Consider the following 56466-nt stretch of genomic DNA (forward strand, 5'->3'; position numbering starts at 1 on the left):
CAGATGGGCAAGAGACTTTGGGTCGAACGCGACAAGGACGGTACCTGGAACGCCTATGGCGACAATGGGGCCCACATCACCTTCGGCAAGGGCGAGGATCAGTTCAACCCGGGTGATCTGATGAAGATCGCCCTGGCCGCCTGCGGAGCCCTCTCCAGCCAGTTCGCCGTGGAGAGCGCCCTGGGCAAGGGCAAGGGGGCGAAAATCGTGGTGGACGGCACCTATGACTCCGACGACGACGCCTACCTGAGCTTCGACGAGCAGGTGGACGTCGATGCCACCTCGGCCAGGCTGGCCCAGGAGGATGCGGACAAGCTGGAGGAGCGGATCCGCCGCCATATTGCCAAGTCCTGCACTGTGGCGCATACCTATCAGCGGGAGACCCCGGTCAGGATCTCCGTCAAGGTTCGCCACTGATCTGATAGCCATAAAAGAGCGGGGATCCCCAGGTTCATTGAACTCCGGGGGTCCCTGCTCTTCGTCGATGTTGCCGTTGAATCGACCGCCTTACTCCTTATGCTCGGGATCGATGGTCGACTCCAGATCAGCCAGTTGCTCGGGTTTGGCCAAATCCACAGAAATCTTCTCCACTCCGGTGATATCGGCCACATCCGTGCTTTCTGCCGCGTCGGCTGCGGCTTTGAGACCGGATTCCTCGGCCTCCACATATTTGCGCGGCACCACGTAAACGGGGCTGACCGCATGCTGCAGGAGGCCCTGGCTGGTAGATCCCAGCAGGAGCCCAGTGAAGCCGCCGCGGCCCCGCGAGCCGACTACGACCACGTCATGAGTCTTGCTGGCCTGGGTCAAGGCCTCTACGGCAGACCCTGGCACCACGGTCTTGTTGATGCGCAGATCGGGATAGGTCTTCATGAGCGGAGTGATTCGGGTATTGAGATCATCCAGATAGGAGTCCATGACGCTGCGCTCCTCGGCCGAGCCCGTGCCGGTCAGTCCGGAGATATTGGGCACTGCCGACATCACATCCAGCTCGGCATTCCAGCTGTCAGCGAAAGCGGCGGCAATCTGCAATGCCTTAAGACCCCACTTAGACTCGTCGGAACCCACAGCAACCCGCTTGATGTCGTTGCTCAAATGCATCAGGTTGCCATCGTCATCGGTGTAGGGGACGACCACGATAGGGCAGTAGGCATAGGCGGGCAGGCTGGAGCTTGTGGTGCCCAGCAGCCGCTCAGCCAGGCCGCCCTTGCCCCGGTTTCCGATGACAATCAGCCGGTAGTTGCGGCTCAGCTCCACGAAGACCGAGGAGGGATCCCCCGTCACAATCAGCGTGGCTGCACCGACACCTTGTTCATCGGCGATGGCCTTGGCCTTTGAGAGAATCTCCTGGGCGTCGTTGTGAGCCGCTACGTCGTCTCCCATGGTGGTGTAGGTCGCGTCGAAAGAGACAGCCGCATAAGAGGGAAGGGAATATGCGCAGACGATTTGTAGGGTCAACCCTGCATGCTTAGCGTAGTTGGCGGCCCACCACGCCGCCTTGTAGCTGGCGTCCGAGCCATCGACGCCTACCAGAACAGCCTTGTCGTTGCTCATCCGACGACCTCCTTTAAACTTGGCGATGACAAACCGACACCGCTCTTTCTGCCAGAATATCGCATGCAGACCTTATCGATAAGTTGGCAAGGGCCAACACGCGAGGAACTTGGACTCTGAATATGCAAAACGCCCCACAAGGGGGCGTTGAGGTTACATGCACAAATGTGTCTCAGACCAGACGACGATACTCGAAAGCCCGATAAAGCTTCTCAACTGTTACGGTCCGACCGACATCCGGGGCATGAATCATGCGGCCACCGCCAACATAAATCCCCACATGGCTGCCCTCAGGGGTCACAATCAGGTCGCCAGGAGCAGGATCCGTGACCGGCACACCCACTGAACGTTGCGCATCGGCTGTGCGGGGCAGACCGATGCCGAAGTGAGCGAACACATACTGGGTGAATCCAGAGCAGTCAAAACCCGTGGCCGGATCGGTCCCACCAAACACATAAGGAACCCCCTGGAACTGAAGAGCATAGTTGACCACATCTGCGCCCCTGCCAGTGGCCGGCACTTCAGTGATTGTGCTGACTGTACTGCTACGAGCAGCCGAACGACTGACCTGCTGCGAGGACTGGTGCCGACTGGCTGCAGCCTGGGCCTGTTCCTGAGCCTGCTGGGCCTTGGCTTCCGCATCCTTCTCGGCCGGAGACTTGGTGGCAGGAACGTTCAAAGACTCGATGCCACCCCAGCTGCTGTCCTTTTCGACGGTAGTAGCCGTCGACTCGGTCAACAGGTCGGCACGCACCTTGCTGCCGGGGGTGAATGAACGCGACGAAGTGACTGCGGCTTCACTGCCGTCACTGGCCTGGGCCACGGCGGGTATACCGATGGAAAGCATGCCACAGATTGTGGCAGCTGCCATCATGCTCACATACTTGCGTGTCTTTTTCATTGGTCACAATTCTATCACGTATCGGGCACAGGGATCAAGCACAAGAGGACACGATCCGTGCAGTCAAGGATCAATAGTGGATGTAGTTCAGAGCGTGCACATTGGACAAGGTGCGAGAATATGTCTTTCCGTTCATGTTGGCACTGCACTCGGAGGTGACGATGGAACCGTCAGGATTGATCTTCTCCACGATGGCCACATGGCCATAGGTGGAATCCGAACCCTCCTGGCCGGCCTGGAAGACCACGATGTCGCCGACATTGCGCGGCGTATTGTCCACCCAATAGCCCAGGGTGCGTGCAGAGCCGGTCCAGTCCTTGGCATTGCCCATGTGCGAGCCCACCGGTAGTCCCAACTGGTGACGACGGACGTAGACCCACCAGGTGCATTGGCTGAACTCATAGGCGTTGCCCACATCTCCAGTGACATGGTTGGGATTGAACCCTGCCGGCAGTACTGATCGGTTGGCATCCATCAGCACAGCCACGACTGGATTGTTGGCCAGGGATTTGGACATCTGTCCGGCATCGAGTTCGGATTCGCCCAGCTCCCAGCTGCCCTCGTTGCGTTGCGAGGCCGTGGGCAGCGGCTGGCGGTAATCAGAACGGGAGACCCTTGCACCACCAGTTGCGCTGGAGGAGCCGGTAGAGGATGAGGGGGTGACCAAATTGATTGCGACACTGTCGGCCAAAGGCAAGGACCAGTCGCCCCGAGCCTGGCTGACCGCCATAGAGGAAGCGGCAGCACCGACCAGGACGGTCAGGGCCGAACCGGTCATGATATGAGAGCGACGGGCTGAGGCCTTGGCCGCCAGACGGATAGAACGACGGGTCCGAGGGGCTACCTCGTTGAGCTTGGCTGCCAGGGCATCATCAAGACCCTCAATGCCAGCTGCCTGGGTTATGCCCGACGGTCGACCGGTCGACCGACTGCCGACACCTGTGCCCCGCCTGGCCGAAGCCCCGTGCGCAGCATGCTTCATCTAGAATCACTCCCGTTTATGTTCCGACGCGACTTTCGTGCCGTACCACGAACCATCACAAGGGAACACCATAACGCAAGCGAGAATCCAGGCCAAATGACCTGAATTGTCCATACTGGTGTACTCAAGCATGGCTTCGGTGGTCGCTCATCTTCGACAACCACGGAATACTCTAGGATTATACGGACATAATGCGGACATGAGCAAACCCGCATGCGTGCCGTCCGCCACGGCGTGTCCCACAGTTTTGAACCCTGCATGGTCCACCCTGAGCGAACCGGACTCATACCAGATCAGACCGGAGTCGAGGCCAGGAGGAAGGATCCGCCGGCATCGTTGGAATCTTGAGGCATGGTGATGTCTACACGGCCGTCCTCGGAGGGAATGAAGAGGGCCCGCCCCTGGTCCAGTACACAGGACTGGTCAGCGGCCGTGCAACGGATCCGGCCATCAGTACAGACGATGATGCGTGGTCCACGGCGGGGAATCATCAGGTGGCGGGGCCCCAGACGCTCTATCAGATCCCCGTAGCGCTGCTGAAGCCTATTGAGCAGGGGCCAAGTGGCTCCACCCTCCTCCACATGCCCGTAGACCAGCATGTATTCGTTGATCTTGGGCCGGTAGGTCACCATATTGTGCATGATCAGGGTGGCGATCATGGAGCTCGATGGATCAATGGGGGCCGAAGGCTGGCAGTCCAGGCTACGCAGGAGGTTGGGAATGTCCCGATGTTTGGGGGTCATGCCGGCCCTGAGCACATTGTCGGAGTTGGTCATAATCTCTGCCGCAGTGCCGTGGATGTATGCGTGAGGGGTCCCGGCGGGGATATAGACCGAATCGCCCTCCTCCAGATCCACAGGGTTGAGCATAAGCAAGCAGAGCACAGCGGGGTCATCCGGAAAGGCTCGTGCGGCACACAGGGCATGGTCCAGCACGGCTCCCGCCCGCCTGGACCGCAGCCTCCCGGCAGCAGCCTCCAAGGCTTCCTCCAGGCCTCGGGCTGCTTCTGGCTCGGCAGTCACGGCAGCGTGGAAGGCCCGGAAGATACGTCGGCGGGAGTCCGGCCAAATCAGGGAGGAGACCGGCATCATGGCATCAGCCGCGGCAAAGCGGGCCGGAGGAACCCCCAGGTGGAAGGTGCGGGCGGTCAGCGCCTCGGTCATCAGCTCGGCCAGAGGGTGGTCTACGGCGCGCAGGAGAGTCAGCTGGGCGGAGATGGTCGCAAAGCCTACACAGGCCTGAAAAGGCTCCAGGGCCACTACCATTTCGTTCTTGGCCAGACTGTCGTGAAAGGAGCGGCTGGGATCGTCGTCAGGCACCCCCAGGGCATTTTCACGGTTGAAACCGGCCCGGGCTTCGAAATCCAAAGGATGCACCTGCAGAGACAGAGGAATGCGGGCCGAGATGATCTTGAACAAGTAGGGCAGGGTGGGGCCGAAGAGACGGGAGTCGCGCTCCCCCAGCATGGCCATGGGATCGCGGCGGATGGCCACGGTCAGAGGCAGCAGCGAACCGTCGGGCAAGGTCAAGGGCGAGGGGGATTCGGTGTGTCCGCTGAACCACATCTCCGCCAATGTATCCCCCGGGCATCCGTCTGACTCATCCAGATGGAACATGCGCTGCAGTCGGTCATATGAGCCCCAGGCGTAGTGCTTCTCCACAGCTTGGATCGGATACACGCACTCCCCTTTCCACGGGAAATCCCTCCATGGGCCGGTGCATACGAACCCACCAATCCCCGTCATGATAAGACAAGGGCCGAGGCCTGGGCAAGGCGAGGGGGTCGCCGCATGTCATTGCGAACGGTACAGTAAAGGTATGAAGCTGGCTCCCATTTTCGACCCGGATGCCCGCAGGCCTTCGCCTCGGCCCGTGCAGGTTGACCTGCGACGCATCTTCCTGCTCGGTACTGGCGCCTGGATTCTGGCCTTGGCCGTGGTGGGCATTCTGGCCCTGACCGGAATGACGGTCACCAAGCCTCTGATTGTCTGCCTATCCGGGGTTGGCGTTGGCATTCTGCTGTTGATTTGGGAGCATTTCAATCGCTGGGATTATCGCCGCCTTGCCCAGCAACCGGACCCTGAGCCAGAGGAAGCATCAGCGTAAATGTGCTCCCCTCTCCCGGCGCGCTCCAGACCGTGACCGAGCCATGGTGGGTCAGAGCCACATGCTTGACGATGGCCAGCCCTAGGCCGATACCTACGGCAGTCTCTTCACTCTGATTGTCGGCACGGTAGAAGCGCTCGAAGATCCTGTCTTGGTCCGCCTTGGATATGCCTCGGCCGTGGTCTACCACCCTGATGATTCCGTAGTGCCCATCCTTGGAGGCCTGTGCCACCAGGGAGACGGTAGAGCCTGAAGGCGAATAGGAGATAGCGTTCTCCACCAGCTTGGCCAGAGCCACTCTGATCTGCTGCCCGTCGCCATGAATCGTCAGCGGCTGGTCGCATCGCCATCGCAGGGTCACATGGGCCTGATCCGCTCCATTCTGCTCATCCTGCACCACTGCACGTATTTGCTCAGCTACGTCAAGCACATTCTCCCTGCTGGGCTTGATTCGCTCCTGAGCCCGAATCAGCAAAAGAAGATCCTTGAGCACATGCGCCAGATAGGCGCTGTATCGCTGGACAGAAGAGGCGTCCTTGGAAACGCTGCGCAGGTGGCTACGAAGAAGTTCTGGGTCATCCCCCTCCAGATGGGAGGTGGTTTTGAGCTGTGTCGCCAGCTCCTCCAGGGCCTGGACCGGCTTGAGCATCTGCTCGGATACATTGGTCATGAAAGCGTCCCTGGTCCGGACAAACCTGACCGAATCGCTCACGTCATCGATAAGCACCACCACCAAGGACCGGTCGATCCGCCCCACAGTGACCTTGAGCCAGTTCCTTCTGGAAACCGCCTGGGCCTGAACATGGGTCGCGTCCCCGGGATCCTCGGCCTCGTCGATATCCCAATTATCGGATTCCACGCTCTCAGCTGCGACATCCAGAGCGAATTCGGTAGGTGTTCGCGTAATCAGATTAAAGCTGCGTCGACCGCCCGAACGCCGTACCTGCGCGACAGCTTCGGTGATCTTCGGATTGGAGATCTCGTCGTTGCTGACGATTCCCAGCCTGTAGGCATCCGGGCTGGAGCGCACAACCTCGTCATCGCCATCGACCACAACGGTGGCGGCGGGGATAAGTGCCAGCAAGGCCTGGGTCGAGCCCTCCAAAGCCTCACCGTCGGCCTCTTCGCCATCCTTGCTCCGGTTGCCCATAAGGCTGCGCAGGCGGTCCATGAACCCTCTCATAAGGACTTCCCTCCAGTCCGGCGCCGACCCCGGACACTGCGACATCAACCAAGTCTCGTCGGCCGTTCCGGCTTTATTCTCGCATACCCGACAGTGATTGCCGCTCCAATGGCCCGACATTCTTCGGGGCTGGCTTTTTCTTGCCACCCTGGTCACATAGACTGTAGTCATATCGTTGACCGAGGCCGAAAGGGAAGAACAATGCGCGTGATTTTCAACGAGGAGCTGGGGCTGGTCGCCGACGATCTCGATCGGATGGCTGCCAAGGTTCGCGATGCCATCAAAAAAGCGGGACGGTCCCTGATGGACTGCGACGTGGAAACGGCCCAGGAAGTCATCGACGGGGATGCCGATATAGACAACCTCCAGGCCAGCATCATCGATCAATGCATCAGGCTCCTGGCCAAGCAGAGCCCTGTGGCCACTGATCTACGGGTGGTGGTCTCCACCCTGAGCCTGTCGGCAACCTTTGAGCGTATGGGAGACCTGGCCAGGCACATTGCTGAGACTGCAAGGCGCTCCTACCCTGAACCGACCCTGCCCGCCGAGGTCATTCCCCTGTTCAAACAGATGCAGGACTTTCTGGATGTCATGGCCGACCGTCTGGTTGAGATGCTCTCCGACAGGGACACGACCATAGCCGAGCAGATCATCGTCAGCGATGATCAGATGGATAAGCTCCACCAACAGACTTTCAGCTATGCCCTCTCAGACGACTGGAAGGGGTCCAGGCAGCAGCTGATCGACTTGATTCTGGTGGCACGGTTCATGGAGCGGCTGGGAGACCACGGCGTATCGGCGGCCCGCCGCGTGGTCTACATCGTCTCGGGCTTCGACCCCTCAAAAGACCCCAAAGATCTCGACCTCGATCTGGACTGAACATATATAGCAAAAGGGCTACTCATCACCTGACAGCTGGTCGGGTGGAGGCCCTTTTTACTTCCATAACTTCCAGGGAACACCAAAGGTGGTGCCCTCTACAAAAGCAAGGACACCACCTCAACAACTTTGGATGCTCTGTATCCAAAGTCCGGCTCACATCATCGGATGAATTTGGATGTCACTTTTGGCCCTGGGCCGCCACAGCAGCAGCACCGGCGGCGGCTGCCTCAGGATCCAGGTACTCGCCGCGAGGCTTGATGGGCTTGAAGTTCTCATCCAGCTCATAGACCAGGGGGATGGCCGTGGGGATGTTGACCTTGGCGATCTCGTCCTCGGTCAGGTTATCGAGCATCTTGACGATGGCTCTCAGCGAGTTGCCGTGGGCGGCGATCAGGACGGTCTTGCCGGTCTTGAGCTCAGGAACAATATCGCTCTCCCAGTAGGGGGTGACGCGCTTGACCACGTTGGCCAGTGCCTCGGCGCGGGGCACAGGAGCTCCGGCATACCGGGGATCGTGGGACTGCGAGTATTCGTCGTCAGGGTCGATTTCAGGCGGCGGGGTGGCATAGGAACGACGCCAAAGCATGAACTTCTCGTCGCCGTACTTCTCGCGGATCTCGGTCTTGTTCTTGCCCTGCAGAGCCCCGTAGTGACGCTCGTTCAGCCTCCAATCGCGCTTGACGGGGATCCAAAGGCGGTCGGCCTCGTCCAGGGCGATGTTGGCGGTGTTGATGGCGCGGCGCAGCAGGGAGGTGAAGACGATGTCCGGCAGAACACCCTTATCCTTGAGCAGCTTGCCGCCCTTGCGGGCCTCCTGCTCGCCCTGCTCGGTCAGCGGGACGTCCACCCAGCCGGTGAACTGATTGGTGTTGTTCCATGCGCTCTGGCCGTGCCTGAGCAATACTAGTTTGTAGGTCATACTGCAAATTCTAAGACTTAAGAGGGACTGTTCGGCGGACCTACAGCTACCCCAGTAAAGCGGTCGCTTAAAGCAGGCAGACACCCAGCCAGCAGAACCCTGTCAGCAGATCCGTATAGCCCGACAGCGCGAATGCCCTACTGAAGCGGTTCCGGCAGCTGGCCACTGTGGTGGCGATGGCCAAGGCCAGGACGGGCAACAGACAGAGCAGGCGAGGCCAAGCGGCGGCTAGGGAACCGCCGGACAGGGACCATGATTCGACGATTCCCAGAATCACAGCCAAGGCATAACAGGACCCCATCAGAATCAGCGTGCCTTTGGCTCCGATGAAGGAAGACAGCGTGTACTTGCCAGCCAGAGGATCCGCATCGATGTCACGATAGTTGTTGATCTCCAGAACAGGAATGCAGATAAGACCACCAACCAGCGCGCCGATGAACCCGTGGCGGTCGATGCTGCCAGTCTCCAGGTACTGGGTGGCCAGCACGCCCACCAGGCCGAAGAAAATCATGATGCTCAGCTCGCCCATGGCCCTATAGCCGTAAGGGTGTTTGCCACCCGTGTAGTACCAGGCACCCAGCAGACAGAAGATGCCGACCAGAATCATCCACCAGTGGCCAGTCACCCAGCAGAGAATCAGACCAGACAGGCAGGCCATAAGGATGTTGAGATAGGCAGACAGCAGGACCTTGCGAGGCTCCACGCCACCGGCCACGCCTCTTCTGGGCAGATCAGGCACCGAACCGTCAGCCCCGGCGCCTGAAAGACTGCTACGACCTTCGTCAGTACCCCTGATTCCGTCAAAGTAGTCATTGGCGAGATTGCAGGTGCTGTGGATGAACACAGCCGTCAGACAGCATAAGAGAGCAGTTAGCCAGAAGCGCACATCCGGCCCAAGCCCTTGGTTGAACAGTTGCCGGAGGGCCACCGCCGTGCCGATCAGAACCGGCGTGGGCGAGCAGAGCAAGGCCGAGGGTCGCAGCGCGTCCTTGTATTCCCGAAGTGTGATGAACATGATTGCCTGATTATCCACCAAATCGCTCGAAAGTCGGACCGCTCCCTTATGAGGGTATCAAGATTTTCATAGCTGCAGGAGTAGGCCCGCCGACCAACACAGGGCGGAGACCAGGGTGCCTTTACCCGCCATGCCAAAAGCCTTGGGCACCTGGCCACGAGCAAAGGCTCGACAAATCAGCAGAAAGACAACGGCCACTGGCAGGAGGATCAGCACAAGAGGGAAACCGGGCAGGCCACGTCGCATGACAGCAGGAACGAACTGAATCAGGCCCAGAACAAAGCTCAGGATGTAGACCAGATAAATGGAGATCGCCGCTGCGCGCGCCCCCACAAGAACTGCATATGTGTGCTTGCCGGCAAGGCGGTCGTCGTCCAGGTCACGGTAATTGTTGAGCATGAGCAGGCCCACGGCATTGAGCCCGCATACGCAGGCACCCAGGATGCCGGCGGCATCGACCCTATTAATGAGGAAGTACTCGGTACCCAGGGTGGCCACCAAACCGAAGAAGATGAAGACGCTGACTTCTCCCAGCCCGTGGTAACCATATGGGTGCGGGCCGCCCACGTAACACCAGCCAGCGATCAGGCAGCAGACCCCGACCAGGATCATCCACCAGTGGCCGGTCAGTGCCATGACGGCCAGACCCATCAAGCAGGTGAAGGCCGCCGAGATCATGGTGGCGTAAAGCACCTTCCTGGGCGGCACTCCGGCAGCCACAAGACGTCTGGGTCTGCCGGAGGTGGCCTCCTCGCCGCCACGGCCGGAATCAGTGCCGCGAACACCATCGGCATAGTCATTGGCGAAGTTGGCTGCGATCTGCATAGACAGGGCAAGCAGGACCAGCAAGACCACGATCAAGGCCAGTCGTCCCGGTGTGGCCGCCTTCAGGGCAGGGTCGACAGGCGTGGGCGAGCAGGAACTGGTGCACTGTTCCAAGAGCCGTGACCGCTCCAAGAGTGCAGCCGAAGCGCCCACGCAGACAGGCGCCACCGAGGCAGGCAGCGTCCGGGGACGCATGCCATCCATCCACAGCCTGATATTCATGACCGTCCCTCCCCTCTTATCATCTCAGACCAGCGGCTTGACCAGGGGGAAGGTGATGGTCTCGCGGATGGATGCACCGGTAAGGGCAATCAGTAGACGATCGATGCCCATGCCCATGCCGCCAGCGGGAGGCATGCCTACGCCCAGGGCCTCCAGGAAGTCCTCGTCAATATCCATGGCCTCGACATCGCCGCGGCTGGCCATCTTGGCCTGCTCGACGAACCGCTGCCGCTGGACCACCGGATCGTTGAGTTCGGAGTAGCCCGTGGCCAATTCGAACCCGCGAACATAGAGATCCCACTTCTCGACCACGCCCGGCTTGGTGCGGTGGGCCTTGACCAAGGGCGAGGTCTCGACCGGGAAATCGCGCACGAAGGTCGGCTCATACAGCTTGTCCTGCCAGAAGTGCTCCCAGAGGTGTTCGACCAGCTTACCGTGGTTTTCGGCAGGCTCCTCCTCCAGGCCCAGTTTGTCAGCGATGGTCCGCAGATGGTCCACGCTGGTCTGCGGGGTGATCTCCTCGCCCAAGGACTCGGAAAGGGACTCATACATGCTGATCTGGCGCCAATCACCGCCGAAGTCATACTGGCTGCCATCCTGCAGGGTCACCTTCAACGAACCAGCCGTGGCCATGACCGCCTTCTGGATCAGTTCCTTGGTCAGCTCCCCGATGGTGTCATAGGTGCCGTAGGCCTGATAGGCCTCCAGCATGGTGAACTCCGGGGCATGGGTGGCATCCACGCCCTCATTGCGGAAGTCACGATTGATCTCGAAGACCCGCTCAATGCCGCCCACCAGGCAACGCTTGAGGAAGAGCTCAGGGGCGATGCGCAGGTAAAGGTCGATGTCGAAGGCGTTCATATGCGTGGTGAATGGCCGGGCCGCAGCGCCGCCATGCACGGTCTGAAGCATGGGGGTCTCGACCTCCATGAAGTCGTGGTCCTCGAAGGTACGCCTCAGCGAGGAGACGGCCTTGGAACGGCGGCGGACCATGGCCCGCACATCCTCATCGGCGATCATGGCCAGGTAGGGCTTGCGGGTGCGCTGCTCCTCACTCAGTTCCTTATGCAGGGCTGGCAGTGGCTGCAGGGCCTTGGCCGCGATGTTCCACTCAGTGGCGAAGACGGAGAGCTCGCCGGTCTTGGAAGCGACCACGCGGCCGCGCAGGTAGAGGTGGTCGCCCAAGTCGACCAGCTGCTTGAATCGCTTCAGAGAATCAGCACCTATCTCACGCTTGGAGATCATGCCCTGGATGCGGGTGCCGTCGCCCGCCGCCAGCTGGACGAAACAGAGGCCGCCGCCGTTGCGCAGGAAAAGGACTCGGCCGGCGATGCCAACTACATCCTCGGTCTCCTGGCCCGGCTCAAGGCGGTCCTGATACTTGCGCCGCACATCCTCGATGCGGTCGGTCACATCCAGATGGACCGGGTAGGGTTCGATGCCCTCCTTAAGCATGAGCGCCCTCTTGGCCACACGCATGCGCACCTGTTCGGGATGGCCTTCAGCGCCGTCCGTCAGGTTGCCGGGATCGATGGCGTCATCCAACTGGGCGCCCTGATCAATCTTCTCTGTGATGGCCATATCCTGCTCGAGCAGTGCCTGAGCGCGCTCGACCGTCGTCAGACGAGGGGTTTCTTCCGATGAGTCATTCATAAATCGCTATTTTACGCATGAGCCGGTACTTGGCCCTTGCACCGCCGAGCGGCAAGCAGTTGGGACTCCGCGCCGCGCAGACGATGGCGTTTGGCCGACGGTACGTGTACTATATAGAACGTTGTCACGGGGTATAGCGCAGCTTGGTAGCGCGCTTCGTTCGGGACGAAGAGGCCGGGGGTTCAAATCCCCCTACCCCGACAAATTATCCTGGTCCGAATGGGCCGGGATTTCAACGTTTAGAGCACATCACGCAGCCGGCGAAACCGATTTTGAGCGCACTTTGCAGCAGCAACTCGTTCATCGACTCCCCCTCCCCGAATCCAGGTCATCGTCGAACAGATCCACATACGCATCCAAGGTCATCGCGGTCGACGTGTGCCCCAGCTACCGCTGGATGGCCTTCACGTTCGCCCCGCTCTTGACCATCAGGCTGGCCGCCGTGTGTCGTAGGTCATGGATGGTCATCCGTTCAACCCGGCCGCATCGCACGCGCGGGCGAACCACTTGCCGCCGTCCTTCGGCGACACCGACTTCACGTATCCATGGAAGCTCCCCCTGAACTCAATCTCGTGGTGTCTCCATTTCCATCGCCTCATTGGGATCATGCAGAGCGGCTATATCGAAATCTTCCGGATGAGCCGCAACCTGATCCAGCTTCTCAGCTTTACCCTTTTGTTCTTCGGTTTGCCGGCTTAGCTGCAATGCTTGCTCTAGCCTTGAGGCTGGATTGAGATTGAAGACTCGGCACAGCGCTATAAACTCACGCAAAGAAGGCGACCCATGCCTGCAATTGAAAAGGTCGCTGACTCTTGGCGCACTTACGTCAATGGCACGAGCGAGCGCGCAGTCGGATATTTGAAACGGTGACTCATCTCGCTTTTCGGAAATAAGTCTCATACCCGTAATATCAGTCAGTGTCCAAACGCGCGCGTACTTTGTCATGGCAATCAGATCAGACATGTAACAGCTTTTTATAAATCGCAACGCGAGTTTAACATAGTAAAAGAATGCTCTTATAGACTTGCTGCTCGGGCCATAGACGTGCTTCGCAAAACGGCACTGACAAACAAGCAATCCAAAACCGAACTGACATCAGCGCTGCACATAGCCAGGCCCACATTGAACGCCCGGTTTAAGCCGGCGACATGATGCTCAGCAAGTTCATACAGCAGTCAAAAGAAGTCGGTGTCGATCCATGCGAAGCACTCAATGACTGCGACGGGGAGTCTCCGGCATCATCATTGCTCGCAGGGAAGGAGAAGCGATGAAAAGGCTGGTCTTGCCCAAATCTTTTTGACGTGCTCGCGGATCTTGACGACGTGATAAGGGCAGATCGTCATTGCTGGGCGACCAGAGCCTCTGAAACAGGAGCAACCCGTGCCCTTTCTGCGTCATGCTGGTCGGCAGGGGCTTCCACCCTCGGCGGCTCCTTCCACAACGGGCGCTGCACGCTGTCCAAGCCGTGGCCCGACGAGGTCATCCAGCCGTACCGGCAGGTCTGGGAACACATCCTGGGCAACCACAGGCCAGGGACCTTCGTGCCCGGCAAGACCGCGTTCCCCTCCTCGTGGAGCGAGAAGCGCGTCAGGCATGAGGTCCTGGAGACCGTGGCGGCACCCGACCTTGTCAGGAGCATGAAGGACGGGAACCGGGAGGAAAGGTATAGGCTGGTCGGTGAGGAGATCATCCGCGTGTGGCTGCGGAAGAAACGGAACACCCGCGGACGATACATGATCAACACTGCGTTCCCGACGGTGGGCGAGGAAAAGGAGATGGCATGACGACTGATCAGGAAGCAGCACAGGCTTTCCGCCGGCTGAGGCCCTACCTAGCGCCGGTCATGGACGAGTGGGAGCTCATCGCGCTTGACGGCGGTTTCGAGGCCGGGGAGCCGTATTTCGCCTTGTCCTACGCCGTGGCGTCCATCCCCTCGTACCAGGTGGACGTCCCCCGTGACGTGCTCGTGCAGGCGTTCTCCTGCCTCAACGAGGACGACCGTCAGGAGTACGCGGACATCCTGAAGGGCGCGAGGGCGTAACCCGGGCACACTTGTAATTGCTTTCCAGGCCATCCCTTACCGGGGTGGCCTTTTCCATGCCCCGACGGGCCATCGAGTTTTCCGCGGACCCCGCATGCTGCGTCGCTAATCGTGCGTCCGATTACCAAGGAGCAACCATGCCCATGCATTTCATCCATCGTTTAGACAGGCTCCACATGCGTCTGGCCGACTCCCCGCAGGGGGAAGCCGGTTCCGGCGGAGGCCAGCCCAGTCCGGAAGCCGGCATCGACCCGGATAACACGGGGATCCTCGCACAATCTGAGACTCAAGGCACAGCGACAGCCACCTCCAGCATCTACGCAGTACGATACGGCTCCTCGGAAGGCGACCAGGCGGTCACCGGCTTGACCAACGGGGGCGTCAACGTGCAGGATCGGGGCCAGCTGCAGGACAAGCCCGCCTACCGCATCCGCATCGAGTTCTTCGTCGGGCTGGCCGTTTTCGGTTGCAAGGCCGCCGCACGCCTGAATGGGGTCATCAATGGTAGCAGGAAGACCGCCGGCGCAGCTGCCAAGAAGCGAGCTGAAGCGGAGCCGACCCTGGCCGTCACACCAAACGAGCCCGTGCAGGAGGTCACCGCCCAGGAGCCCGACAAAGAGAAGGAGCCGCCCGCGGCCCCCGAATATTCCGCGGCGGTTGCGCCCGCCGGCCGTTACGAAGCTTTTGAAGACGGATGTATGTAAGAATATTAACCTCGCTATTCTCTTTCTCTTCTTAAAAAGCAAAAGCGATTCTCGTTTTTCTCGCGTTTTATAAGTTCAAGGATCACAGCCCCGACGATTCTGAAATTTCCTGCTGCATTAATATTGGGGTTCCTCGGCACATAATAACCAATCACCAACATTCAGGTGTAGCATATAAACAAATATTCTGTTCAAAGGAGCATAATGCGGATCTTAGCCTTTGACCTCAAGGGACTTCGTTTATACGACAAGGGCGCACTACGCATGATCCTGTTCGCCGAGGATAGGATTACCGATGGCAGCTTCACCCATCGCCTTCAGGGCACCACCTCACCGCTTGGCATCGTTACAGCCATTGGCATCTCCGGCATCAATGCCTCCGGCAAAACCACTGATCTACGCCTACTTTCTCTAATCATCAACATTGCCAGGGGCGCCTCATTGGGTACTCAACGCTCCACCATCGATTCGCTGATGGACATTCTTGAGCCTACGATTACAGCACGCATTATCTTCGAAGAAGACGGCGATGCTTGGCTACTCAATGCCACACTTCGACGCGCAGGTCAGAACGAGGCCACCGCCGACTCTCCCTTGGTTTTTGAAAAGGAACGGCTGTGCCAGTATGCGGGCAGAAGCCTGAGCAAGATTCGTTTGAGAAGAACCATTGATGGCGATGAAGAATCCTGGGTGACTGTAGCGACTCGGGGAATGAACAAGTCCGGCGACGAAAAGGAGCTGGCTGAGGACGTCAAGAGATTCTTACCCCCCGATCGCTCTCTGATGAGCGGGATTTTGCGGGCCAAGGAGACCATGGTCACCATCTGTCTGCAAAATCCGCTGCAAATGTCCATTCCCGTCACTCCTCCATCCCAAGTGGTGCGCCTATTCGATCCGACCATCGAACACTTAGAAGTAAGCGATCACCAATTCCATATCAAGTTCCGCAACGAAAAGCTTGAACGTAATTGTGATCCCTCACAAGCTATGGCCATGATATCGGCGGGAACATTTCGCGGAACATCCCTGGCGCAGCATGCTATCGAAACACTTGCACAAGGAGGCTACCTACTATTCGACGAAATCGAAAACAGCATAAACAAGCAGTTGGTATTCGCCATCATCGATTTGTTCTCCTCTCCCGCCACTAACCCGCATGGGGCAGTACTCGTTTTTTCTACGCACTACCCTGAATTGCTGGATCATTTCACCAGAAAGGACAACATCTGGTTCGCTGTCAGACATGAGAACGCGGGATTCCAACTGGTCAGATACAACAAACTTGTCACACGCGGTGAACTGAAGAAGAGCGTTCAGTTCATGTCAGGTGCCTTGCAAGGAACGGCACCCTCAGCCGCTTCCATTAGCGACCTGCGGAGCTACGTCAAGGATACGGTTCATGGGTAGTCAAGCAATATATAACCAACCTACCTTGGTTATCTGCGAGGGATCTGCCGAAAGCGTCATCTTTGAACTCCTGCTGGCAGAAGGAAAACTGATCATTCCTAAAGATTCGCTTATTGAGGATCCGCAGACTGGTCGGCTTTATACCCGCTGCCGGAAGGATAGGGATATCGAGGAACGGTTCCTTTCCGTTACTTATGGTTCTTCGTGCGTGAATATCGTCCGTATTATTGACTCGCCAAATGAGCGCTTTCACTTGTCGCCTCTGTACCAGTCTAAAGCCCGTGTATTTACACTGACTACCCGTCCGGAGATCGAGATCCTGGCCATCATCAAAGAGGGGGCTTATAGGGCCTGGACGCATGTCAATAACATGAAACCCAGCGAATTCTGCAAGGAGAAACTGGGGTTGCGCAAGATCAAGCAGTATGCTTTCCTACGCCGATATTGGAACGATGCGGATGAGCTCTGCCGTGTCATTGAGCAGTGCCGAAGAAACCATCACTTCCAAAACCATGAGCGATGTTTGGCCGAGATACTCGTTGATTATTCAGACAGCTGCACCGAGCAGGTGTGACCTAGGCGACATAGCCGACTAAAGTCCATCAAAGACCATCAGCCTAGACTGATAGATAGAAGCGACCAGGCGCTAGAGCTCCACGAGGAACCGGCACCTACAGATACCCTGACAGCAAGGGAGCCAAATGAGCCAGGACCAGACACCGATTTTAGGCAGCAGGCAGAAAGAACCCCAACAGTCCTACATGCAACCGGACGGCACCTTCGACACCCAAGCCTTCCTCGACGGTCTGGATGCCATCTTCAGCGCCGGCAAGGCTCGCGACGAAGCTGAACCCTACCTGCAACAGGCGCTGGTGGATGCGGAGAATGCAGGCGATGATGCCGGACTGCTGACTGTACTGAACGAGACCATAGGATTTTACCGGTCCCAGGGCCGCCACCAAGAGAACATGTGGATGATCCAGCGGGCCATCGAGCTTGCCTCCCGAATGCGCATCGAGGGGTCCGATGCCTGGACGACCACCCTGATCAATGCAGCCACAGGTCTGCGGGCAGCCAAGAAGTACGACCAGGCTGAAGACCTCTACCGGCAGGCGCTTGCCTCCGCAGCCAAAACCCTTGGGCCCAAGGACCGGCGGCTGGCGGCCCTGCACAATAACCTGTCCATGCTCTACAGCGAAACCGACCGGCCCGACCAGGCCGAACAGGAGCTGCGCCAGGCCATGAACATCCTGGAGAATTCCAGTACTGATCCATCCCGGGATCTGGATCTGGCCTCCACCCACACCAATCTGGCCCTCCTGCTCATGCAGCGCAACGACAATCCGCAGGCTCTGCAAGAGGCCTGGGACCAGGCCCGCACAGCCCTGGACATCTATCGAACCGGCCACCTGGAAAACAGCGCACATTATGCCTCGGCCCTGGCTGGCTTCGCCCAGGTCTGCTACATGACCGGTCGCTTCAGGCAGTCGGCAGACACCTACCGCAAGGCCCTGGCCATCATTGAGGACCGGTACGGCAAGGGTAGCGACTACTACCAGATCACCAAGGCCAATCTGGACCAGGCCCAGACCGCTGCCGAGGAAAACGAGGACAAAGACCTACCCGACCAGACTGGCGAAGTAGCATCCAGCCAGCCGAAGACCGGCACAAACCAGACCCCGACCAGGAATCAGAACGATGACAACGATCAACATGACTCCCGCCCGGATATTCAAGGGCTGGACCTGGCCAAGGCTTACTGGGAGCAGGTGGGCCGTCCCATGCTGGAGGAACGTTATCCCCAGTATCGCAACCGGATCGCCGTGGGCCTGATGGGCCATGGCTCGGACTGCTACGGCTTTGACGATGCCATCTCCCGGGATCACGATTTCGGCCCCGGCTTCTGCCTGTGGTTGACCAGCGAGGATTACCAGGCCATCGGCGACCAGCTGCAGAAGGACTATGAGGCCTTGCCTACTGAGTTCATGGGATTCGGTTCGCGGACCGACAGCGTCAGAGCAAAGGGGGACAACCGCCGCGTGGGCGTCTTCGAGATCGGCGCCTTCTTCGAATCCCTGACCGGCTACCGGCAGGCGCCCCCGGAAGATCACCCCCACGAGTGGCTGCTTTTGGATGAGGCTACGCTGGCGGCAGCCACTAATGGCAAGATTTTCGCGGATCCTCTGGGACGGATGCTAGCCACCCGGCAGGGGTTCAAGGCCATGCCCGACAATGTGCGCTTCTGCCTGATCTCCCGCCGGCTGGGCATGATTGCTCAGGCGGGCCAGTACAACCTGCCGCGGAGTCTGCAGCGGGGTGATGGGGCTGCAGCCATGCTGTCAATCGACGAATTCGTCAAAGCCTGCGCCTCCCTGATCTTTCTGATCAACAATCCGCTGACAGTCGGTTATCTGCCCTACTACAAGTGGACCTTCGCGGCCCTTCGCCGACTGAGCGGACGAATGGCCACCAGGCTGTCCGACCTGACCGAGCACCTGGAGGACATCCTACGCCTGGCTTCGGCTGCCTGCTACGGGGGGCAAGGCTTTGGCGAAGGCGGCAAGGGAGCTCGGCCGGCCGCCGAACGCATTACCAAGCTTGTAGAGTCCATCTGCGCAAGAATCGTAGAAGAGTTGCAAGCGGAGGGCTTGACCAACAGCCCGGAAACCTTCCTGGAATGGCAGCGCCCCTATGTCGAGGCCCACATTTCCAGCGACGATCCGGTTCTGCACAGCATCTGAAAGGAGCCAAGGATGGCAAACGACAAGCAATGTCAGGATGATGAGTCCTTGCGTGAGGGGATCGTCCGCCACGAATGGGAACAGTTCCAGCAGGTCAACAACGAGGGTGGCCCGGCCAACTGTCAGGGCAACTGGCCCATGTTCCATCAGATGCGCCTGAGCCAGTTTCTGACCTGGCCTCATCCCCTGCTGGCCAGTTATGCAGACGATCTGGATCAGGCTGACGCACAGGGACGCAACCTGCTGACCGAAAAGTATGGGCGGATGATGGAATCCACCGCCCCGGACCAGTACCACAGCAGCATTGCCCCCTACCTGCCCAGGCTGGGCCTGGATCGCCAGGAGCAGCAGGAGCACATCATCGACCGGCAGGTGGCCTGGGCCAAGGACTTCCGCGAGCGCTACCCCCGTCTAGGTCAGGAGATGCGAGTCCTGCGCACCAGTGAAGACACTCCGGAGGCCACCTCCTTCGAAACCTATCTGCGTGGCGAACTGGGCACCTATTCGGCCAGGACGCTGGATCTCTACCAATCCATGGTGGGCCAGATCGAGGCCCGGGGCGGCAACCTGACCGAGGAAACCATCCTGGCCACAGTGCAGATGAACGGCTTTGAAACCCTGGACGAAGCCGAACAGGCCCAGAACTGACCACCTGAACCACAATCATGAGGTCTATCTCTGCAACCAGTCGTGCTGTCGGGTAGAGTTGACGGGTGCAAAAGCTGAAACGGGCGGGTTTCACCGCCGCCTCCTTTGTGGTCATCCTGTTGGTCATGCTCCTTTTGGGCCAAGCCATGACGCCGGACTGGCGGGTAGAACCCTACCGCGACCATCTGCAGGTCTCGACCCGCTCCACTGCCGTCGCTTCGAGTTTGGGCCCCACGACCCCTGAGGGCACCCACCCAGTCAGGGAGCAGAAAATCAGCATCACTTTGGCTGGCGGAGTTCGCATCCAGGCCATCGTCAGAGAGCCAAGCGACCACAAAGGCACAGGACCAGCCTGCCTGTTCATCCATGGCGCCGGAACAGGCAAATCCTCCGAAGTATTTGGCGACCTGGCTTCAGCCATGGCCTCAGCCGGCATCACCACACTGGTGCCCGACAAGCGTTTGGACACCTACACCACCTTCCATCGCGACTACCAGGCCATGGCCGCCGACTACGGGCGTTCCCTTGACCGTCTGCGATCCTGGCCGGGCGTGGATCCAACCAAGGTGGGCCTGTACGCCGAGTCCGAGGGCACTTGGATATCGTCCATCATGACCGCCAAGGATCCCAGCATCGCCTTCTCCATCCTGACTTCGCCTCCCGTCTACCCGGGACGACGGCAGATGGCCATGGCGGCCACCAGCTATTTGGACTTGATTGGCGCGCCTAAGGGGATTCGCAACGTTATACCGCGTCTCATGGGCATGGACTTGTCCCTGCTGGGCCTGGAGTACGCCGACTTCCCCTCTCTGCCCTATCTGGATCAGCTGCGGATGCCGGTCATGATCAACTTCGGCACCATGGATGTCTCCATGCCGGTAGAGCAGGGTGCGCGCGAGATCATCCGCAGAACACATGCGATCGGCAACGACAACGTGACCCTGCGCTACTACCCCACCAACCATCAGATCCGCACCGGCAGCCGGCTGGCCAAGGCCGGGTTGCCCCTTGAACCCAGATATACCCATAATCTGGAAGACTGGATCAACGCTGTGGCTATGGGCACCAAAGCCGATCAATGGTCAACGCCTATGATTGCCGGCAGCCAGCCCCATCAGCTCAATCAAGTGCCCAAGCACACGAATACAGGGTTGATACCTTCGCTGACCGCCCTGTTGACTCTGATGGCCAGTGGTCCCATTCTGCTGGCTGTCGCCCTTCTATCTGCCTTGATTGGAGCCTTGAGCTCACATCTGCGGGCTCGAGGCAAAGACCACCGACAGTCAGGTTTCAGCAAAGGCCTGACCGGACGGCTCTGGTCGCTAGGCCTGCTAGCCGTAGGACTTATGGCTGCCCTGCTGGCCTATGCCTTTACTGTGGTCCGCCAGGCGCTAGACCTTATGCATCTGTCATCGATGATGGCATCATGCTGGCCCCTGTTGTCCGTCCTGTGTCTGGTACTCATCCTGCTCTTGGCGAGTACCCTGACCTCTGTCTTCAGCCGATCTGACGGCAAGCCAGCTGTTGCCGGGGCTGGCCACTGGTTGACCCTGGCCCTGACCCTGCTGGGGTCTCTGACCATCCTTGGCAGCCTGATCTTCTGGAATATCCTGGTCTTTTGAGACAGAGCGGGTGCGCCTTGCTGATGCCAGCCAGGCTAATACAGACGCGCCAATCAGCACCACGCCCAGGGCGGCAAAAATCAATGGAATAATCCGCTGCCAGGGTATGACTATGGTCAGATCCGTACCGTAACGCAGAAAGACCAATCCTAAAGCCAACATGGTCAGAGCCAAAAGTCCAACCAGGGCGCCAAAAATGATGGTCGGCAGGCTGGGGCCGCTAGGACGGACCGGCTCCGGCGGCTGCATCCGAACCTGATATATCGGGGGTGCCTGCGATTCAACCGGCATGACCTTGGTGGTGCGCTCCTGACGATCCAGCGGCTGGGGCTGGCCTTCTTCTGGTTGCTGCATATCAGTCATCTTCCTGGTCCTCCCCAAACTGCCATGGATTGTAGCTATAATCCCAATATTCATTTATCGAGCCGCTGTAGAGCTGCGCCCGCTTCGGCTGGGTAGCACTCCCCTGGGCTTGCACGGTGACCCGTGCACCGTCCATGAGATTGGCTTCGACGATCAATTCGGGATCGTCGGGCATATGCCACTGATCCTCCTTGGACGCTCGCAGGGCTTCCTCCCAATTGCGTCGTTCAGCTGATGACGACGTATTGCCCCACCACATCCGGTTTCCCTGTTCCGTCTCGGTTATCCAGTCAGCCGCGCCTGATCCCAAGACCCTGTAGAGGTCGGTGTGTTCCCTATAGGACAAACTGCACCCCTTAGGAATGAGCAAGCGAACGTCAGCATAGGCCACAGCCAGGCGCACGGTGCCCGTCGGGCAACCTGAGACTGTGCTCACCGCATCATCCATAATCTGAACACGATGGGTGCCGTGTTCCCGCTCATAACCAGTCAGGTCAATGACGGCACTTCCCTGATCCTGCGGGTCTCCGACCAGCGCAATGCCGCGGCGGTAACGTCTCATGTCCGCACTGCTCGCCCCCAACGAGCGCCCATAGTTGTTGCCGTTAACTTGAACTGTGGCGTAGTCGGCCAAGATCCTGCGGTTCTGGGTTTGCTCAATGCCTGGTATGGCCGAACCGGTAGCCAGAATCAGAACAACCAGGCTGGCCATCAAGGCAATGGGAGTCAATCCTCCTGACCTGCGGCCCATCAAGCCCAGGATCAGTATGACCACGCCAAGTGTCAGCGTGACGCCTCCAGCCCAGATTAGAGCGTAGGCCAAGGTCGCATTCAACCCGCGATAGGGGTTCATGGCCATCCACCAGACACCTGCTCCGGAGACCAGGATCAGTCCCGACAGAAGACTGACCAGCATAGGTCCGGCGGGACGACGCCTCAGCCGGGGCGGAACCGACGGACCCTGACGGGCTATTCCCGGACCTGTCGAGAATGACCCGGCTGTGCCATAGCCCGGCCAGGCACTGAATCCATACGACTGATTCTTGTTCCCAGCAGGTTCTGCAGGGCCTTCTGCCCCTGTCCAACCTCCGGGAGCTGCACCAGCGCTGGGATTGCCCCCATCTTGCGTATTATTCGAATCGCTGCCGGCGTTTGCCGAATCCTCTGTCTCATAGATGGGTCCAGGAGATGTTACCTCCCCTTGTTGCCCCGAAGTTCCATACGAATCGGAATGCTCTGGCTGATCCTTACGTTCTTCCGAACTCGCATCACTTGCTGTCTGTGCATTGCCTCGCGTCCCTGTGTAATCCTGGTATCCCTCATACCCTGAAAAGCTCGGATACTCAGGCTGATTCGAATACCACTGCGAACCTGTACCACTCGGCCGTTCCGAATACTGCGGTCCCATCACCCAAGGATCGCCCGAAACCGGCCTGCCGGCATCCGGTCCAGCCCAGTACCCCCTCTGGTACTCCAGGGCCTTATTGCGACTCCACCGGATAAGGAGATACAAAATCAACGCACCCAAAGCCAAGGACACGATTCCGACTCCAGGAATCAGGATGGCCAGCAGCCAGTAAATGATGATACCCACCATGGAAGCATGCCAAATCCCGTGAATCAGCTCCTGGGCGATAATGACCCCACGCCGATCCGGCAAGACGAACCAGGCAAAACCATAGAAGGCGGCACCAGTGCCGAAGAGAAAGACCGCCAAAATCATCAGCGCTCTGACCAGGGTTACGCTCCAGCCCAGCCGACGGGCCAAGGCTACGCAGACGCCGCCGATCCATCCCTGGTCGCGGATCAGATAGGACTCCCTGCAGGCGCGGAAGAACTTGTCGGACTTCCACCGCCAGCCGTTATCAGGGCCATTGCCGTTTATGTCGCTACTCATGTCTTCATTACAACACCCAGCGAGCGCAAATCTTATGGGGGAACACCCTGATTCGACCCTGATTTCTTCCGTTTATCGCCTTATCGGCACCATCCGAAAACGATAATGGAAGCATGAACGCACCCATGCAGGAACAGCGAATGCTGAAGGAACCACCTCCTCTGCACCCTGCGCGCATGCCCCTGATGAGGCCGCACAAGGGCAGGATCCTGTGCGGAGTCTGCAAGGGCATCAGTTTGCACCTGGGTATTCCCGTCTTCTGGATACGCCTGGTCATGGTGCTCCTGGCCCCCAAAATGATCACCTGCGTGGTCTACTGCTTCCTTTGGTTGATACTGCCCCAGGGCGATCCCACCCAGGCGGTCCAACCGAATGACCCGCGATCGGCTCCGCTGGCACCCAGCATTCTTACTGGACAATCGGGTCAGAAGGAGGACCACAACATCACCCCCGGGCGGATAACCAGACTGCTGGCAGGCCTAGGCATCATCCTCCTGCTGACCACGGTTTTTCTGCTCAACAGCGGTATGCGCCCCGCCTTTGTCGTCCCCTGCCTGCTTTTTTGCGCTGGGCTGGTTCTGGCCTGGCTGAGGCCGGAAAACCAAGGAACCGGCTACCACCTGCCGGCCCTGATCGGCAGCCTGGCCCTGATCCTGTCTGCTGCGATAATCTTCCTGCTCTCCACACAGGAATTGCATTGGGCCCTGACCCTGATAGTCCTGGCCGGACTGCTGCTTGTGGGCGTGACAGCAGTGGTTGTGCCCTGGGTAGGCTCAATCATCAGCCAGCTGGGCGATGAACGCGCCATGAAGGAACGCGAGGAGGAACGGGCCGATATGGCAGCCCATCTGCACGATGGCGTCCTGCAGACCCTGGCTCTGATTCAGCTGCATGCCGATGACCCGCATACCGTCTTCACCCTGGCCCGATCCCAGGAGCGCGATCTGCGCAACTGGCTCTATCAGGAACGCACTCCCTCAGACCGGTCCGTCAGCACTGGGCTGAGCCAGATAGCCGCACAGGTGGAGGATGATTCAGGCAAGCCGATCGAGGTGGTCACCGTGGGCGATGCCATGCCCTGCGCGCAGACCGACGCCCTGCTCAACGCGGCCCAGCAGGCCCTGGTCAATGCGGTCACCCACGGTGGCGAACCCATATCCGTATATTGCGAGGCTCGCAGGAATCAGGTTGAAGTCTACGTGCGCGACCACGGTTCTGGCTTTGATATGGATGCGATTCCAGCTGACCGTCTCGGAATTCGAGAGTCCATCATAGGTCGGATTCGTCGGCGTGGCGGCAGGGTCGAAATCGTCTCCCGCCCGGGCTGGGGCACCGAGGTCAGAATGCACATGCCGCTGTCCGAGGCCAGCCAGCATCAGGAGGGCGAGGTTGATCAGGCTGAAAAAGGGACTGAGGCACAGCAATGATAGGATACGTGGTGAACCATTCATTCACAGACGCATGCCGGTCCGATCCTTTCCACGCTTGAGGACCCGCGTCGGGAAAGGCGGGCTGAACCACGCCCATGACCACGACTGCAGCAGAGCCCCATCAAGCCGAGGATGGGCCCGCAAGCATCCGCGTAGCCGTCGTCGACGACCATGAGATGTTCCGTACCGGCGTCATCACCACCCTGCAGCCGCATTTCCACGTCGTGGGCCAGGCGGCAGACGTGGAGTCCTCCATTCTCATGGTCGAGCAGACCCGTCCCGATGTGGTTCTGCTGGATGTTCACGTGCCTGGCGGCCAGGGCGGCGGAGGCGCCGAAATTCTGAGCCGTTCCCATCCACTCTCCCCACGGTCGGTCTTTCTGGCTCTTTCCGTATCCGACTCGCCCAGGGACGTGGGTTCAGTCATCCGTGCCGGAGCACGTGGCTACGTGACCAAGACCATCTCCGCCAAGGACCTGGTCTCCTCAATCCGTCAAGTTCACGAGGGGTATGCAGTCTTCTCCCCCAAGCTGGCGGGATTCGTGCTCTCCGCCTTCCAGGAGGACGAGGCCGCAGATGCCGGTCGGGTGGAAGATGACGAACTGGATCGACTCTCCGCGCGCGAGCAGGAGGTCATGCGCTTGATTGCCCGGGGTTACACTTACCGCGAGGTAGCCTCCGAGCTTTTCATCTCCATCAAGACGGTTGAGACCCACGTCTCCAACGTCCTGCGCAAGCTTCAGCTTTCCAACCGAACCGAACTGACCCGCTGGGCCGCAGACCGTCGCATCGTCTGAACGTCCACTCAGCAGTCAATGCCCCGCTGACCAAGGAGCTGACGCAGACTGCTGATATCACGGGCAACAATCCCCTCCATACCCAGTCTGTCTGCCATAGCCACATGCTCAGGATCCGCATCGACGAAGATCGTATGCTCGGGGCTGATGGCGAAACGACGCAGAGCCAGACGATAGAAGAGCGGATCGGAAAGATCCAGATGCTCCTCGGATGAGATCAGAACACCTTTCAGAGCAGAGAGGGGCGAGAGGGCATCTGACACCGCTTCGGTCAGCTGACTGGTCGTCGTCGCCAGGCCCCAAAGGGTCAGGCCAGCTCGCCGCAGATACCCCAGCAGATCCGATGCTCCAGGGAGCGGGCCCTTAACCGCCAAGGTGTAGTTTTCCAGACAAACGCGAACCACCCAAGCGACCGCAGGTCCGTGAGTGGTTTCATAATCGGCCAATGCCTGCTGTGGGTCCACGCCCAGATTGATCTGTCTTCTGACACAAGCGAAGCCCCACTGGTCCTCCGGGTCCAGAACCATATCAATCACTCCGTCAGGATAATGCCCGACCAAGGCTCGACGCGGGTCCCAGTCCACCAGGATCCCAGGCAGAGCGAAGAGGATGCTGCCACCTGGGGCCGCTGGGTCGGGGCGGTCATCGTTGAATATATCCTCATCTGGCAGGTCGCCCGATATGCCTTGGCTTAATCCCTGCTGGAACTCCCGATGCTGCCTTGCCATGCCCCCAGAATAAACATCTGGACCTACAGAACCTGCGGCAGAATCCAGAAGGCACGTGGTCAATCACTAGGTGAAGGCCACCGAATGGATATATTGAAGCCAGCAATGGTCGGATCTTACGTTTTGCGACCTGCCCAAGACGGAAGTCCCGCCGGGCACGAAAGGAGCCGTTATGCGTCGGCTGCTGCTCACATCCTCATTCTCCGCTACCGCTGACAGGCTGCCCGCTTTCCTCGGAGGCTCGCCCGAAAATCATACGGTGGCCTTCATCCCCACGGCCAACCTTCCACAACGTTCAGATAGTTATGTCCAGGAAGCTCGCCAGGCTTTCACCGACATGGGCTGCCGAATCGACGACCTGGAAGTCTCGACCGCCGATCCGGAGACCATGCGTCGCAGTCTGGAGAAGGACGACCTTATTTACCTGTCCGGCGGCAACGCCTTCTTCCTGCTGCAGGAGCTGCGTCGCTCAGGAGCTGCTGATCTGATCAGACAACAGGTGGATCAAGGCAAACCCTATATCGGCGAATCGGCCGGCGCAGTGGTGACCGGTCCCGACATCGGCTTCCTGGATGCCATGGATCCGCGCTCGGCCGCCCCGGATCTGGACTCCACCGCCGGGCTGGGCCTGGTGGACTTCCGCCTCCTGCCCCATCTTGATTCCGAGCCCTTCGCCGAGGTGACCAGAAAAATTCTGGACCGCTACGGCGACGATGAGCCCATGGTGGCCATCAGCAACACCCAAGCCGTGGCGATTCGCGGGCAGTGCCTGACCATTCTTTAGAGAATGCCAGTCAGCGACAGAGACCTTCCATGACCTGGCGGGCCTGATCCAGACGATCACCCGGACAGAGCAGGATGACACCATCCCCAGCAAGCAGCCGGAGATCACCAGCGGGAATTAGCCTATGCTCGCCCCGGCGAAGACCGATTACGGCGCATCCGTGCGGCCAGGGGACCTGTCCCAGCAGACGACCAGCCGCTGGACTGCCATGTTCTATGGGAAACTCCACAGTGACCCTGTCAGGAACCTGGGCATCGGGAGCATGTCCGCGTCGATAACGCTCCAGCAGAGCCTCGTAAATGGGCTCGACTCGCAGCAAATCGGACACCATCAGGGCGGTGAAGGCGCATAGAGCCACAGGAAGCATATGAACCAGGGATCCAGACATCTCCACCGTCAGCAGGATGGATGTTATGGGAGCCTTGACCGAGGCCGTCAGGGTGCCTGCCATGGCGCAGACCGCGCATACCGGAATGATCCGGACGGGCATTCCGAGGGCGGCTGCACCCATACCGCACAGGGACCCAGTCAGCGTGCCGACTGCCAGGATGGGCATAAAGATGCCGCCGGGGGCGCCGCTGCCGAAGGAACTGGCCGTGAAGAGCATCTTGACCAGAAGCAGAATCAACAGGTTCATGGCCACCGACCAGGCCAGCTCGCGAACTCCTTCCGCCTTGCCGATCAGGTCCTCGCCGCCACCCAGGACGGCAGGCAGCAGCAATCCGACCGGCAGAGCCAGGAAGAGGGAGATCACCGGTCCCAGCTTTGAGGGCAGGTGGCTGTAAAGACTCTGAGCACCCAGCAGCAGGCGGTTCATGGCAGCTCCCACCAGACCTGCCACCAGCCCAAGGGGGATCATCAGCAGATACTGGCCGATGGTCAGCTGTGGCATAGCAGTGAAGTCCAGGACCGGACGCAGGCCGAAGCGGTTCTTGGCGATGAAATCAGCACTCAGACAGGCCATGGCCGCCGAAAGAAGAATCATGGGAGAAAAAGACCTGTGGATCTCCTCCAGAGCGAAGACCATCCCCGAAAGCGGCGCATTGAATGCTGCAGACAGACCGGCAGCCGCACCGGAAGTCACCAGGCAGGTCTCCTCCACACGGTCTCGGCGCAACCCTCGGGAAACCAGTTGGGAACCGGCCGCGCCGATCTGCACCGAAGGTCCCTCGCGCCCTAAAGACAGGCCGAACATGCCGCAGGCCAAACCGCCCAGGAATCGTACGCCAAGCACAGGCAGAGCAGGCATGCGCATGCCATGGATGACCACTCCCTCCACCTGCGGAATGCCGGAGCCTGAGGCCATGGGAACCCGGCCGACCATCCAGGCCAGAGCCAGGCCTACCAGCAGGGCGGCCAACAGCCAAGGGAGGATCATCAGAGGCTGATCACGCATCTGCCCGTAGGCCCATCGAGCGAACCGGGTGCCATAGCCGATGCCTTGCCGGTAGAGCACAACCAGTACTCCCACCAGCAGTCCGCAACAGGCGGCCCTGAACGCTACCAGCCACCGGCTGGCTCGACCCGGCCTGGTCGCCTGGACCGGGTCGGAACGATTGTCCTGATCCATCTCATCCGCCGACGGCCCTTTCCTCCAAGACAGATTCAGCCTCACCGGCCTGCTCCTTCCCTCCTTCACACACAACGGTTTCCAGCTTCTCCCAGAGCAGAGACCAGGAGCAATGACTGAGCCGACAGCTTCAACTTTCTGGCAGTATGAACACCTGGGATGCCAGCTTCCGAGCAAGATCCGGGAGGCAAGAGCCGGGCAAGCAGACAGACACGTCGTCAGAGCCTAACGGCAGTGCTGTCTGTTCGTCAGTTGCCGTCAGATTACCGTCCAAGACAACGGTGTTCACCTGGCCACGATGACCCACCAGATCCAGCAGCGAGACCCTACCTGGCACCGTACCCAGGCACTCGCTCAGGGTGGCAGCTGAGGCCATGTGCAGCCTCCGGCATCCGACCACCTCCCGCACCTGGCGCAGATCCGGTCGCCTTATGCCCCTGGCCACCAGGAGTATCAGCAGACCTCCAGCATCCTCCAGCAGCAGGAACTTGGAGAGGTTTTCTATAGAAAGCCCCAGCAGGTCAGCAATGCCCAGCTCCATGCCCTGGTCAATGGTATCCAAGGGCGGGTGTTGAGCGACTCGCCAATTTGTTCTCAAACCATCCAGAAGCTCTCGCACCGGCTGGGGAACCATCCTGTCCCCCGAGCCTGATGACCCCTTATCCATACCGGCCGAGGCGTCAAGCCCTGCTCTGGCTGCAGGATCAGTGCTGCCATTGCCTGGTCCCATGGACACCTCGTCAGTCGTTGTCCACCTCAGAGTCGGGCTTCAGCTCCTTCTCCTTCTGGCCTATCCGCTTCCTGTCTATGCGATAGTAGGCGTTGAAAAGGCCGCCGGAGGTCAGCAGAACGATCAGAAGAACCAACAGCCATATGTTCTCTTTGGCTTCGTATGTTTCAAGCAATTCATAAGAGGAGGAAACCATCTTCAGCCAGCCTGCGACCGACACGAAGTACCAGGCTGTTGCCTGATCAAGGAAGCTTAGCGCCCGTCGACGTTCTGATCTGGTCCTGGTAGCCTGACGGAGAATTTCGTGCCCGCGTTTGCGCTCCAGTTGAATCTTGACGATGGGCACCAGCCACCACCAGGGCGAGACCTCATCCCAATTCTTGCTGAGCTGATCAAAGTCGTCCAGAAGCTCCTGATATTCCTGCAGCTCCATCAGCCCCTGGAAGAGCGGGAATGTGAAAAGCAGCCAATCCCCGATCAGAGAGACAATGGCGATGAATTGATCCACGACCCGACCTTTCCCTTGCAGAGTCGGCACCCAAGGGTCGGCTCACGTGATTAAGCATGGCTACCATCCATCATTGTAGACACCAAGTTCCAGCCCAAACCGCTGTCTCAACCGCTGACCTCAGTACTGGGAACATAGAACTCAGCGAATACAAGAATGCCCCGGAGATAGCTCCGGGGCATCAGCCAGGCGGACAGGGCGGGATTCGAACCCGCGGTGGCTTGCGCCACAACGGTTTTCAAGACCGTCTCTTTCGGCCGCTCAGACACCTGTCCAAAAGACGTGCCAATCAGGCACGTCACTCATCATACGACATCAAGGTTGGTCTAACCAGCAACGGAATGTCGGTCGCTTCCAATAGAGGCGGCTCAGGCCTCCCAGCTCTGGGGCTCGATGACTTCTTTCCCACCCACGTAAGATCGCATGGCCTCGGGGATGACAATGGAGCCATCGGCATTCTGGTGGTTCTCCAGGATGGCGACCAGCCAGCGGGTAGTGGCCAAGGTCCCGTTCAAAGTGCTGACAGGGCGCGTGGAGCCGTCCTCCAACCGCTCGCGCTCGTTGAGGCGGCGGGCCTGATACTCGGTGCAGTTGGAGGTTGACGTAAGTTCCCGATAGCGACCCTGGGTGGGCACCCAGGCCTCGCAATCGAACTTGCGCGCAGCCGAGGATCCCAAATCTCCTGCGGCGGTGTCGATGATCCGGTAGGGCACGTCCACCTTGGCCAGCATTTCCTGCTCCATGGCCAACAACTGCTTGTGCTGGTCACGGGAGTCCTCCTGCTTGCAGTAGACGAACATCTCCACCTTGTCAAACTGGTGGACACGGATGATGCCCATGGTATCTTTGCCGGCGGAACCAGCCTCTCGCCGGTAGCAGCTGGACCAACCGCAGTAGCGCAGCGGACCCTTGCTCAAATCCAGAATCTCGTCCTCGTGCATGCCAGCCAGGGAGACCTCGGAGGTGCCCACCAGATACTGGTCGTCAGGCTCACGCAGACGATAGATCTCGTCGGCATGGGCGTTCAGGAAGCCGGTGCCGGCCATGACCTCGGGCCGGACCAAAGTGGGGGTGATCGTAGGAATGAATCCATGCTCCATGGCCTGGTCCACAGCCATGGTCAGCATGGCAATCTCCAGCCGGGCCACATCACCGCGCAGGAAGTAGAATCTGGATCCGGAGACCTTGACGCCCCTGCGCATGTCGATACCAGCCACGCCAACGCCCAGGTCCAGGTGGTTCTTGGGCTCGAAACCCTCCTTGGCGAAGTCACGCGGAGTACCGACCTTCTTGACCACCACGTAATCATCCTCGCCGCCCTCGGGCGCCTCAGGCTCCACTACGTTGCTGAACTTCCACATCAGATCGGTGTACCTGGCGTTTGCCTCGTCGGAGGCTGCCTTGCAGGCGTTCACCTTGTCCGACAGGCTCTTGGTCTGGGCCAGAAGGTCGGCTTTCTCATCAGGAGAGGCCGAACCCATGCGCTTGCCGAGCGACTTCTGCTCGGCCCTGCGGCTTTCGTAATCCTGGAGCGCCGCCCTGCGCTCGCTGTCCGCCTTCAGCACTTCGTCAACGAGTTCGACCGATTCGCCGCGTTTGCGCTGTGATTCACGGACAACATCCGGATGTTCCTGAATGAACCTGATATCTAACATATCTGAATTCTATGACTTTCGGGGGACACGAAAACCGGCCCCGCACAACTCTTCCCAAGCCTTATGGCCTCTGTCGCAACCGGCCCGACCGCCGCCGACCAGCCAGGAAGAGCAGCCGAGGCAGGAAGGCGGACGGGAACCATCCGTCTTTTATATACATCTGCCCCGCATCACTTGCCGAATACGGTCTTGCGGAACCGTTTGCCGGTGGGAGTACCCGCAAGCCCGCCAATGCCGGTCTCCCTAAGTGACGATGGCATGCTCTCGCCGATGGACTTCATGGCTGCGATGACCTCATCGGGCGGGATTCTGCTGACGCCACCCGATAAGGCAATATCAGCAGCAATCAAAGCGTTGGCAGTGCCGATGGCGTTGCGGTTTACGCAAGGCACCTCCACCAAGCCGGCCACGGGATCGCAGACAAGGCCCAGCAGATTGCTCATGGCTATGGCGAAGGCCTGGGCGCAGGCATCAGGATCGCCTCCAGCACCCTCAACCGCTGCAGCGGCAGCCATGCCGGATGCGCTGCCCACTTCGGCCTGACAACCGCCTGTAGCTCCGGAGATCATCGCCTTGTTGGCGGTAACCAGACCGAAAGCCCCTGCCGTGAACAGGCAGCGAATCAACCCATCGTCATCCAGCCCCATTCGATTCTTGAGCACTGTGAGCACGCCGGGCAGAGTGCCCGAAGAGCCGGCGGTAGGCGTCGCGCAGATGATGCCCATGGCCGCGTTGACTTCGTTGGTAGCCATGGCGGCCTCAACGGCCTGCAGCATGGCGTCACCGCTCAGGCTGGTTCGCGTCTTCCGATAATGCTCCAGCAGAGCCGCCTGGCCACCACTCAGCCCAGTCTTGGAAAACACGCCATCGCCCTGGGACCCCCTGGCAACAGCAGCCTGCATGACCTGCAGATTCCTGGCCATTCTTGCCCAGATCTGCTCACGGGTCTGGTGCGAACGTCGCACCTCCTCGTCGATGGCCACTTCAGATATCGACGATCCACGTTCTTCGGCCATACTCACGAGTTCAGCAATCGAAGTGAACATGCGCCATGCCTCCTAGTCGATATACATCATCCGGGACGAGTGACCCGCGATCTGCTTCTGTTGCTGCGTGGACAGCGGATTGTCCAAATCGAACTCGTACACCGCCATGCCGGCCGGACCCTCGGGCTCATACCTGGTCTGCTTGGTCACACCCTCTTCTCGAAGCAGATCGCGTATGCGCTCCAATCGCCGACCTACGCCCTTTTCGGATTCATCCACTTCCACCAGCAGGATGGGCAGAAGCCCTGGAGGAGTGATCTGGCAGCCGTCCAAGTTGATACGCCGTACCTCAATGGTCCCGCCCCCGATGGAACAAGCCGCGTATATCACCCGACCGGCTGGCCCCCGCAAGTCCAGGACAGCAGTATTCGGGTGGTCGATGGGGCTTGGTTCGTCCTCCTCGTGGAAGGTCAGATCCATGCCCTGCCTACGGGCGATGCCAATGGCATCAGGCACCCGGGGGTCATCCGGTGCAAAGCCCAGCAGGCCGCTGATGATGGCGTAGTCGGTACCGTGGCCGCTGTGCGTGCGAGCGAAAGAATCATAATAATGAACATCAGCACGGCTCGGAACACCCCCGGCAAGGATGTGTCCAACCCGACCAATGGCCACGGCCCCGGCTGTGTGCGAGCTGGAGGGTCCAATCATGATGGGACCTATGATGTCGAACACGCTCTTGTACTTATCCATGCCTGCCTCCTCTTCCCATACCCCCGGGCTTTCCCAGACTTCCAGCGCACGAAGCCGTCGCAACTCCATACCGAAGGGACCACATGGACCAAGTGCCATCTTAACTTTACGGTTTTCACCACTCAATCAGCTCATACTGTCAGCGTGATTGCTGTAGAGGGTTCGTTCACGTCGGACACGCCCAGAGGCTTCGGGTCGGCACGGCGCGCAAAATGGAGTCATGCCAATTCCAGCGGTCGTCATCCTCGCCATCCTGGCAGCGGCGGCCATTGTCGTCACTGCGGTGGTGCTGATCGTCCGCGCCCAAAGACGGCATAAGTTCGCCATGCAGATACTGGCCCGAGACGACGACCAGCTCAGCTACGCCTTCGTCATCAACCCCTCCAAGCCCCAGGCTGCTGCCGCCCGCGAACGCATCCAGCAATACTGCCGGGACAAGGGCATCCGCGAATTCAGCTTCATCGAAACCCAGTTGGATCGGGACGGCAGGGCCTGCGCCCGCATGGCACTGGAGCGTGGGGCCAACGTAGTCGTTGCCGTGGGCGGGGACGGGACTGTACGCACCGTAGCCAGTGCCATGGCTTCCAGCGATCATGTCATGGGCATCATCCCAATCGGGACCGGAAACCTCTTCGCACGGAACATGGGCATTCCAGTAGGCGATCTGGACGCCGCCCTGGCCGTGGCCACCTCGCACGGGTCCACCCAGGTGGATGTGGGCCGCATGACCCTCCTTGACGCAGACAGTAAGGAGCAAGGTCGTGGTCACGCCTTCCTGATCATCGCTGGCATCGGCTTCGATGCTCTAATGATTGACGACACCGACCCTAATCTGAAGAAGACGGTCAGCTGGCTGGCCTACTTCATCAGTGGCGCCAAACATTTGTTCGCACCCAAGTACACGGCCGACATCTCCATCACCCGGCCCGACCAGGTCACACAGACCAACACATCAGTGACCTTCCGCACCTTCATGGCCGGCAACTGCGGGGAGATTCCAGGATTCTCCCTGATGCCCGATGCCTCCTACGATGACGGCATCCTGGACTTCGAGATCATCGACACCTCCGCCGGCTTGATCGGCTGGGCCAACCTCTTCGGGGACGTGATGCATCAGACCATAACCCGCAAGACCAGCCAGAGCCCCCTGTCGACCAACTCCACCATCGTCCAGCTACAGGGGACCAAGGCGGAGATCCGCCTGGAGAAGCCGGCCCTGGCTCAGGTGGACGGAGACATTCTGGGCGAGACCTGCCACATCGCACTCAGCGTGGAGCGTCAGGCCCTGGACGTGCGGGTGCCCCAGTCCGACTGAGACCGAAAGAGCCTGTTGCCCATCTGTCCGCTTTCTCATGCCGGGGTGGCATGATGGGAGCCATGACAGCACAGAATGCGGGCAAGCCTGCCAGCCCAGAAGATCTGATCAACGTCGACGATCTGATCGGCAGGTACTACGATTTCATCCCCGACCCTTCAATTCCCTCCCAGCGGGTGTCCTTCGGCACCTCCGGGCATCGCGGCTCCGCCCTGACCACCTCCTTCAACGAGGCCCACATCGTGGCTATCAGCCAGGCCATTGCCGAACAGCGCACCAAGGACGGGATCACTGGACCGCTCTACCTGGGCCGTGACACCCACGCTCTTTCCCTTCCCGCCTGGAAGACGGCCATCGAGGTCCTGACCGCAAACGGAGTACGGGTGCGCATCGATGCCAATGATGACTACACTCCCACCCCCACCGTCTCCCAGGCCATCCTGACACACAACCGGGCAGCTGACGGCACCCAGCGCTTCTCCGGCGGGGATCTGGCCGACGGCATCGTGGTCACTCCCTCCCACAACCCGCCTACCGATGGCGGATTCAAGTATGACCCGCCCACAGGCGGTCCGGCTCCGGCCAAAACCACCAACGCCATCGCCCAACGGGCCAACGATCTCCTGGGCGACTACAGGCAGGTCAAGCGGATTCCTTTTGAGGATGCCATCAAATCCGACCTGGTGGAGCGCTTCGACTACCGGGAGCATTACGTGACCGACCTGGGCAATGTCATCGACTTCGATCTGATCAGATCCTCCGGAGTCCGTCTGGGCATCGACCCGCTGGGCGGCGCCTCAATCAACTACTGGCCGCTGATCAATGAAAAGTACGGCCTGAACATTGGTGTCGTCAACCCGGAAGTGGATCCGACCTGGCGGTTCATGACCATCGATCACGATGGGAAGATCCGCATGGATCCCAGCTCCCCCTATGCCATGAAAGGGCTGGTGGATCGCCTCAACGCCGGAGCCTGGGACTCCTACGACCTGGTGGGGGGCACCGATCCGGACGCCGACCGGCATGGCATCGTCTGTCCAGGAACCGGGGTCATGAATCCCAACCACTACATCGCCGTCTGTGTGGAATACCTCTTCTCGGGCAACCGTCCCGGATGGCCCCATGGTGCCGGCATCGGCAAGACCCTGGTTTCCTCCTCCCTGATCGACCGCGTGGCCGCATCCATCGGTGCCAGGCTGATCGAGGTACCTGTGGGCTTCAAGTGGTTTGTCGACCCCCTCTTCAAGGGCGAGGTGGCCTTCGGCGGCGAGGAGAGCTCCGGAATGAGCTTCCTGCGCAGGGACGGCCATGTCTGGACTACCGACAAGGACGGGCTGATCCCCGACCTCCTGGCTGCTGAAATCACAGCCAAGACCGGCAAAAATCCGGCCCAGCTCCACCAGGAGCAGGTGGAGCGCTTCGGCCAAAGCTGGTACAAGCGGGTGGACACCCCGACCACATTGGAGCAGAAGCAGAAGTTCGCCCAGCTGAACGGCGACGATGTGACGGCCTCCACGCTGGCCGGCGAACCCATCACTGCCAAGCTGACCGAGGCTCCGGGCAATGGGGCCAAAATCGGGGGCATCAAGGTGACTACCCGGAACAACTGGTTCGCTGCCCGCCCCTCCGGCACCGAGAACATCTACAAGGTCTATGCGGAATCCTTCGTTTCGCCTGAGGCCCTGGACCAGGTTCTGGACGATGCCGACCAGGTGGTCGCCAAGGCCCTGAGCTGAGTTCCAGACAAGACCGCATGCACCTGCCCGCAGTACTCATCGCTGGCACGGGTGCTTTCTATCTGTCTGTCTAGGCTGGAGCCATGACCAATGACAAGAACCTGGTCGTCTCGACCGACGGCAGCGCACTGAGCAACCCCAATGGCCCCATGGGCTGGGCCTGGGCCGATCACGAGGGCGGCGACGCAGATGCAGGCGGCGCCAGCAACGGCACCAATCAGATTGGCGAGCTATGTGCCGTGCTGCAGGCGTTGCGAGCCCACCCAGGCGAGCGCCCGCTAGTCATCGAAACCGACTCCCAATACGCCATCAACTGCTCCACCACCTGGGTGCCCGGATGGAAGAAGAAGGGCTGGAAGAACTCCCAGGGCAAGCCGGTGAAGAACCGCCCCCTGATCGAAGCCATCGACCAGGAGATCCAAGCACGGCCGGGATCGGTCAGGTTTGTCTGGGTCAAGGGCCACGCCGGCGACACCTTCAACGAGAAAGTGGACACTCTGGCCCGCGGCTACGCCACAGCTGCAGGCAAGGGCGAGCGGGAAGGCTGTCTGCCCATCGAGGGATGGCGTTCGCTGCTGGCCTCTCCCTATGCCAAGGGCACGCAAGTGCCGTCCGCAGTCAAGACTGAACTGGACGGAGGGCCCCAAGTTCTGGACAAACTGGGCCGCAAGAAGGTCGGCCTGGACCAAGAGGAGCAGAAAGACCTGGCCGAAACCGCTGTCGAAGCCGAATCTGTGGAAGCAACATTCCCCCAGTCGCCAAAGACGTGGGATATCGAAGAAAGCCAAACCACAGTATCGGATCCAGGCGATGAGGCCATCAATGGCACACCCGACCCCGACATAGCCGATGGTCAGGAAGACGAACTCGCGCCGGCTTTCAAGGACACCTCAGATACCGACACGGCTGACCAAGAGACCAAGAACTCCGGCGCCCGGGGACTGAGAGCCAGCGGCCGTATCCGCATCACGCCGCCCCCATCCGGCAGCAGCATGTTCACGGGACAGGACCTGCATATCGTCGGGAGCATCGATATAGATGCAGACATCGATCCTGACGGCTACCTGACCATTCAGGAGTCGCCTTTCCGCCTGCACGCCATCGAAGTGGAGGATTGAGCGGCTCATGGACCGTCAGGGGCCATCGTCTAGACTGGAGTGAACCTGAATCAACAAGACCCGCAGACATCAGCAGTTGAGCGCATGCGGGCATGAAGGAGCGTGTATGGACAAGACCGAGCAGGACAGACTGAAGAAGGCCGCCGGCGTCGAGGCGGCCAAGCTGGTCGAGAACGGCATGACCGCCGGACTGGGCACCGGATCCACGGTCCGGTTCTTTGTGGATGAACTGGGACGGCGCGTGAAGGAAGAGGGTTTGGAGTTCACCGGCGTGACCACCTCCCGGCGGACCAAGGAACAGGCCGAAGGCTACGGAATCCGCATCGTCGACATCGACCAGGTTGATCATATCGATGTCACCATCGACGGGGCCGACGAGGTCGACAAGGACTTCAACGGCATCAAGGGCGGCGGCGCAGCCCTGCTCTGGGAGAAGATCGTAGCCGTCAACTCTCGAAGGATCGTCTGGATTGTGGACGAGTCAAAGGTGGTCGACACCATCGGCCGCTTCCCGCTGCCAGTGGAGGTCATCCCTTTCGGCGAGCGCCACGTCCTGGATCGTTTCAAGGAGCGCGGCTATAACCCAGTACTGCGGCTGGACGGCCAGGGGCAGCCGGTTCTGACGGACGAGCACAACCACATCATCGATCTGCATCTGGATCGGATCGAGCACCCGCAGGATCTGGCCCAGGACCTGATCACCACCGTGGGTGTCGTGGAACACGGCCTCTTCCTCAACATGGTCGACACAGTCATCGTGGGCGACCCCAACGGGCCCCGGGTCATGACCAACGCCAACAAGTGAGCGTCAGCAATCATCTCCTCCCCTACTGGTTGAAGGCATCCTGCTGGCCACGCTGACCGGCGATGATATACACGAAGCCCCCCGCGTCCATTCGATGCGGGGGGCTTCGTTGACCCTGATGGGCCATAAGTCATAAAGCTACTTGCGCTGGTGACGAGTCTTGCGCAGCAGTTTGCGGTGCTTCTTCTTGCTCATCCGCTTGCGGCGCTTCTTGATGACAGAACCCATCCGAGCCTCCGATCCTTAGTTACCTGGAAGTGTCCAACTTGCTTATCGTACACCGCTTGCGGGACGACTAGAGCGGAAAGGCCTTGTAAAAAGCCTCCAGCGCAGTCCGCTGGCCCTGGGCGCGGAAGACCACCGTATCATTCTGCCAGATGACCAGGGCCTTGTGCTCGTCGTCGCCATCCGCCTTCTCTAGGTAGGATCCAGTGACCGTGCCGCCGCTGCGAACATTGCCCGAGGCCAGCTCCTTGCCGGACATGCCCGTGGACTGGCTGTCATAGAGCGCCTTGGCATCTTCGCTCCTGGACCACTGAGCCAGGTGGAGGGTCACATCCCCGCCCGACTTGCCGGATGAGTAGACCAGGTTGTACTCCTCAATAGGTGTACGGGTGCTCCACTCGCTGTCGGAATCCGCTTTGACGCGGGCGAACTCGCCCACCGTATCAGGCATTGCCTTGAGCAGCTCGGAAGCCGAATCAGGCAGGGGAACCGCCTTGGCCTTGGGGCTGCTGGCTTGCGAGGGCTGTGAGGAGGCGGAAGCCGAGGCCTCGGTGACGGGCTCTTGGCTGCGCACCGCCCAGTGAGGCCAGACGAAAGCCGATAGGAGCACCAGGACCACCACCGCCGCCAGGGCGATGACCAGACCGATCCGTCGACGGCGCTGCTTGGCATGCGCGGAGGAATCAGAGGAAGAGGACACGGGTGTAGAAGGATTCTCAGCCATACCTCCATTCTCTCATGCACAGGGTGTCGGCACTGCGAAGATGACGTAAAAGCCCAGCTCCTCGTCCCTGAATCCCGATAGCGTGCAGGTATGGCCAAGACGACGACGCAATACGTGTGCACGGAATGCGGCTGGACCGGCGGCAAGTGGTTCGGACGCTGCCCTGAATGCGGCCAGTGGGGAACCATCGAGGAATTTCATGAAGCCCGTGTCGTAGGTGCAGGCGGTGGTCTGTCCTCCTCTGGCGGCAGCCATACGGCACCTGCGCCCCCGAAGACCGGCCTGGCCCGGCCCATCACCCGGGTAGGCACGGACCAAGTAAAGCGTATTCCCACAGGATTTGAGGAGTTCGATCGGGTCCTGGGAGGAGGCATCGTACCAGGATCGGTCATCCTCTTGGCCGGCGAACCGGGCATCGGTAAGTCCACCCTCCTGCTGGAGACCGCTGGCCGTGTAGCCGACCTGGGCGACCAGGAAGACAAGGTGCTTTACATATCCGGCGAGGAGTCCCAGGCTCAGGTGCGAATGCGGGCAAGTCGGGTGGGAGCGCTCAAGGATTCACTGCTACTGGCTTCGACGACCGACCTGGCCACGGTGCTTGGGCTGATCGAGCGCGAGAAGCCAGCACTGGCCATCGTGGACTCCGCCCAGACCATCGTCTCCAGCCAGGTCGACGGCATCTCCGGGGGCTCCACCCAGGTACGCGAGGTAGCCATCAGCCTGATCGACATGGCCAAGTCGCACGATATCCCCATCCTTTTGGTAGGCCACGTGACCAAAGACGGATCCATAGCCGGGCCGCGGACTCTCGAGCATCTGGTTGACGTGGTTTGCCAGTTCGAGGGCGATTCACAGACCGCCTTGCGCTTGCTGAGAGCCGTCAAGAACCGATTCGGCCCCACCGACGAGGTGGGCTGCTTCGACATGGGCGAGCAGGGCATCGAAGAAGTCAGCGATCCCACCGGGCTCTTCCTGTCCACGGCCGGGCAGGAGGTGGAGGGCACCTGCGTGACCTTTACCTTGGACGGCCACCGCAGCCTACCCATCGAAATCCAAGCTCTGGTCACCTCCTCGGTTCTGCCCACTCCCCGTCGCAACACCAACGGAATCGATGCCAACCGCCTGGCCATGCTGGCAGCGGTGCTCTACCGACACGGCCGAGTCAACCTGCTGACACGGGACTTGTATGTGTCCACCATCGCCGGCGGGCTGGCCAAGGAGCCCGGATGTGACCTGGCCATCGTGGCCGCCCTAGCTAGTGCAGCCAAGTCCCGGCCCATCCTGCGCACGACCTGTGCAATGGGCGAAATTTCGCTGACCGGGCAGGTCAGGCCTGTGCCTCAGCTCAACCACCGGCTGCAAGAGGCCGCTCGCCTGGGATTCACCCGGGCGCTGGTCCCGCCCGACCGACATTCAGGAGGCCGAAAGCCCATTCAGGGATTGGAAGTGATCGAAGTCACCTATCTTGCCGAGGCTCTGGAGGCTCTGGGGCTGGTCTGAAAAGTGGCCGCTGATCCCCTATCGCACCATAAGGCGTTCACCTGCCGACTCGTTAACCTGCCGGACTAGGATGGAGTCGCCGGAAGACCGACACTCATCATCATCGCGAGGAGCAGATCAGCATGACCATCTTCACCAGGAAAACCATACGCAGGCTGACGGCGGCCGCACTCACGACAGTCACGCTCATGGCCGGCGCGGCCTGTGGCTCCTCATCGAGCAACAGCGGGCAGTCAGCGGACAAGCAGGACATCACCCAGCAGACCATCAATCCCGGCACCCTGACCATTGCCACTGGAGACCCTGCCTACGCCCCCTACGTGCAGGACAACAAGCCCGAATCCGGCAAAGGCTACGAGGCTGCCGTGGCCTATGCAGTAGCAGAGAAAATGGGATTCGACAAGGCGCACGTCACCTGGACCAGAACAACCTTCGACGCCGCCATCGCTCCGGGAAGCAAGGACTACGACCTGAACATCCAGCAATTCTCCATCACCCCGGAACGTCGGCAGGCCGTGGACTTCACTCCCAGCTACTACAACTCCACACAGTCGCTGGTGGTCAGAAACAGCTCTCCATATGCCTCCGCCACCTCCCTTGCCCAGATCAAAGACGCCAAGATAGGAGCCATGGTCGGCTCCACCTCCTACGAGATGGCCCACAAGCTGGTCAAGCCTGACATCGACACCTTCAACGACGACGTGGCCTCGTCACAGGCCTTGGACGCCAATCAGATCGACGCGCTTGTCGTGGACACCCCTTCAGCCGTAACCATGGTCGATTCCGGGCAAGTCAAGAACGCCAAGATTCTCGGGCAGATCAAGGGTTCGCAGGACCCGGAGGGCATGGGCATAGTTCTGCCCAAGGGGTCCAAGCTGACCTCGGCCGCTTCCAAGGCTGTCACCACCCTGAAGAAGGATGGGACACTGGACAAGCTGCAGAAGCAGTGGCTGCACGTCTACACCTCCCTGCCTACCCTGGGCTGAGAGAAGAAAGGAAACCTTGTCGTTCATGGCCACCTCGGCACAGGACGCGGTCAGCGATATTCAACGGGAACGGGAACGCTACGGCCGTCGACAGAATCTGCGCTCCGTGGCAGTCAGCATCGCCAGCACGCTTGTACTGGCTCTGCTGATCGCCCTTGGGTTGCACGCCTCACCCGGCTGGCCCCGAGTCAAGCAGTCGTTTTTCTCCGGCGCCTACTTCGCGAAAGCCTTCCCTAAGGTCCTCCAGGGGCTCTGGCTCAATCTGGAGGTCCTTTTCTTCGCGGTCATCGGCGTGGCCCTGCTGGGCACCCTCCTGGCCATGATCCGCACCAGCCGAAACCCGCTGCTCTTTCCCCTGCGGGTGCTGGCCCAGGTCTACACCACAATTATGAGGGGCATCCCCATGATCGTGGTCCTCTACCTGATCGGCTTCGGCATTCCCGGACTGGCCATCTTCAACCGGATTCCGGCAGCCCTGCTGGGCACCGTGGCGGTCATCCTTTCCTATTCGGCCTACATCGCTGAGGTACTGAGGGCCGGCTTCCAGGACGTCGGCCCCTCCCAAAGGGCGTCAGCACGCTCACTGGGCCTGACCTCGGGGCAGACCATGCGTCTGGTCGTCATCCCCCAGGCCCTGCGCAAGGTGGCTCCGGCACTGATGAACGACTTCATCTCCATGCAGAAGGACGTGGGGCTGATCTCGGTTCTGGGAGCCGTCGACGCGGTCAGGGCGGCCCAGATCATCGTGGCCACCTCCTACAACTTCACCCCCTACGTGGTGGCTTCAGTGCTCTTCATCGCCACCTCAGTCCCCTTCATTCTTCTCAACGACTGGTATTCCAACCGGCTGCGCAAGCGCGAACAGAGCGGAGGCATGGTATGAGCGAACAGGCAGGCGCCAAACAGGACCAGCCAGTGCTCCGTTTGGAGGACGTGCGAAAGACCTACCCGGGGGGCAACAAGGTCCTGCGCGGCATTTCCATGACCATCATGCCTCATGAAACCGTGGCCCTGCTGGGTCCCTCCGGGTCGGGCAAGTCCACCCTGATGAAGTGCATCAACCTGTTGGAGACCGTCAACGATGGACGGATATGGCTGGGCGGCACCGACATCACGGATCCCAGGATCAACCAGGATGCCTGTCGGGCCAGAATCGGCGTGGTCTTCCAGCAGTTCAACCTCTTTCCCCACATGAACGTCCTGAAAAACGTGACCTTGGGGGCCATCAAAGTTCACGGCATGCCCAAGGACCAGGCCAGGGAGCGGGCCCTGGAACTGCTGGATCGAATCGGCATGAAGAAGAAAGCCGGAGCCTACCCCGATCAGCTCTCCGGCGGCCAGCAGCAGCGGGTGGCCATCGTCCGAGCCCTGATGACCGACCCGGAACTTCTCCTGCTGGATGAGATCACCTCAGCCTTGGACCCCATGCTGGTAGGCGAGGTCCTGGCCATGGTTTCGGAGCTGACCGCCGGAGGCACCACTATTCTCATGGCCACCCACGAGATGAGTTTCGCCCATCATGCGGCCAACCGGGTTGTCCTGCTGCTGGACGGCGTCATCGCCGAGAACGGAACGCCGCAAGAGGTCATGGACGAGTCTGAGAATCCGCGAACCAGGGAGTTTTTCAGCCACTTCCGAGGGCTGTGAATTCCAAGGTTCCTACAGTCTTCAGTTGACGGAAAACACTCTTCCTGCTGCTTTGGTCAGCTCCAGGGTGCGATCGGCATCCAGGGCCAACTGTCGTTTGAGGGGCTCCTCGCCCGCATACCGTTTCTGACTGCGCAGACGGCTGAGGAATTCCACCCGGACCCAATGGCCGTACAGGTCCACCCAATCCGGCCGGACGGCATTGGCCTCCAGGATTCTTGGCATTTTCTGGCCAGGAGCCAGGAAGGTCTCCTTGGTGCCGATGGAGATGGCGGCAGGCATCCGCCAGGGCGAGCCCTGAGCCAGCCGCCCCTCCCGTCCCTCCGGCGTCGCCATAGGATCCGTAGGCAGACCCAGGTCAACCAGCCAGCCTGCATAGACTCCATCTGCGGGCATCATCCCCTGGCTGTCGGGAGCAAGATTGGCAGTCGGGAATCCCAAGCGGCGACCCCGCTGCTCCCCATGGACCACTGTGCCTTGAACCATGTGCGGCCGACCCAGAATATCCAGGGCCGCATCCACATCACCATCCAGGATCAACTGCCGAAGGTGGGAACTGCTCCAGGCTCGTACACGACGTCGCTCCAGGCCGTCAGCGTCAGGCAGGGTGCAGTCGCCGGGTCCCTGGTCGTCCACTACTTCCAGGTTGAACAGTCCCGTGTCCGCCAGATCGCCAATCGCCTTGATATCACCGACCCGCCCTGCGCCCATCTGCGCATCGCTACCCAGAACCAGCGTTCGCATGGCCAGCTGTTCGGTAAGCTGCTTGAGGAAGAATCGATAGGACTTGGCAGCAAAGGCCAGCGTGTATCGGACCACCACAACCTGATCCAGCCCCATCTGGGCCATCAGCCTCAGGCGCTCCTCCAGAGGCATGATCTGATCAGGGTCATGGCGAATCAGGTCCAGGGGCGGTTCGGTCATGTCATGGCCGTCAGCGTAGCTATGAACCAGTTTGGGACTTGGGTCGAAGACCAGGGCCATGGGCCGATCCTGATTCTTGGCAGCGAGCTCGACCACCCGGCGCAGTAGGGCCTGATGACCCCGGTGCATACCATCGAAGACACCGATGGTGACCACGCTGGACCGGGCCCCCAAGGTTCCCGGCCACCTGACAATGCCCGACTCGTTCGGGCTGACCTGGCTGACCTTCATCCGCTTCCCATCACTTAGTCATGGCGGCCCCCGAACCCGGGCACCGAAAATTCCTTAAGCACTGTATTCCCACCGTCGCACCCTGGCAAGACCCTGGAGCTAAACACGAACCTACGCACTCAGGCCTCGGGGTGGAAGACCACATCCGGCTTGGCCCCGCCTCGTGAACCGGGCGCCAGGATAGCAGCCAGCCGCTGCTCGCCCTGAGGCCCTGCCAGGGCAGCTGTGGGCCCAGTGACAGGCAGATCCAAGAATCCGCCGTTGGAGACTCTGACGGCCTGGTCGGCATCCAGGTTCAGGACAGGCATGCTCATGCGTGCCGCCTGCGCCAGGTCAAGCGAGCCATCCAACATCGCCTGCCGGTCGCGGTCCAGGACCATGCGACTGCGAACAACCGTCTGACCTTGGCGGTTCCGGTAGGTGTGAGGGACCACATGACCGCCCAGAACCCTGGATGCCAGGTCGGAATCCTCCAAGTCGAATGGACCCACACGAATCCTTCTTAGGGCCGTCAAGTGACCGCCCAGATCCAGGCGTTCGCCCAAATCACGAGCCAGGGCGCGGATGTAGGTGCCGCTGGAGCAGGACACCTCAACATCCACATCGACCACCTTGACTCCCTGATCGGGCAAAGCCACACGGCGAAAGTCAAGCAGATTGAAGGATGCAATCCGAATGCGTCGGGGCTCCAGCTTGACCTCCTGGCCTGCGCGAGCCAGATCATAGGCTCGCTTGCCCTTGACCTTGATGGCAGAGAATGCATCAGGCACCTGGTCAATCCAGCCGGTGAAACAGCGATCAATCAGATCCTGCAGATCCGGGGCTGTCAGATCATCCACCCTCTGCGCAGCTCCAGGACGCACCGGCAGCAAATCACCGTCCGCGTCGTCCGTGGTGGTAGCCAGTCCCAGGCGAACAGTGGCTCTATAGGTTTTATCATGGCCGACGATGACCGTCAGCAGGCGCGTGGCCTGGCCGAACCCTATGACCAGCAGACCAGTAGCCATGGGATCCAGGGTTCCTGCATGGCCTACGCGACGCATGCCAAGGCCAGAACGAACTGCAGCCACCACGTCATGGCTGGTCACACCGCTCGGCTTATCGACAAGGATGATGCCCGAGGTCGGTTCACCGGTGCCGGACTCCATACCATCCGATGACTCGGAAGCCTCTGCCCCACCGATGCCTTCAGCGGTCGGTTTCATCCGCACCCTCTGCCGCAGGTTCATCAGTGACGGAGTCCGACTCATCGGTCTCTTCCTCATCGTCATGCCTGTATGGATCAGGGTCGCCCGCATAGCTGGCATTGACCCGGGCTTTGGCCATGGCCTCGTCCCGCTGACGAGCAACAGTCAGCACATCCTCAATCTCGGTCGCCTCGGCAGGCACCTCATCGTAGATGAAGCGCAGCGTAGGCGTCAGCCGCAGACCGGCCCGAGCACCGACCAGGGTGCGCAGCCTGCCCGAGGCCTGCCGCAGAGCTTGCTGGGCGCGCTTGCGCTCCCCGGCCTCATGGCCCGACCGACCCAGCTGGGTCCAATAGATTTTGGCTATCTGCAAATCGTTGGTGACCCGAACCTCAGTGACGGTGACCCCTGCCAGGCGCTTGTCGTGCATCTGGGACTCCAGCGCAGAGGCTACGACCCGTTGTATCAGGGCCGCTATGCGTACAGCGCGGGGATTTCCAGCCATCATGATTCCTTTCTCGAACCGTCCATGACCAATCGTCGCATTCATGGACATCCGCCCCGGCCAGGGAGTACCCAGACCGGGGCGGATTGCCACGGACCCTCCGACATGTGGTCGGATGGTCAACAGGCTCTACTTACGTTCCACTTCCTGCATCTCGTAGGTCTCGATGATGTCGCCCACCTCGATGTCGTTGAAGGAGCCCAGGTTGATGCCAGCCTCGTAGCCTTCGGACACCTCGTTGACGTCGTCCTTGAACCGGCGCAGGGAGGAGATCTCCAGGTCGTTGATAGTGACCACCCCATTGCGGGCGATTCGTGCCTTGGTGCCCCGCTTGACGGTGCCGTCCTGAACCATGACGCCTGCGATGTTGCCGAACTTGGAGGAGCGGAAGATCTCGCGGATCTCCGAGTGGGAGGTGGTGACCTCCTCGTACTCCGGCTTGAGCATGCCCTTGAGCGCGGCCTCGATGTCCTCGATGGCGTTGTAGATGACCGAGTAGTACTTGATCTCCACGCCCTCGCGGTCGGCCAGCTCCTGGACCTGCCTGTTGGGCCTGACGTTGAAGCCGATGATGACGGCCTTGTCGACCGTAGCCAGGTTGACGTCGTTCTGGGTGATGGCGCCCACGCCCCGGTGGATGACCTGAATCCCGACCTCGTCGGAGACTTCGATCTTCATCAAGGAGTCCTCCAGCGCCTCGACCGAGCCGGAAGAGTCGCCCTTGATGACGATGTTGAGCATGTCCACCTCGGACTTGGCGAACTGCTCCTTCAGGCTCTCCAAGGAGACCACCTTGCGGCGCTTGGCCAGCTGAGCGGCGCGGGCCGAAGCCTCGCGCTTCTCGGCGATCTGACGAGCGGTGCGATCGTCGGGCGCAACAAGGAAGAGGTCGCCGGCGGTAGGCACCGAGGTAAGCCCCAGAACCTGGACGGGGGTGGAGGGGCCTGCAGCATCCATCTGCCGACCGTTCTCGTCCAGCATGGCACGCACACGGCCATAGGCCGATCCAGCCACAATGGCGTCGCCCACATGCAGGGTCCCCTGCTGGACCAGCACAGTGGCCACAGCTCCACGGCCCTTGTCCAGACGGGCCTCGATTGTGGCGCCGCGGGCGTCCATGTCGGGGTTGGCCCGAAGGTCAAGGTCGGCATCGGCAGTCAGCAGGACAGCCTCCAGGAGCTTGTCCACATTGGTGCCCAGCTTGGCAGAGATGTCGACGAACATGGTGTCGCCACCATACTCTTCGGATACCAGGCCGAACTCGGTCAGCTGACCGCGCACCTTCTGGGGATTGGCTCCCTCGACATCAATCTTGTTGACAGCCACCACAATGGGCACATGAGCTGCCTGGGCGTGATTGATGGCCTCGACGGTCTGCGGCATAACGCCGTCGTCCGCGGCTACCACCAGGACAGCCACATCGGTCAGCTCGGCACCACGGGCACGCATTGCCGTAAAGGCCTCGTGGCCAGGGGTATCCAGGAAGGTGATCTTGCGATCCTCACCGTCCAGGGTGACCGTGGCTTGGTAGGCCCCGATGCGCTGGGTGATGCCGCCAGCCTCCTGGGTGGTCGTGTTGGTCTTGCGGATGGTGTCCAGCAGCCGGGTCTTGCCGTGGTCGACATGGCCCATGACCGTGACCACCGGAGGCCTGGGCTGCAGGTTCTTGTCATCCTGGTCCTCACGTTCTTCGTCCAGGTTGATGTCGAACTGCTGAAGAAGCTCCTTGTCCTCCTCTTCGGCGGAGACGATGCGGATCTTCCATCCGATCTCGTCGCCCAGGATCTGGAAAGTGGCCTCATCCAGGGACTGGGTGGCCGTGGCCATCTCGCCCAGGTGGAAGAGCACCGTGACCAAGGCAGCAGGGTTGACGTTGATCTTGTCGGCCAGATCAGCCAGGGTAGCGCCCTGACGAAGCTGAACGGTACGACCGTTCCCTGCGGGGATGCGCACACCGCCGATGACGGGTGCTTTCATCTCCTGGAACTCATGCCTCTTCGCCATCCGGTTCTTGCGAGCCTTGGAGGACTTGCCTCCTTGGCGACCGAAAGCTCCAGCAGCACCGCCGCGACCGCGACCACCACGGCCTGAACCGCCGCGGAAGCCACCTGAGGGTGCTGACGAAGCGCCACCGAAACGGCTGCCGCCACCTTGGTGGGTCTGCTGGCCTGGACGGCTATGGCCCCACTGCCCTGGACGGGCACCCTGTCCGGTACGACCGCCACGACCGTTGCGGAATCCGCCCCGGCCTCTGCGTGAGTCGTTGACGGTAGGCCTGGCCATGGGGTGCGGCCTAGGAATGTCTGAAGGCATGGGGGCCTTCATCCCCTGCTTGCGGCTGAAAGGATTGTTGCCCGGACGAGGCGTGGATGCTCCCGGACGTGCGCCATGACGTGCTGGCGAAGCCCCGGAACCGCCGGAACGACCGTTGTTGTGCGAACCCTGGGGGCCGGGCTTGCCCATGGCTGAGGGCTTGGGCCCACGGGACTGGTTGCGCTGCTCATGCTCGTTGCGGTTACCGTGGGGGGCACCAGGCTTGGGGAAGTGGCCACTGGGACGCTGCTGACCCCGTGGCGTGTCGACACCAGCCGAGGGCCGACGGTTCTGTCCGGGCTTGGGCCCAGGTGTGGATTGCTGCTTGGTGCCGCCGGACTGCGAGCGGCCATGCTGACCCTGGCCGCTTCCATGATTAGGGCTGCCGGGGCGGGCATTTCGTGCAACGGCCTGGCCAGCGTCGCCCTGACCCTTCTGAGGGAAAGCATTCTTGAGTCGACGAACCACAGGGGCCTCGACAGTGGAGGATGCGGACTTGACGAACTCGCCCATGTCCTTCAATTTCGCCAGAACAGTCTTGCTGTCTACGCCAAATTCCTTGGCCAGCTCATACACGCGTGCTTTGGGCACTTACTTTCTCCTTACCGGACCGCGCATATGACCGGCGCGATCACTCTTTCATGACGGCGAACATATCCTGTCTCATCGTGCGACCATGATCGTGTTACCTCGTCTCTGTGCCGGGGCCGACGGCATGAACCACCGGACTCGGGATACCGGGTCCAGCATACTCGCGTCCTCGGATGTTTGCTTTCATGCGTCTTCACCAGCAGCCGAAGGCGATTGCGCCTGCAGCTCACGCAATTTTTGCTGGTGGGTCTCCTCGGACTCGATGCCGATCTTCCAGCCCGTCAGCTTGGCAGCCAAACGGGCGTTCTGCCCTTCTTTGCCAATTGCCAGAGAGAGCTGGGCATCCTTGATGAAGGCAATGGCCGTACGGTTGGACTCGCTGACGATCTGCACTTGGCGGACCACAGCTGGAGACAGGGCAGCAGCCACGAATTCAGCAGGATCCTTGGACCAGTCCACAATGTCGATCTTCTCGGGGCCCAGATTCTCCATGACGGCACGAACGCGAGCGCCGCCAGGACCGATCAGCGCACCCTTGGGATTGACTCCCTTGCTGTTGGCCCGGACCGCAATCTTGGTTCTGGCCCCGGCCTCACGGGCGATGGCCATGATGGAGACTGCACCGGAAACCAGCTCAGGCACCTCCCGCTCAAAGAGACGGCGAACCAGCTCCGGATGGGAACGCGACACGATGATTTCCGGCCCCTTGAGCCCACGGGAGACATTGACCACGTAGACGCGGATCCGCTGGCCATGCCGGTAATGCTCTCCAGGCACCTGCTCGCGGCGGGGCAGAATGGCCTCGACATTATCCACGGCCACATGCACATTGCCGGGGTCACTGGCATCCTGCTGCACGATTCCGGTGATCAGGTGACCCTTCTGACCCGAGAAAGCTCCGAAGACTCGCTCATCATCGGCCTCACGGAAGAGCTGGCGGATGACCTGGCGGGCGGTGGAGGCCGCCAGCCGATCAAAGTCCTTTGGTGTGTCGTCGTATTCCTCACCCAGGTCGTATCCCGGTTCGGGCTCTTCAGGCGTGGGTTCTCGAGCGATCTCGTCCTGTGCCCAGATGGTGAAAGTCCCCGCACGTTCGTCAAGCTCCACCCGTGCATGTTTTGCTGCGTGAGGCGACTTCTGATAAGCCAGAAGAAGAGCCTCGCTCAGTGCTTGATCCAAGGTCTCGGCATCAATCCCTTGTTCGTGTGCCAGCTGATGAATTTCAGCCAGGTCCAGTTCCATGTCAAGACCTCCTATGAAGTTATTCAGACTGCGCTTCTTTTAGTCTGCAATGCCTACTATTCTAGCCTTTCATGCAGACACTGCCGGTTCTTGAATACCACGGGTGGGCGAGTCATCGGCCGTCGATTCTAGCACGACGGATGAGGACCGGCATCGCAGTACTTCTGCTGGCTGTCACCCTATCAGGATGCGCACCTTCAGCGGTGCATGTCAGTCAGCACGATCCCGATAATCTCCGCCCCACTGCCTGCGAACAGGCATGGACGCGAGCTCGGCAGTCGGAACAGCTTCACAAGAATCAGTCAGACAACCGAGCCCAGGCCTGGACCCAAGCGGCCCGCGAATGCCCTGCCAGGCTGGATGAAGCCACAGTGCACGCAGCCCAGGCTTTGACGGCCTCCCAGGGCGGGCAGACCAATCGTCAAACGGCTACACTCAGACTGGTCCAGGCTGCACAGCGGTTGGATCCGCTGGCCAAGGCGCTGCCCGTCGAATTGGCCGATCAGGCCATCACAGGCGAAGACCGTTCCGGATTCGAACTCTCGGTCCTCGCGGCCCGCAAGACCGATGCCGCATGGATGCTGACCCTAGCCGATGCGCACACTGCAGCCGCCCAGATTCTGGCCGGTCACTCCAAGCACGATCCCAGGCAGGGAGTCTATCCCACCACTGATCTGCTGGCGCACCCCGACGAGTCCACCGACCCTGCCAACGGAATACAGACTCCTACTCCTGCCCTGATTGAAATGGATACGGCCCGGTCCCTTCTGGCCGTGGGGAGAAAACTGAACGGCTCCGCAGGCACCATACGAACTGATGTCAGCCAGAACGCGAAAAGCCACCAAGAGGCCACATCTGCCCTGATCGACATGGTTGTAGCCCACTTGTCCATGGCCATGAACCTCGGCTACCCTGCCACATCGTCAGCCCTGTTGCAGACACCAAAGCACTAGCGGCAAAGGCGGACCATCGACCTGCCGGTTCCGCCGATCGTTCACTCATAAGTTTCCGCATTCGTATATGCAAGCAATCCCTGCCCATGCATGACCAAAACCTGACCAATCGCGATCAAAGATCATCAAGCAAACAAATCAATTAGTACTTATCTACAGATTTCACGAAACTTTGCGGTGGCGACATCGGTTCAGACAGTGATATTATAGAACGTGTTCCATAGGAGCATTCCATAGGAACGCGGGGGGTATGAACCCGTGCAATGCAGGAGGCGACCCGGTGTTGACCATCGCATCGCCTTCTGCATTGGACGGTCTTTTATCTGCCTAAGATCAAGAATCAGAGCCATGTCAGTCCGAATAGCCAACGCAGGTATAAGGAAGACCAATTCCAGCTGAGAATCAACCAATCCACCGGTTGCCATGCTCAGTTATCATGCAAAACCAATCTTCCATGGACTGCATATCAGCGACAATAACGAAACCCAACTCCACGGGTTAGCCGCTGCAACTTGGGAATGCGGCAACAGTATTTACATACAAAAGGCCCCAACCGTCAGGTCAGGGCCAATGGGGGCGGTTGAGGCGAGATTCGAACTCGCGGAGGGAGTTGCCCTCACACGCTTTCGAGGCGTGCTCCTTAGACCGCTCGGACACTCAACCATGGTCGTTGCCCGACACTGCCGAACAACAACTTTTCTATTATGCCACAGAGTCCCTACCTGGCAAACGGCGTGGCGCAGTCAACGGTCGCTACAAAACAGCCCGGTGCGTCACAGTGTACGGCGGGCACGGATGGCCTGCGCTCGTTCAGCAAGCTGGTCATCAGGCGGGTAGGCTACTTGCTCCAGGGTCAGGCCCCGAGCAGCTATGGGACCAGTGGAACCTTCACGCAAGGGGTGGGCAATCTTGTCGGCAAACCATTGCACGGACCGGCGCCCCAGGCCCACCTGAATGCAGGCCGCGACCAACGAGCGGACCATGTTATGGGCAAATGCATCGGCTACGATCCGGAAGACGGTCAGCCCGGACTCCATGAAGGGCGGAAGGTATCCGACGGCACTCTGCTCCGGTTCAACACCGAACAGATTCACGGTCGGAACCAGGTCCCAGTGTGCTGCCTTGACCTTGCGGATGGTCGTGCCCCCAGGGTTTGGCCTGGCGAAGGATCCGAAGTCATGCAAGCCGATGCACTCCACTGCAGCCTCGTTCATAGCTTCCAGATCCAGGCTCCCCTCCAGGTCCAGCACATAACCCCGCATGCGTGGATCCCCCGGCCGACCCCCCTGGCTGACCCGATACAGGTAAGTGCGTTCCAAGGCAGAGAAGCGGGCATCGAAACCCATGGGAGCAGCTCGGAGCCCTAGCAGCACGATGTCAGCAGGCAACAGGTGGCGGAGACGGCGTTCCAGGGCCAAAACACCATCAACCCCCATATGTCCCTCGCAGGCCTCGAGCACAACTTCAGGAATGTCCAGGTGCGCCACCTGATGAGATGCGTGGACCCCAGTGTCGGTCCTGCCAGCCACGACCAGCCTTGGTTCCCAGACGACTTGACTATGGGAAACCTCGCCATCTGATTTGCGGGCTCCAGTTATCAGAGACAGGGCATGCTCGATGCAGCCTTGGACCGTGCGAAGCCCAGGCTGCCGGGCCCAACCGTGGAAGCCGCCGCCGTCGTAAGCCAGATCCATGCGCAGCCTGACAAGGGACATGTTCTTTTCCTGATGCTCCATCGAGACCTCCCTGGCACCTATGACAAACGGGGCCGGAGAGCCATGCTCCCCGACCCCGTCATCAGAACAAAGACCGATTACTCGGCGGCCTTCTCGGCATCCTCAGCCACGTCGGCGTCTTCCTCAGCCTGGGCTGCTGCCTGATCCGCCTTGTCAGCGGTCTGCTCCAGATCCTCAGCAGCCTGGTCGGCCTGGGCCACATCCTGATCGGACTCATTGGCCTCGACGGCCTGGTCGACAGCATCCTTGGCAGCGCCTTCGGCAACGGCAGCATCGGTGGCGGCAGCCACCTCGGCGTTGTCGTCCTTGGCGGCCACCTTGGCTGCGGACTCAGCCTCCTTGACCACGGCCTTCTTGGCAGACAGAGGCTCGGTGACCAGCTCGATCACGGCCTGCGGGGAGTTGTCTCCACGGCGGGGCGCTATCTTGGTGATTCGGGTGTAGCCACCCTCACGCTGCTGCATTTGCTCAGCGATCTGCGTGAACAAGATATGGACCACAGACTTGTCGCGGATGACGCGCATGACGCGGCGGCGGGCAGGCAGATCCCCGCGCTTGGCGAAGGTGATCAGCCGCTCAGCCAGCGGACGCAGGCGCTTGGCCTTGGGTAGGGTGGTCGTGATGCGGCCGTTGGCGAAGAGGCTGGTGGCCATGTTGGCCAGCATCAACCGCTCATGCGCCGGGCTGGAGGCCAGACGTGGGCCCTTGCTAGGTTTTGGCATTGGATTATCTCCTTACGGCCCGGGAGGACAGGTGGGCATACGCCCGAACATCCGACTTCCCGGAATTTCTGTCAGCAGGCGACGGAACCCTTCCCCCTCGCCCGCTCATACGAAGGCTGCAATCCCTCACTCGTCGTCAGGCGAGAAGAAGGTGCCTCCCTCGAGATTATTAGTGTCGAAGCCCAGCGGTGAGGCCTTCAGCGACAGCCCCATGCCCTCAAGCTTCTCCTTGACCTCGTCGATGGACTTCATGCCGAAGTTGCGGATGTCCAGCAGATCCTGCTCGGTATGCGAGACCAGCTCGCCGATGGTGTGGATTCCTTCGCGCTTGAGGCAGTTGTAGGAACGCTGCGTCAGGTTCAGGTCCTCAATCGGCACGGACATTTGCGGATCAGCTTCTTCCACCTCAGGCTCGGGCCCAACCTCTACGCCCTCGGCCTGAGTGTTGAGCTCGCGGCAGAGGCCGAAGAGCTCGACCAGGGTCGACCCAGCGGACGCCACTGCATCACGCGGCGAAATAGCCGGCTTGGTCTCCACATCCAGGATCAGCTTGTCGAAATCCGTGCGCTGCTCGACACGGGTGGCCTCGACCTTGTAGCTGACCTTGAGCACAGGAGAATAAATGGAATCAACCGGGATGCGGCCGATCTCATCGTTGTCCTGCTTGTTGAGCTGGGCCTGGACGTATCCACGCCCACGCTCCACCGTAAACTCGATCTCCAACTCGCCATCCTCGGCCAAGGTCGCGATATGCAGATCAGGATTGGCCACGGTGACGCCTGCCGGCGGGGTGATATCCCCGGCTGTGGCCTCACCCTTGCCGCTCTTGCGCAAATACATGACCACAGGCTCGTCGTATTCGCTGGTCAGCACGATGCCTTTGATGTTGAGCAGGATCTCAGTGACGTCCTCCTCCACACCGGGCAGCGTGGTGAACTCGTGCAGGGCACCCGAGATGCGGACCGAGGTCACAGCCGCACCGGGTATGGAACTCAGCAGGGTACGACGCAGGGAATTGCCCAGAGTGTACCCGAATCCCGGCTCCAAGGGCTCGATGGTGAAACGGGAGCGCTGGGCATTGACGACTTCTTCAGTAAGAGTCGGACGCTGTGCAATAAGCACTGTTGCTATCCTTTCAGCTCCGACCGGTGGTGCACTCACCGGTCTTCGCGGGTGGATTCATGGGTTTTCTAGTGCTCAGACGCGACGGCGCTTGGGAGGACGAACGCCATTGTGTGCCTGTGGGGTCACATCCGAGATGGAACCGACCTCCAGGCCTGCGGACTGCAGGGAGCGGATGGCGGTCTCACGGCCCGAACCCGGGCCCTTGACGAAGACATCCACCTTCTTGACCCCATGCTCCATGGCCTTGCGGGCTGCGGATTCAGCGGCCATGCCCGCTGCGTAAGGAGTGGACTTGCGGGAGCCCTTGAAGCCTACGTCGCCGCCCGAAGCCCAGGCCACTACAGCACCGGAAGGATCGGTGATGGAGATGATGGTGTTGTTGAATGTTGACTTGATATGCGCCTGCCCGACCGGAACCGACTTGCGATCCCGACGACGAGGCTTGCGCGCGGCCTGCTTTGCTGCTGCCATTGATCCTCGTTTCCTTGTCACGAATAACGAATAACTAATTGCTAGTGCGAACCATCGGGGACCCTCATCCCCGCTTCGCATTCAGCCTTACTTGGTCGCCTTCTTCTTTCCGGCGACAGTGCGCTTGGGTCCCTTGCGGGTGCGGGCGTTGGTCTTGGTCCGCTGGCCGCGCACGGGCAGACCCCGGCGGTGGCGCTGGCCCTGATAGCAATTGATTTGGATCTTACGGCGAATATCAGCGTCGATCTCACGACGCAGATCACCCTCGATCTTGTAGTTTCCCTCGAGGTAATCACGCAGCGTAATGAGCTGCTCGTCCGTGAGATCCTTGACGCGGGTGTCCGGATTCACTCCGGTCGCGGCAAGTGTTTCCTTGGCGCGAGTACGCCCCACACCGAAGATGTAGGTGAGGGCTATCTCTATGCGCTTCTCGTTGGGGATGTCGACTCCGGCAAGACGTGCCATTGCGATTCCTTTTTGCTCTACGCAGGTCGTGCACCGAGTCTTCCGGTCTCCCGGCCCGGGCCTGCGCACCCGGGGTTCAGCCTATCGGCTGTGACTCAGCGCCTTTGGTGTTCGTTGCCGCTGGGAATCCGCTCAGCCCTGGCGCTGCTTGTGGCGTGGGTTTTTGCAGATCACCATGACGCGGCCGTGACGACGAATCACGCGGCAGTTCTCGCAGATTCTCTTCACACTAGGGCTGACCTTCATGGTTTTCCTTTGCTTGTGTACCTTGTTACTTGTACCGGTACGTAATCCGTCCGCGGTTCAGATCATAGGGACTCATTTCGAGCACCACCCGATCCT

55 protein-coding genes, 3 tRNA genes and 1 pseudogene (1 of these 59 only partly in view) are annotated in these 56466 nt (G+C 60.3%); 24 read left to right on the top strand and 35 right to left on the bottom strand.

Translation table 11 applies throughout. The features are described from left to right. Positions 1-3 precede the first annotated feature (3 nt). A complete protein-coding gene (locus ACVWNW_RS02430) occupies positions 4-417 on the top strand; it encodes an OsmC family protein (protein ID WP_144178513.1) in 414 nt (137 codons plus the stop codon). A gap of 90 nt (positions 418-507) precedes the next feature. Here the strand turns inward: ACVWNW_RS02430 and ACVWNW_RS02435 are convergent, their stop codons facing one another. The 4 genes from ACVWNW_RS02435 to manA form a co-directional block, all read right to left on the bottom strand. Beyond that, on the bottom strand, positions 508-1554 hold the full coding sequence (locus ACVWNW_RS02435) for a universal stress protein (protein ID WP_046323252.1): 1047 nt from the start codon (positions 1552-1554) through the stop codon (positions 508-510). A 172-nt stretch (positions 1555-1726) separates the two neighbouring features. Further along, on the bottom strand, positions 1727-2455 hold the full coding sequence (locus ACVWNW_RS02440; protein ID WP_198191428.1) for a C40 family peptidase: 729 nt from the start codon (positions 2453-2455) through the stop codon (positions 1727-1729). Between the two features lie 70 nt (positions 2456-2525). Continuing rightward, complete coding sequence (locus tag ACVWNW_RS02445) at positions 2526-3437, bottom strand: CHAP domain-containing protein (RefSeq protein ID WP_454482832.1); 912 nt, start codon at positions 3435-3437, stop codon at positions 2526-2528. Between the two features lie 293 nt (positions 3438-3730). Next, on the bottom strand, positions 3731-5116 hold the full coding sequence (manA, locus tag ACVWNW_RS02450) for a mannose-6-phosphate isomerase, class I (protein ID WP_454482834.1): 1386 nt from the start codon (positions 5114-5116) through the stop codon (positions 3731-3733). 139 nt (positions 5117-5255) lie between these two features. On the opposite strand from manA, the gene ACVWNW_RS02455 reads away from it, so the two are divergent. Continuing rightward, positions 5256-5543 carry a hypothetical protein gene (locus ACVWNW_RS02455; protein WP_046323256.1) on the top strand — a complete coding sequence of 96 codons (288 nt, stop codon included), beginning with the start codon at positions 5256-5258 and terminating at the stop codon, positions 5541-5543. On the opposite strand, the gene ACVWNW_RS02460 is transcribed toward ACVWNW_RS02455, so the two are convergent. Further along, positions 5476-6726: a sensor histidine kinase gene (locus ACVWNW_RS02460; RefSeq protein ID WP_454482836.1), complete on the bottom strand. Its 1251-nt coding sequence runs from the start codon at positions 6724-6726 to the stop codon at positions 5476-5478. The two genes, ACVWNW_RS02455 and ACVWNW_RS02460, sit on opposite strands and share 68 nt — an antisense overlap. A gap of 201 nt (positions 6727-6927) precedes the next feature. Between ACVWNW_RS02460 and phoU the strand changes: the two genes are divergently transcribed. Further along, the gene (phoU, locus tag ACVWNW_RS02465) at positions 6928-7605 is read left to right on the top strand and encodes a phosphate signaling complex protein PhoU (RefSeq protein ID WP_046323257.1); all 678 of its coding nucleotides are present in this window, start codon (positions 6928-6930) and stop codon (positions 7603-7605) included. Between the two features lie 181 nt (positions 7606-7786). On the opposite strand, the gene ACVWNW_RS02470 is transcribed toward phoU, so the two are convergent. From ACVWNW_RS02470 to lysS, 4 genes are all read right to left on the bottom strand, one after another. Beyond that, on the bottom strand, positions 7787-8527 hold the full coding sequence (locus ACVWNW_RS02470; protein ID WP_024626731.1) for a phosphoglyceromutase: 741 nt from the start codon (positions 8525-8527) through the stop codon (positions 7787-7789). Between the two features lie 67 nt (positions 8528-8594). After that, positions 8595-9542, bottom strand: a complete 948-nt coding sequence (menA, locus tag ACVWNW_RS02475; RefSeq protein ID WP_454482839.1) for a 1,4-dihydroxy-2-naphthoate octaprenyltransferase — start codon at positions 9540-9542, stop codon at positions 8595-8597. 66 nt (positions 9543-9608) lie between these two features. After that, positions 9609-10589 (bottom strand): 1,4-dihydroxy-2-naphthoate octaprenyltransferase, encoded by a 981-nt coding sequence (gene menA / locus ACVWNW_RS02480; protein WP_454482841.1) that lies wholly within the window; start codon positions 10587-10589, stop codon positions 9609-9611. Positions 10590-10613: 24 nt separating this feature from the next. Next, positions 10614-12242 carry a lysine--tRNA ligase gene (lysS, locus tag ACVWNW_RS02485; protein WP_454482843.1) on the bottom strand — a complete coding sequence of 543 codons (1629 nt, stop codon included), beginning with the start codon at positions 12240-12242 and terminating at the stop codon, positions 10614-10616. A gap of 127 nt (positions 12243-12369) precedes the next feature. Here lysS and ACVWNW_RS02490 point away from each other — a divergent pair. Beyond that, a tRNA-Pro gene (locus ACVWNW_RS02490) sits at positions 12370-12443 on the top strand. A gap of 99 nt (positions 12444-12542) precedes the next feature. Here the strand turns inward: ACVWNW_RS02490 and ACVWNW_RS02495 are convergent. Continuing rightward, positions 12543-12713, bottom strand: a pseudogene (locus ACVWNW_RS02495) (tyrosine-type recombinase/integrase); the annotation flags it as partial. 93 nt (positions 12714-12806) lie between these two features. Further along, a complete protein-coding gene (locus ACVWNW_RS02500; RefSeq protein ID WP_454482845.1) occupies positions 12807-13205 on the bottom strand; it encodes a helix-turn-helix domain-containing protein in 399 nt (132 codons plus the stop codon). Positions 13206-13543: 338 nt separating this feature from the next. Here ACVWNW_RS02500 and ACVWNW_RS02505 point away from each other — a divergent pair, with 338 nt between their 5' ends. The 8 genes from ACVWNW_RS02505 to ACVWNW_RS02540 all read left to right on the top strand — a co-directional run bounded on the left by ACVWNW_RS02505 (position 13544) and on the right by ACVWNW_RS02540 (position 21405). Beyond that, the gene (locus tag ACVWNW_RS02505; RefSeq protein WP_232348708.1) at positions 13544-14026 is read left to right on the top strand and encodes a hypothetical protein; all 483 of its coding nucleotides are present in this window, start codon (positions 13544-13546) and stop codon (positions 14024-14026) included. Further along, complete coding sequence (locus ACVWNW_RS02510) at positions 14023-14283, top strand: hypothetical protein (protein ID WP_454482849.1); 261 nt, start codon at positions 14023-14025, stop codon at positions 14281-14283. Before ACVWNW_RS02505 ends, ACVWNW_RS02510 begins: the two co-directional genes overlap by 4 nt. A gap of 137 nt (positions 14284-14420) precedes the next feature. After that, complete coding sequence (locus tag ACVWNW_RS02515) at positions 14421-14987, top strand: hypothetical protein (protein ID WP_454482850.1); 567 nt, start codon at positions 14421-14423, stop codon at positions 14985-14987. A gap of 204 nt (positions 14988-15191) precedes the next feature. Then, a complete protein-coding gene (locus tag ACVWNW_RS02520; RefSeq protein ID WP_454482851.1) occupies positions 15192-16394 on the top strand; it encodes an AAA family ATPase in 1203 nt (400 codons plus the stop codon). Further along, positions 16387-16968 (top strand): hypothetical protein, encoded by a 582-nt coding sequence (locus tag ACVWNW_RS02525; RefSeq protein WP_454482853.1) that lies wholly within the window; start codon positions 16387-16389, stop codon positions 16966-16968. Before ACVWNW_RS02520 ends, ACVWNW_RS02525 begins: the two co-directional genes overlap by 8 nt. Positions 16969-17095: 127 nt before the next feature. Next, positions 17096-19135: a DUF4037 domain-containing protein gene (locus ACVWNW_RS02530; protein WP_454482854.1), complete on the top strand. Its 2040-nt coding sequence runs from the start codon at positions 17096-17098 to the stop codon at positions 19133-19135. Positions 19136-19147: 12 nt separating this feature from the next. Next, on the top strand, positions 19148-19783 hold the full coding sequence (locus ACVWNW_RS02535; protein ID WP_198229609.1) for a DUF4125 family protein: 636 nt from the start codon (positions 19148-19150) through the stop codon (positions 19781-19783). Positions 19784-19848: 65 nt separating this feature from the next. Next, positions 19849-21405 carry an alpha/beta hydrolase family protein gene (locus ACVWNW_RS02540; protein ID WP_454482858.1) on the top strand — a complete coding sequence of 519 codons (1557 nt, stop codon included), beginning with the start codon at positions 19849-19851 and terminating at the stop codon, positions 21403-21405. Between the two features lie 355 nt (positions 21406-21760). On the opposite strand, the gene ACVWNW_RS02545 is transcribed toward ACVWNW_RS02540, so the two are convergent. After that, positions 21761-23665 (bottom strand): PspC domain-containing protein, encoded by a 1905-nt coding sequence (locus tag ACVWNW_RS02545; RefSeq protein WP_454482860.1) that lies wholly within the window; start codon positions 23663-23665, stop codon positions 21761-21763. Positions 23666-23805: 140 nt separating this feature from the next. On the opposite strand from ACVWNW_RS02545, the gene ACVWNW_RS02550 reads away from it, so the two are divergent. Both ACVWNW_RS02550 and ACVWNW_RS02555 read left to right on the top strand, forming a co-directional pair. Further along, complete coding sequence (locus ACVWNW_RS02550) at positions 23806-25092, top strand: ATP-binding protein (RefSeq protein WP_052733421.1); 1287 nt, start codon at positions 23806-23808, stop codon at positions 25090-25092. A gap of 98 nt (positions 25093-25190) precedes the next feature. Continuing rightward, entirely contained in the window at positions 25191-25892 is a 702-nt protein-coding gene (locus tag ACVWNW_RS02555; protein WP_046323273.1) for a LuxR C-terminal-related transcriptional regulator, read from the top strand. 8 nt (positions 25893-25900) lie between these two features. Here ACVWNW_RS02555 and ACVWNW_RS02560 read toward each other — a convergent pair whose 3' ends face one another. Next, on the bottom strand, positions 25901-26620 hold the full coding sequence (locus ACVWNW_RS02560) for an HAD family hydrolase (RefSeq protein WP_454482862.1): 720 nt from the start codon (positions 26618-26620) through the stop codon (positions 25901-25903). A 172-nt stretch (positions 26621-26792) separates the two neighbouring features. On the opposite strand from ACVWNW_RS02560, the gene ACVWNW_RS02565 reads away from it, so the two are divergent. Further along, a complete protein-coding gene (locus ACVWNW_RS02565; RefSeq protein ID WP_454482864.1) occupies positions 26793-27404 on the top strand; it encodes a Type 1 glutamine amidotransferase-like domain-containing protein in 612 nt (203 codons plus the stop codon). A gap of 10 nt (positions 27405-27414) precedes the next feature. Here the strand turns inward: ACVWNW_RS02565 and ACVWNW_RS02570 are convergent, their stop codons facing one another. The 7 genes from ACVWNW_RS02570 to ACVWNW_RS02600 all read right to left on the bottom strand — a co-directional run bounded on the left by ACVWNW_RS02570 (position 27415) and on the right by ACVWNW_RS02600 (position 33603). After that, positions 27415-28974: a ClC family H(+)/Cl(-) exchange transporter gene (locus tag ACVWNW_RS02570; RefSeq protein WP_454483346.1), complete on the bottom strand. Its 1560-nt coding sequence runs from the start codon at positions 28972-28974 to the stop codon at positions 27415-27417. 130 nt (positions 28975-29104) lie between these two features. Then, complete coding sequence (locus ACVWNW_RS02575) at positions 29105-29704, bottom strand: YbaK/EbsC family protein (protein ID WP_454482866.1); 600 nt, start codon at positions 29702-29704, stop codon at positions 29105-29107. A 10-nt stretch (positions 29705-29714) separates the two neighbouring features. Continuing rightward, positions 29715-30212: a hypothetical protein gene (locus tag ACVWNW_RS02580; RefSeq protein WP_121913581.1), complete on the bottom strand. Its 498-nt coding sequence runs from the start codon at positions 30210-30212 to the stop codon at positions 29715-29717. A 190-nt stretch (positions 30213-30402) separates the two neighbouring features. Further along, positions 30403-30487, bottom strand: a tRNA-Ser gene (locus ACVWNW_RS02585). Between the two features lie 93 nt (positions 30488-30580). Beyond that, complete coding sequence (gene serS / locus ACVWNW_RS02590) at positions 30581-31867, bottom strand: serine--tRNA ligase (protein ID WP_454482868.1); 1287 nt, start codon at positions 31865-31867, stop codon at positions 30581-30583. A 170-nt stretch (positions 31868-32037) separates the two neighbouring features. Then, positions 32038-32913 (bottom strand): L-serine ammonia-lyase, iron-sulfur-dependent, subunit alpha, encoded by an 876-nt coding sequence (gene sdaAA, locus ACVWNW_RS02595; RefSeq protein ID WP_046323279.1) that lies wholly within the window; start codon positions 32911-32913, stop codon positions 32038-32040. A gap of 12 nt (positions 32914-32925) precedes the next feature. After that, positions 32926-33603, bottom strand: a complete 678-nt coding sequence (locus tag ACVWNW_RS02600; RefSeq protein ID WP_454482870.1) for a serine dehydratase beta chain — start codon at positions 33601-33603, stop codon at positions 32926-32928. 220 nt (positions 33604-33823) lie between these two features. Between ACVWNW_RS02600 and ACVWNW_RS02605 the strand changes: the two genes are divergently transcribed. The 4 genes from ACVWNW_RS02605 to rpiA all read left to right on the top strand — a co-directional run bounded on the left by ACVWNW_RS02605 (position 33824) and on the right by rpiA (position 38577). Next, the gene (locus tag ACVWNW_RS02605; protein ID WP_198208627.1) at positions 33824-34918 is read left to right on the top strand and encodes a diacylglycerol/lipid kinase family protein; all 1095 of its coding nucleotides are present in this window, start codon (positions 33824-33826) and stop codon (positions 34916-34918) included. A 62-nt stretch (positions 34919-34980) separates the two neighbouring features. Next, positions 34981-36654 carry a phosphoglucomutase (alpha-D-glucose-1,6-bisphosphate-dependent) gene (gene pgm, locus ACVWNW_RS02610; protein WP_454482873.1) on the top strand — a complete coding sequence of 558 codons (1674 nt, stop codon included), beginning with the start codon at positions 34981-34983 and terminating at the stop codon, positions 36652-36654. A gap of 83 nt (positions 36655-36737) precedes the next feature. Next, the gene (locus ACVWNW_RS02615) at positions 36738-37772 is read left to right on the top strand and encodes a ribonuclease H family protein (RefSeq protein ID WP_454482875.1); all 1035 of its coding nucleotides are present in this window, start codon (positions 36738-36740) and stop codon (positions 37770-37772) included. Positions 37773-37878: 106 nt separating this feature from the next. Further along, the gene (rpiA, locus tag ACVWNW_RS02620; protein WP_198191403.1) at positions 37879-38577 is read left to right on the top strand and encodes a ribose-5-phosphate isomerase RpiA; all 699 of its coding nucleotides are present in this window, start codon (positions 37879-37881) and stop codon (positions 38575-38577) included. A 138-nt stretch (positions 38578-38715) separates the two neighbouring features. On the opposite strand, the gene ACVWNW_RS02625 is transcribed toward rpiA, so the two are convergent. Further along, positions 38716-38805, bottom strand: a complete 90-nt coding sequence (locus ACVWNW_RS02625) for a 30S ribosomal protein bS22 (protein ID WP_004268639.1) — start codon at positions 38803-38805, stop codon at positions 38716-38718. Positions 38806-38872: 67 nt separating this feature from the next. Continuing rightward, positions 38873-39526 (bottom strand): hypothetical protein, encoded by a 654-nt coding sequence (locus tag ACVWNW_RS02630; RefSeq protein ID WP_454482877.1) that lies wholly within the window; start codon positions 39524-39526, stop codon positions 38873-38875. Positions 39527-39616: 90 nt separating this feature from the next. Here ACVWNW_RS02630 and radA point away from each other — a divergent pair, with 90 nt between their 5' ends. The 4 genes from radA to ACVWNW_RS02650 all read left to right on the top strand — a co-directional run bounded on the left by radA (position 39617) and on the right by ACVWNW_RS02650 (position 43659). Continuing rightward, positions 39617-41026, top strand: coding sequence for a DNA repair protein RadA (gene radA / locus ACVWNW_RS02635; protein ID WP_454482879.1), 1410 nt, complete (start codon positions 39617-39619; stop codon positions 41024-41026). A 122-nt stretch (positions 41027-41148) separates the two neighbouring features. Further along, the gene (locus tag ACVWNW_RS02640) at positions 41149-42012 is read left to right on the top strand and encodes an ABC transporter substrate-binding protein (RefSeq protein WP_211120261.1); all 864 of its coding nucleotides are present in this window, start codon (positions 41149-41151) and stop codon (positions 42010-42012) included. 25 nt (positions 42013-42037) lie between these two features. Continuing rightward, the gene (locus ACVWNW_RS02645) at positions 42038-42895 is read left to right on the top strand and encodes an amino acid ABC transporter permease (RefSeq protein WP_198208631.1); all 858 of its coding nucleotides are present in this window, start codon (positions 42038-42040) and stop codon (positions 42893-42895) included. Beyond that, positions 42892-43659 carry an amino acid ABC transporter ATP-binding protein gene (locus ACVWNW_RS02650; protein WP_454482882.1) on the top strand — a complete coding sequence of 256 codons (768 nt, stop codon included), beginning with the start codon at positions 42892-42894 and terminating at the stop codon, positions 43657-43659. Before ACVWNW_RS02645 ends, ACVWNW_RS02650 begins: the two co-directional genes overlap by 4 nt. Positions 43660-43680: 21 nt before the next feature. Here ACVWNW_RS02650 and ribF read toward each other — a convergent pair whose 3' ends face one another. The 5 genes from ribF to nusA all read right to left on the bottom strand — a co-directional run bounded on the left by ribF (position 43681) and on the right by nusA (position 50652). Beyond that, complete coding sequence (gene ribF, locus ACVWNW_RS02655) at positions 43681-44814, bottom strand: bifunctional riboflavin kinase/FMN adenylyltransferase (RefSeq protein ID WP_454482884.1); 1134 nt, start codon at positions 44812-44814, stop codon at positions 43681-43683. A 119-nt stretch (positions 44815-44933) separates the two neighbouring features. Further along, positions 44934-45962, bottom strand: coding sequence for a tRNA pseudouridine(55) synthase TruB (gene truB, locus ACVWNW_RS02660; protein ID WP_454483348.1), 1029 nt, complete (start codon positions 45960-45962; stop codon positions 44934-44936). Between the two features lie 40 nt (positions 45963-46002). Beyond that, positions 46003-46506 carry a 30S ribosome-binding factor RbfA gene (gene rbfA / locus ACVWNW_RS02665; protein ID WP_454483350.1) on the bottom strand — a complete coding sequence of 168 codons (504 nt, stop codon included), beginning with the start codon at positions 46504-46506 and terminating at the stop codon, positions 46003-46005. A gap of 129 nt (positions 46507-46635) precedes the next feature. Further along, complete coding sequence (gene infB / locus ACVWNW_RS02670; protein ID WP_454482886.1) at positions 46636-49410, bottom strand: translation initiation factor IF-2; 2775 nt, start codon at positions 49408-49410, stop codon at positions 46636-46638. Between the two features lie 183 nt (positions 49411-49593). Continuing rightward, on the bottom strand, positions 49594-50652 hold the full coding sequence (gene nusA, locus ACVWNW_RS02675) for a transcription termination factor NusA (protein WP_046323291.1): 1059 nt from the start codon (positions 50650-50652) through the stop codon (positions 49594-49596). A gap of 140 nt (positions 50653-50792) precedes the next feature. Here nusA and ACVWNW_RS02680 point away from each other — a divergent pair, with 140 nt between their 5' ends. Beyond that, positions 50793-51605, top strand: coding sequence for a hypothetical protein (locus ACVWNW_RS02680; RefSeq protein WP_198229624.1), 813 nt, complete (start codon positions 50793-50795; stop codon positions 51603-51605). Between the two features lie 577 nt (positions 51606-52182). Here the strand turns inward: ACVWNW_RS02680 and ACVWNW_RS02685 are convergent. The 8 genes from ACVWNW_RS02685 to infA all read right to left on the bottom strand — a co-directional run. Next, a tRNA-Ser gene (locus tag ACVWNW_RS02685) sits at positions 52183-52268 on the bottom strand. A 110-nt stretch (positions 52269-52378) separates the two neighbouring features. Next, the gene (locus ACVWNW_RS02690; protein ID WP_454482889.1) at positions 52379-53341 is read right to left on the bottom strand and encodes a tRNA pseudouridine synthase A; all 963 of its coding nucleotides are present in this window, start codon (positions 53339-53341) and stop codon (positions 52379-52381) included. A gap of 77 nt (positions 53342-53418) precedes the next feature. Further along, entirely contained in the window at positions 53419-54063 is a 645-nt protein-coding gene (gene rplQ, locus ACVWNW_RS02695) for a 50S ribosomal protein L17 (protein ID WP_110413362.1), read from the bottom strand. Positions 54064-54189: 126 nt separating this feature from the next. Beyond that, positions 54190-55185, bottom strand: a complete 996-nt coding sequence (locus ACVWNW_RS02700) for a DNA-directed RNA polymerase subunit alpha (protein ID WP_110425723.1) — start codon at positions 55183-55185, stop codon at positions 54190-54192. 75 nt (positions 55186-55260) lie between these two features. Next, positions 55261-55659: a 30S ribosomal protein S11 gene (gene rpsK / locus ACVWNW_RS02705; RefSeq protein ID WP_015022328.1), complete on the bottom strand. Its 399-nt coding sequence runs from the start codon at positions 55657-55659 to the stop codon at positions 55261-55263. 87 nt (positions 55660-55746) lie between these two features. Continuing rightward, on the bottom strand, positions 55747-56124 hold the full coding sequence (gene rpsM, locus ACVWNW_RS02710; protein ID WP_015022329.1) for a 30S ribosomal protein S13: 378 nt from the start codon (positions 56122-56124) through the stop codon (positions 55747-55749). Positions 56125-56256: 132 nt separating this feature from the next. Next, entirely contained in the window at positions 56257-56370 is a 114-nt protein-coding gene (gene rpmJ, locus ACVWNW_RS02715; protein WP_015022330.1) for a 50S ribosomal protein L36, read from the bottom strand. 25 nt (positions 56371-56395) lie between these two features. Beyond that, on the bottom strand, positions 56396-56466 hold the end of the coding sequence (gene infA, locus ACVWNW_RS02720; protein WP_015022331.1) for a translation initiation factor IF-1. 148 nt of this gene lie beyond the right edge of the window; only the last 71 of its 219 coding nucleotides appear in the window; its start codon lies beyond the right edge, outside the window; its stop codon occupies positions 56396-56398.

The organism is Bifidobacterium sp. JNUCC 75 (assembly GCF_054819865.1).

What these genes read in the sequence shown, in the direction of transcription:
- ACVWNW_RS02430 (WP_144178513.1), top strand. Translation starts at nt 4, where the DNA reads ATGGGCAAGAGACTTTGGGTCGAACGCGACAAGGACGGTACCTGGAAC.
- ACVWNW_RS02435 (WP_046323252.1), bottom strand. Translation starts at nt 1,554, where the DNA reads ATGAGCAACGACAAGGCTGTTCTGGTAGGCGTCGATGGCTCGGACGCC.
- ACVWNW_RS02440 (WP_198191428.1), bottom strand. Translation starts at nt 2,455, where the DNA reads ATGAAAAAGACACGCAAGTATGTGAGCATGATGGCAGCTGCCACAATC.
- ACVWNW_RS02445 (WP_454482832.1), bottom strand. Translation starts at nt 3,437, where the DNA reads ATGAAGCATGCTGCGCACGGGGCTTCGGCCAGGCGGGGCACAGGTGTC.
- ACVWNW_RS02455 (WP_046323256.1), top strand. Translation starts at nt 5,256, where the DNA reads ATGAAGCTGGCTCCCATTTTCGACCCGGATGCCCGCAGGCCTTCGCCT.
- ACVWNW_RS02460 (WP_454482836.1), bottom strand. Translation starts at nt 6,726, where the DNA reads ATGAGAGGGTTCATGGACCGCCTGCGCAGCCTTATGGGCAACCGGAGC.
- phoU (WP_046323257.1), top strand. Translation starts at nt 6,928, where the DNA reads ATGCGCGTGATTTTCAACGAGGAGCTGGGGCTGGTCGCCGACGATCTC.
- ACVWNW_RS02470 (WP_024626731.1), bottom strand. Translation starts at nt 8,527, where the DNA reads ATGACCTACAAACTAGTATTGCTCAGGCACGGCCAGAGCGCATGGAAC.
- menA (WP_454482839.1), bottom strand. Translation starts at nt 9,542, where the DNA reads ATGTTCATCACACTTCGGGAATACAAGGACGCGCTGCGACCCTCGGCC.
- menA (WP_454482841.1), bottom strand. Translation starts at nt 10,589, where the DNA reads ATGAATATCAGGCTGTGGATGGATGGCATGCGTCCCCGGACGCTGCCT.
- lysS (WP_454482843.1), bottom strand. Translation starts at nt 12,242, where the DNA reads ATGAATGACTCATCGGAAGAAACCCCTCGTCTGACGACGGTCGAGCGC.
- ACVWNW_RS02500 (WP_454482845.1), bottom strand. Translation starts at nt 13,205, where the DNA reads ATGTCTGATCTGATTGCCATGACAAAGTACGCGCGCGTTTGGACACTG.
- ACVWNW_RS02510 (WP_454482849.1), top strand. Translation starts at nt 14,023, where the DNA reads ATGACGACTGATCAGGAAGCAGCACAGGCTTTCCGCCGGCTGAGGCCC.
- ACVWNW_RS02515 (WP_454482850.1), top strand. Translation starts at nt 14,421, where the DNA reads ATGCCCATGCATTTCATCCATCGTTTAGACAGGCTCCACATGCGTCTG.
- ACVWNW_RS02520 (WP_454482851.1), top strand. Translation starts at nt 15,192, where the DNA reads ATGCGGATCTTAGCCTTTGACCTCAAGGGACTTCGTTTATACGACAAG.
- ACVWNW_RS02525 (WP_454482853.1), top strand. Translation starts at nt 16,387, where the DNA reads ATGGGTAGTCAAGCAATATATAACCAACCTACCTTGGTTATCTGCGAG.
- ACVWNW_RS02530 (WP_454482854.1), top strand. Translation starts at nt 17,096, where the DNA reads ATGAGCCAGGACCAGACACCGATTTTAGGCAGCAGGCAGAAAGAACCC.
- ACVWNW_RS02535 (WP_198229609.1), top strand. Translation starts at nt 19,148, where the DNA reads ATGGCAAACGACAAGCAATGTCAGGATGATGAGTCCTTGCGTGAGGGG.
- ACVWNW_RS02545 (WP_454482860.1), bottom strand. Translation starts at nt 23,665, where the DNA reads ATGAGTAGCGACATAAACGGCAATGGCCCTGATAACGGCTGGCGGTGG.
- ACVWNW_RS02550 (WP_052733421.1), top strand. Translation starts at nt 23,806, where the DNA reads ATGCTGAAGGAACCACCTCCTCTGCACCCTGCGCGCATGCCCCTGATG.
- ACVWNW_RS02555 (WP_046323273.1), top strand. Translation starts at nt 25,191, where the DNA reads ATGACCACGACTGCAGCAGAGCCCCATCAAGCCGAGGATGGGCCCGCA.
- ACVWNW_RS02560 (WP_454482862.1), bottom strand. Translation starts at nt 26,620, where the DNA reads ATGGCAAGGCAGCATCGGGAGTTCCAGCAGGGATTAAGCCAAGGCATA.
- ACVWNW_RS02565 (WP_454482864.1), top strand. Translation starts at nt 26,793, where the DNA reads ATGCGTCGGCTGCTGCTCACATCCTCATTCTCCGCTACCGCTGACAGG.
- ACVWNW_RS02570 (WP_454483346.1), bottom strand. Translation starts at nt 28,974, where the DNA reads ATGGATCAGGACAATCGTTCCGACCCGGTCCAGGCGACCAGGCCGGGT.
- ACVWNW_RS02575 (WP_454482866.1), bottom strand. Translation starts at nt 29,704, where the DNA reads ATGGGACCAGGCAATGGCAGCACTGATCCTGCAGCCAGAGCAGGGCTT.
- serS (WP_454482868.1), bottom strand. Translation starts at nt 31,867, where the DNA reads ATGTTAGATATCAGGTTCATTCAGGAACATCCGGATGTTGTCCGTGAA.
- sdaAA (WP_046323279.1), bottom strand. Translation starts at nt 32,913, where the DNA reads ATGTTCACTTCGATTGCTGAACTCGTGAGTATGGCCGAAGAACGTGGA.
- ACVWNW_RS02600 (WP_454482870.1), bottom strand. Translation starts at nt 33,603, where the DNA reads ATGGATAAGTACAAGAGCGTGTTCGACATCATAGGTCCCATCATGATT.
- ACVWNW_RS02605 (WP_198208627.1), top strand. Translation starts at nt 33,824, where the DNA reads ATGCCAATTCCAGCGGTCGTCATCCTCGCCATCCTGGCAGCGGCGGCC.
- pgm (WP_454482873.1), top strand. Translation starts at nt 34,981, where the DNA reads ATGACAGCACAGAATGCGGGCAAGCCTGCCAGCCCAGAAGATCTGATC.
- ACVWNW_RS02615 (WP_454482875.1), top strand. Translation starts at nt 36,738, where the DNA reads ATGACCAATGACAAGAACCTGGTCGTCTCGACCGACGGCAGCGCACTG.
- rpiA (WP_198191403.1), top strand. Translation starts at nt 37,879, where the DNA reads ATGGACAAGACCGAGCAGGACAGACTGAAGAAGGCCGCCGGCGTCGAG.
- ACVWNW_RS02625 (WP_004268639.1), bottom strand. Translation starts at nt 38,805, where the DNA reads ATGGGTTCTGTCATCAAGAAGCGCCGCAAGCGGATGAGCAAGAAGAAG.
- ACVWNW_RS02630 (WP_454482877.1), bottom strand. Translation starts at nt 39,526, where the DNA reads ATGGCTGAGAATCCTTCTACACCCGTGTCCTCTTCCTCTGATTCCTCC.
- radA (WP_454482879.1), top strand. Translation starts at nt 39,617, where the DNA reads ATGGCCAAGACGACGACGCAATACGTGTGCACGGAATGCGGCTGGACC.
- ACVWNW_RS02640 (WP_211120261.1), top strand. Translation starts at nt 41,149, where the DNA reads ATGACCATCTTCACCAGGAAAACCATACGCAGGCTGACGGCGGCCGCA.
- ACVWNW_RS02645 (WP_198208631.1), top strand. Translation starts at nt 42,038, where the DNA reads ATGGCCACCTCGGCACAGGACGCGGTCAGCGATATTCAACGGGAACGG.
- ACVWNW_RS02650 (WP_454482882.1), top strand. Translation starts at nt 42,892, where the DNA reads ATGAGCGAACAGGCAGGCGCCAAACAGGACCAGCCAGTGCTCCGTTTG.
- ribF (WP_454482884.1), bottom strand. Translation starts at nt 44,814, where the DNA reads ATGAAGGTCAGCCAGGTCAGCCCGAACGAGTCGGGCATTGTCAGGTGG.
- truB (WP_454483348.1), bottom strand. Translation starts at nt 45,962, where the DNA reads ATGGAGTCCGGCACCGGTGAACCGACCTCGGGCATCATCCTTGTCGAT.
- rbfA (WP_454483350.1), bottom strand. Translation starts at nt 46,506, where the DNA reads ATGGCTGGAAATCCCCGCGCTGTACGCATAGCGGCCCTGATACAACGG.
- nusA (WP_046323291.1), bottom strand. Translation starts at nt 50,652, where the DNA reads ATGGAACTGGACCTGGCTGAAATTCATCAGCTGGCACACGAACAAGGG.
- ACVWNW_RS02680 (WP_198229624.1), top strand. Translation starts at nt 50,793, where the DNA reads ATGAGGACCGGCATCGCAGTACTTCTGCTGGCTGTCACCCTATCAGGA.
- ACVWNW_RS02690 (WP_454482889.1), bottom strand. Translation starts at nt 53,341, where the DNA reads ATGGAGCATCAGGAAAAGAACATGTCCCTTGTCAGGCTGCGCATGGAT.
- rplQ (WP_110413362.1), bottom strand. Translation starts at nt 54,063, where the DNA reads ATGCCAAAACCTAGCAAGGGCCCACGTCTGGCCTCCAGCCCGGCGCAT.
- rpsK (WP_015022328.1), bottom strand. Translation starts at nt 55,659, where the DNA reads ATGGCAGCAGCAAAGCAGGCCGCGCGCAAGCCTCGTCGTCGGGATCGC.
- rpsM (WP_015022329.1), bottom strand. Translation starts at nt 56,124, where the DNA reads ATGGCACGTCTTGCCGGAGTCGACATCCCCAACGAGAAGCGCATAGAG.
- rpmJ (WP_015022330.1), bottom strand. Translation starts at nt 56,370, where the DNA reads ATGAAGGTCAGCCCTAGTGTGAAGAGAATCTGCGAGAACTGCCGCGTG.